General features: G+C 70.1%; 49 protein-coding genes, 3 tRNA genes and 3 pseudogenes (1 of these 55 only partly in view). 22 read left to right on the top strand and 33 right to left on the bottom strand.

All coding sequences use genetic code 11. The features are described from left to right. A protein-coding gene (locus AC3CF1_RS20570; RefSeq protein ID WP_488451061.1) for a hypothetical protein crosses the window boundary here: on the top strand, positions 1–24 show its 3' portion. It extends 1143 nt beyond the left edge of the window; 24 of the gene's 1167 nt are visible here — the last part of the coding sequence; its start codon lies off the left edge, out of view; its stop codon occupies positions 22–24. A gap of 289 nt (positions 25–313) precedes the next feature. Here the strand turns inward: AC3CF1_RS20570 and AC3CF1_RS20575 are convergent. The 8 genes from AC3CF1_RS20575 to AC3CF1_RS20610 form a co-directional block, all read right to left on the bottom strand. Next, positions 314–387: transfer RNA gene (locus tag AC3CF1_RS20575), tRNA-Phe, on the bottom strand. A 102-nt stretch (positions 388–489) separates the two neighbouring features. Continuing rightward, positions 490–563 (bottom strand) — tRNA-Asp (locus AC3CF1_RS20580). 31 nt (positions 564–594) lie between these two features. Further along, positions 595–667, bottom strand: a tRNA-Glu gene (locus AC3CF1_RS20585). Positions 668–821: 154 nt separating this feature from the next. After that, entirely contained in the window at positions 822–1610 is a 789-nt protein-coding gene (locus tag AC3CF1_RS20590) for a polysaccharide deacetylase family protein (protein WP_354982103.1), read from the bottom strand. A gap of 75 nt (positions 1611–1685) precedes the next feature. Continuing rightward, positions 1686–2630, bottom strand: a complete 945-nt coding sequence (locus tag AC3CF1_RS20595) for a MerR family transcriptional regulator (protein ID WP_488451062.1) — start codon at positions 2628–2630, stop codon at positions 1686–1688. Continuing rightward, positions 2620–3240, bottom strand: a complete 621-nt coding sequence (idi, locus tag AC3CF1_RS20600; RefSeq protein ID WP_354982102.1) for an isopentenyl-diphosphate Delta-isomerase — start codon at positions 3238–3240, stop codon at positions 2620–2622. The genes AC3CF1_RS20595 and idi overlap by 11 nt, the downstream gene beginning before the upstream one ends. Beyond that, a complete protein-coding gene (gene crtI, locus AC3CF1_RS20605) occupies positions 3237–4718 on the bottom strand; it encodes a phytoene desaturase family protein (protein WP_088950964.1) in 1482 nt (493 codons plus the stop codon). The genes idi and crtI overlap by 4 nt, the downstream gene beginning before the upstream one ends. Before the next feature lie 28 nt (positions 4719–4746). Further along, positions 4747–5889, bottom strand: coding sequence for a polyprenyl synthetase family protein (locus tag AC3CF1_RS20610; RefSeq protein WP_354982100.1), 1143 nt, complete (start codon positions 5887–5889; stop codon positions 4747–4749). A gap of 65 nt (positions 5890–5954) precedes the next feature. Here AC3CF1_RS20610 and AC3CF1_RS20615 point away from each other — a divergent pair, with 65 nt between their 5' ends. Together AC3CF1_RS20615 and AC3CF1_RS20620 are read left to right on the top strand one after the other, a co-directional pair. After that, positions 5955–6878 (top strand): phytoene/squalene synthase family protein, encoded by a 924-nt coding sequence (locus AC3CF1_RS20615; RefSeq protein WP_088950966.1) that lies wholly within the window; start codon positions 5955–5957, stop codon positions 6876–6878. Continuing rightward, positions 6875–8200, top strand: coding sequence for a cryptochrome/photolyase family protein (locus tag AC3CF1_RS20620; protein WP_488451063.1), 1326 nt, complete (start codon positions 6875–6877; stop codon positions 8198–8200). The genes AC3CF1_RS20615 and AC3CF1_RS20620 overlap by 4 nt, the downstream gene beginning before the upstream one ends. Here AC3CF1_RS20620 and AC3CF1_RS20625 read toward each other — a convergent pair whose 3' ends face one another. Then, a complete protein-coding gene (locus AC3CF1_RS20625) occupies positions 8201–9277 on the bottom strand; it encodes a serine hydrolase domain-containing protein (RefSeq protein ID WP_488451064.1) in 1077 nt (358 codons plus the stop codon). Positions 9278–9368: 91 nt separating this feature from the next. On the opposite strand from AC3CF1_RS20625, the gene AC3CF1_RS20630 reads away from it, so the two are divergent. The 8 genes from AC3CF1_RS20630 (at position 9369) to AC3CF1_RS20665 (ending at position 24301) form a co-directional block, all read left to right on the top strand. Beyond that, complete coding sequence (locus tag AC3CF1_RS20630; protein WP_354982097.1) at positions 9369–10844, top strand: dihydrolipoyl dehydrogenase family protein; 1476 nt, start codon at positions 9369–9371, stop codon at positions 10842–10844. Positions 10845–10948: 104 nt separating this feature from the next. Further along, complete coding sequence (locus AC3CF1_RS20635; protein ID WP_488451065.1) at positions 10949–11953, top strand: LacI family DNA-binding transcriptional regulator; 1005 nt, start codon at positions 10949–10951, stop codon at positions 11951–11953. Between the two features lie 333 nt (positions 11954–12286). Further along, positions 12287–13666 (top strand): ABC transporter substrate-binding protein, encoded by a 1380-nt coding sequence (locus tag AC3CF1_RS20640; protein ID WP_088950970.1) that lies wholly within the window; start codon positions 12287–12289, stop codon positions 13664–13666. Between the two features lie 88 nt (positions 13667–13754). Beyond that, positions 13755–14711 (top strand): carbohydrate ABC transporter permease, encoded by a 957-nt coding sequence (locus AC3CF1_RS20645; protein WP_088950971.1) that lies wholly within the window; start codon positions 13755–13757, stop codon positions 14709–14711. 11 nt (positions 14712–14722) lie between these two features. Further along, complete coding sequence (locus AC3CF1_RS20650) at positions 14723–15610, top strand: carbohydrate ABC transporter permease (protein WP_088950972.1); 888 nt, start codon at positions 14723–14725, stop codon at positions 15608–15610. 140 nt (positions 15611–15750) lie between these two features. Then, on the top strand, positions 15751–17373 hold the full coding sequence (locus AC3CF1_RS20655; protein WP_488451067.1) for a glycoside hydrolase family 13 protein: 1623 nt from the start codon (positions 15751–15753) through the stop codon (positions 17371–17373). A 146-nt stretch (positions 17374–17519) separates the two neighbouring features. Then, positions 17520–20414: a galactose-binding domain-containing protein gene (locus tag AC3CF1_RS20660; protein ID WP_488451068.1), complete on the top strand. Its 2895-nt coding sequence runs from the start codon at positions 17520–17522 to the stop codon at positions 20412–20414. 188 nt (positions 20415–20602) lie between these two features. After that, a complete protein-coding gene (locus AC3CF1_RS20665; RefSeq protein ID WP_488451069.1) occupies positions 20603–24301 on the top strand; it encodes a discoidin domain-containing protein in 3699 nt (1232 codons plus the stop codon). A 1-nt stretch (position 24302) separates the two neighbouring features. Here AC3CF1_RS20665 and AC3CF1_RS20670 read toward each other — a convergent pair whose 3' ends face one another. Continuing rightward, positions 24303–25103, bottom strand: a complete 801-nt coding sequence (locus AC3CF1_RS20670) for a crotonase/enoyl-CoA hydratase family protein (RefSeq protein WP_488451070.1) — start codon at positions 25101–25103, stop codon at positions 24303–24305. Between the two features lie 176 nt (positions 25104–25279). On the opposite strand from AC3CF1_RS20670, the gene AC3CF1_RS20675 reads away from it, so the two are divergent. Then, positions 25280–26134, top strand: a complete 855-nt coding sequence (locus AC3CF1_RS20675) for a Rieske (2Fe-2S) protein (RefSeq protein WP_099856886.1) — start codon at positions 25280–25282, stop codon at positions 26132–26134. Between the two features lie 718 nt (positions 26135–26852). Here the strand turns inward: AC3CF1_RS20675 and AC3CF1_RS20680 are convergent. The 12 genes and pseudogenes from AC3CF1_RS20680 to AC3CF1_RS20735 all read right to left on the bottom strand — a co-directional run. Then, positions 26853–27944, bottom strand: a pseudogene (locus tag AC3CF1_RS20680) (LysM peptidoglycan-binding domain-containing protein); the annotation flags it as partial. 14 nt (positions 27945–27958) lie between these two features. Beyond that, positions 27959–28330 carry a hypothetical protein gene (locus tag AC3CF1_RS20685; protein WP_328376535.1) on the bottom strand — a complete coding sequence of 124 codons (372 nt, stop codon included), beginning with the start codon at positions 28328–28330 and terminating at the stop codon, positions 27959–27961. A gap of 101 nt (positions 28331–28431) precedes the next feature. Beyond that, a complete protein-coding gene (locus AC3CF1_RS20690) occupies positions 28432–28956 on the bottom strand; it encodes a TadE/TadG family type IV pilus assembly protein (protein WP_488451071.1) in 525 nt (174 codons plus the stop codon). Then, positions 28953–29402, bottom strand: a complete 450-nt coding sequence (locus tag AC3CF1_RS20695) for a TadE/TadG family type IV pilus assembly protein (RefSeq protein ID WP_488451072.1) — start codon at positions 29400–29402, stop codon at positions 28953–28955. The genes AC3CF1_RS20690 and AC3CF1_RS20695 overlap by 4 nt, the downstream gene beginning before the upstream one ends. A 5-nt stretch (positions 29403–29407) precedes the next feature. After that, positions 29408–29614, bottom strand: coding sequence for a hypothetical protein (locus AC3CF1_RS20700; protein ID WP_328368360.1), 207 nt, complete (start codon positions 29612–29614; stop codon positions 29408–29410). A 24-nt stretch (positions 29615–29638) separates the two neighbouring features. Next, positions 29639–30508: a type II secretion system F family protein gene (locus AC3CF1_RS20705; RefSeq protein WP_354982223.1), complete on the bottom strand. Its 870-nt coding sequence runs from the start codon at positions 30506–30508 to the stop codon at positions 29639–29641. A 58-nt stretch (positions 30509–30566) separates the two neighbouring features. After that, positions 30567–31510: pseudogene (locus AC3CF1_RS20710) on the bottom strand (type II secretion system F family protein). Next, positions 31471–33012: a TadA family conjugal transfer-associated ATPase gene (locus tag AC3CF1_RS20715; protein ID WP_488451073.1), complete on the bottom strand. Its 1542-nt coding sequence runs from the start codon at positions 33010–33012 to the stop codon at positions 31471–31473. The pseudogene AC3CF1_RS20710 and the gene AC3CF1_RS20715 overlap by 40 nt, the downstream one beginning before the upstream one ends. Next, positions 33002–33802, bottom strand: coding sequence for a CpaE/TadZ family protein (locus AC3CF1_RS20720; RefSeq protein ID WP_088950983.1), 801 nt, complete (start codon positions 33800–33802; stop codon positions 33002–33004). The genes AC3CF1_RS20715 and AC3CF1_RS20720 overlap by 11 nt, the downstream gene beginning before the upstream one ends. 2 nt (positions 33803–33804) lie before the next feature. Further along, positions 33805–34464, bottom strand: coding sequence for an SAF domain-containing protein (locus tag AC3CF1_RS20725; protein ID WP_354982087.1), 660 nt, complete (start codon positions 34462–34464; stop codon positions 33805–33807). Between the two features lie 40 nt (positions 34465–34504). Then, positions 34505–35467: a hypothetical protein gene (locus AC3CF1_RS20730; protein ID WP_435794767.1), complete on the bottom strand. Its 963-nt coding sequence runs from the start codon at positions 35465–35467 to the stop codon at positions 34505–34507. Next, positions 35461–36027: a hypothetical protein gene (locus tag AC3CF1_RS20735; RefSeq protein ID WP_088950986.1), complete on the bottom strand. Its 567-nt coding sequence runs from the start codon at positions 36025–36027 to the stop codon at positions 35461–35463. Before AC3CF1_RS20735 ends, AC3CF1_RS20730 begins: the two co-directional genes overlap by 7 nt. A gap of 797 nt (positions 36028–36824) precedes the next feature. Between AC3CF1_RS20735 and AC3CF1_RS20740 the strand changes: the two genes are divergently transcribed. Continuing rightward, entirely contained in the window at positions 36825–37502 is a 678-nt protein-coding gene (locus AC3CF1_RS20740) for a prepilin peptidase (protein WP_488452112.1), read from the top strand. A 5-nt stretch (positions 37503–37507) separates the two neighbouring features. On the opposite strand, the gene AC3CF1_RS20745 is transcribed toward AC3CF1_RS20740, so the two are convergent. Then, positions 37508–38137: a phosphatase PAP2 family protein gene (locus AC3CF1_RS20745; protein WP_099849750.1), complete on the bottom strand. Its 630-nt coding sequence runs from the start codon at positions 38135–38137 to the stop codon at positions 37508–37510. 169 nt (positions 38138–38306) lie between these two features. Between AC3CF1_RS20745 and AC3CF1_RS20750 the strand changes: the two are divergent. Then, a pseudogene (locus tag AC3CF1_RS20750) lies at positions 38307–40705 on the top strand (glycoside hydrolase family 65 protein). Between the two features lie 45 nt (positions 40706–40750). Here the strand turns inward: AC3CF1_RS20750 and AC3CF1_RS20755 are convergent. Then, the gene (locus AC3CF1_RS20755) at positions 40751–41215 is read right to left on the bottom strand and encodes a hypothetical protein (RefSeq protein ID WP_210928114.1); all 465 of its coding nucleotides are present in this window, start codon (positions 41213–41215) and stop codon (positions 40751–40753) included. 144 nt (positions 41216–41359) lie between these two features. Here AC3CF1_RS20755 and AC3CF1_RS20760 point away from each other — a divergent pair, with 144 nt between their 5' ends. The 5 genes from AC3CF1_RS20760 (at position 41360) to AC3CF1_RS20780 (ending at position 45837) form a co-directional block, all read left to right on the top strand. Then, positions 41360–42148, top strand: coding sequence for an SAM-dependent methyltransferase (locus tag AC3CF1_RS20760; protein WP_488451074.1), 789 nt, complete (start codon positions 41360–41362; stop codon positions 42146–42148). A 76-nt stretch (positions 42149–42224) separates the two neighbouring features. After that, positions 42225–43388, top strand: a complete 1164-nt coding sequence (locus AC3CF1_RS20765) for a low temperature requirement protein A (RefSeq protein ID WP_354982082.1) — start codon at positions 42225–42227, stop codon at positions 43386–43388. Between the two features lie 10 nt (positions 43389–43398). Beyond that, a complete protein-coding gene (locus AC3CF1_RS20770) occupies positions 43399–44295 on the top strand; it encodes a GNAT family N-acetyltransferase (protein ID WP_488451075.1) in 897 nt (298 codons plus the stop codon). 331 nt (positions 44296–44626) lie between these two features. Next, positions 44627–45091, top strand: coding sequence for a hypothetical protein (locus AC3CF1_RS20775; RefSeq protein WP_488451076.1), 465 nt, complete (start codon positions 44627–44629; stop codon positions 45089–45091). Further along, on the top strand, positions 45088–45837 hold the full coding sequence (locus AC3CF1_RS20780) for a hypothetical protein (protein WP_488451077.1): 750 nt from the start codon (positions 45088–45090) through the stop codon (positions 45835–45837). Before AC3CF1_RS20775 ends, AC3CF1_RS20780 begins: the two co-directional genes overlap by 4 nt. A 3-nt stretch (positions 45838–45840) precedes the next feature. Here AC3CF1_RS20780 and AC3CF1_RS20785 read toward each other — a convergent pair whose 3' ends face one another. The 3 genes from AC3CF1_RS20785 to AC3CF1_RS20795 form a co-directional block, all read right to left on the bottom strand. Further along, positions 45841–46263 (bottom strand): hypothetical protein, encoded by a 423-nt coding sequence (locus AC3CF1_RS20785; protein ID WP_488451078.1) that lies wholly within the window; start codon positions 46261–46263, stop codon positions 45841–45843. 242 nt (positions 46264–46505) lie between these two features. After that, on the bottom strand, positions 46506–47687 hold the full coding sequence (locus tag AC3CF1_RS20790) for a low temperature requirement protein A (protein WP_354982080.1): 1182 nt from the start codon (positions 47685–47687) through the stop codon (positions 46506–46508). A gap of 72 nt (positions 47688–47759) precedes the next feature. Continuing rightward, a complete protein-coding gene (locus AC3CF1_RS20795) occupies positions 47760–48662 on the bottom strand; it encodes a LysR family transcriptional regulator (RefSeq protein WP_488451079.1) in 903 nt (300 codons plus the stop codon). Positions 48663–48776: 114 nt separating this feature from the next. On the opposite strand from AC3CF1_RS20795, the gene AC3CF1_RS20800 reads away from it, so the two are divergent. Both AC3CF1_RS20800 and AC3CF1_RS20805 read left to right on the top strand, forming a co-directional pair. Beyond that, a complete protein-coding gene (locus AC3CF1_RS20800) occupies positions 48777–49388 on the top strand; it encodes a dihydrofolate reductase family protein (protein WP_088950993.1) in 612 nt (203 codons plus the stop codon). After that, a complete protein-coding gene (locus AC3CF1_RS20805; RefSeq protein ID WP_354982078.1) occupies positions 49385–50332 on the top strand; it encodes a GNAT family N-acetyltransferase in 948 nt (315 codons plus the stop codon). Before AC3CF1_RS20800 ends, AC3CF1_RS20805 begins: the two co-directional genes overlap by 4 nt. 55 nt (positions 50333–50387) lie before the next feature. Here the strand turns inward: AC3CF1_RS20805 and AC3CF1_RS20810 are convergent, their stop codons facing one another. From AC3CF1_RS20810 to AC3CF1_RS20820, 3 genes are read right to left on the bottom strand one after another with little or no spacing between them, the layout of a single operon-like run. Continuing rightward, the gene (locus AC3CF1_RS20810) at positions 50388–50783 is read right to left on the bottom strand and encodes a hypothetical protein (RefSeq protein ID WP_354982077.1); all 396 of its coding nucleotides are present in this window, start codon (positions 50781–50783) and stop codon (positions 50388–50390) included. Then, positions 50780–51694 (bottom strand): class I SAM-dependent methyltransferase, encoded by a 915-nt coding sequence (locus AC3CF1_RS20815; protein WP_355159987.1) that lies wholly within the window; start codon positions 51692–51694, stop codon positions 50780–50782. Before AC3CF1_RS20815 ends, AC3CF1_RS20810 begins: the two co-directional genes overlap by 4 nt. Next, positions 51694–51987, bottom strand: coding sequence for a hypothetical protein (locus AC3CF1_RS20820; protein ID WP_088950997.1), 294 nt, complete (start codon positions 51985–51987; stop codon positions 51694–51696). The genes AC3CF1_RS20815 and AC3CF1_RS20820 overlap by 1 nt, the downstream gene beginning before the upstream one ends. A gap of 56 nt (positions 51988–52043) precedes the next feature. Between AC3CF1_RS20820 and AC3CF1_RS20825 the strand changes: the two genes are divergently transcribed. Then, positions 52044–52688 carry a TetR/AcrR family transcriptional regulator gene (locus AC3CF1_RS20825; protein ID WP_488451080.1) on the top strand — a complete coding sequence of 215 codons (645 nt, stop codon included), beginning with the start codon at positions 52044–52046 and terminating at the stop codon, positions 52686–52688. Between the two features lie 114 nt (positions 52689–52802). On the opposite strand, the gene AC3CF1_RS20830 is transcribed toward AC3CF1_RS20825, so the two are convergent. From AC3CF1_RS20830 to AC3CF1_RS20840, 3 genes are all read right to left on the bottom strand, one after another. Further along, positions 52803–54710: an ABC transporter permease gene (locus tag AC3CF1_RS20830; RefSeq protein ID WP_354982075.1), complete on the bottom strand. Its 1908-nt coding sequence runs from the start codon at positions 54708–54710 to the stop codon at positions 52803–52805. A 125-nt stretch (positions 54711–54835) separates the two neighbouring features. Next, positions 54836–56266 (bottom strand): extracellular solute-binding protein, encoded by a 1431-nt coding sequence (locus tag AC3CF1_RS20835; RefSeq protein ID WP_488451081.1) that lies wholly within the window; start codon positions 56264–56266, stop codon positions 54836–54838. A gap of 302 nt (positions 56267–56568) precedes the next feature. After that, a complete protein-coding gene (locus tag AC3CF1_RS20840; RefSeq protein ID WP_088951000.1) occupies positions 56569–57339 on the bottom strand; it encodes an IclR family transcriptional regulator in 771 nt (256 codons plus the stop codon). Between the last annotated feature and the right edge of the window lie 194 nt (positions 57340–57533).

The following is a 57533-nucleotide window of genomic DNA, read 5'->3' on the forward strand; positions in this document are numbered from 1 at the left end:
CAGCAGGGGCGCCGAGACGAGTGACGCCGGGCAAGGCGGACCAGCGACGCCGCGCGACCGGTCCGCGCAGCCGATCCGCGCAGCCGATCCGCGCAGCCGGTCCGCGCAGCCGGTCCGCGCGACCGATCGGCGCGACTCAGGCATGATCGACTCGCTTTTCAGGAAAGCGCGGTATCGGGCACCTTCCGATGCCCCGATTTCCGGGAAGTCGAGTGGATCACACCCGTGGCGGGCCGGTCCGCAGCCGTAAACAGCAAGATCCCCACCTGCGTTTCCGCTGGTGGGGACCTCTGTAGCCCGGCGAAAGGCTATGTGGCCAGGGGCGGGGTCGAACCGCCGACCTTCCGATTTTCAGTCGGACGCTCGTACCAACTGAGCTACCTGGCCGTATCGCTGCTCGGCTCATGCTACCCGGCAACCGGACGAACCGGTGGCAGGGCGACCTGCTCCGATACGCAGAACGCCGCGCGAGGCGCGGCGTCAGCGCTGCGGTCCTGACGGGACTTGAACCCGCGACCTCCGCCTTGACAGGGCGGCGAGCACTCCAACTGCTCCACAGGACCTAGCTTGTGTTGCTCCGACTTGCGCCGGTCGTGCCCCCAACGGGATTCGAACCCGTGCTACCGCCTTGAAAGGGCGGCGTCCTGGGCCGCTAGACGATGAGGGCGGCCCCGCCATCATTGCACACTCGCAACTTCAAGCGGACTTGCTCCCATCCGGCCCCGCCGGAGGCTTGGAAAGCATACGTGATGCCCGGTCGGTCGACAAAATCGGTATCCGCAAGTGCTTCGGAAGAGACATAACAGCAGGTCAAATCCGGTCTAGCGGAGTTTGGTGATGCCGAAGCGCTTCTTCAGGTCGGCGATCAGGTGGGGGCAGGCGGCGAGCGTCGCGGCCCGATCGCCACCCCCGTCGTGCAGCAGAACGATGGCGCCGGGGCGGGCGGCGGTGTGGATGCGCTTGCCGATCGTGGCGGCGTTCGGCTTGTCCCAGTCCTGTGGGTCGACCGACCAGTGCAGCGGGCGCATGCCGAGACCCTTCGCCACCGCCAGCACCTCCGGCGTCCACCGGCCGCCCGGCTGCCGATAGAAGGACACCTTGGCGCCGGGCGCCGCTGCCTGGATGGCCTTGTTCGTGCGTTCCAGGTCGGCCTTTATCTCGTTGACGGGGCGTCGGGCCAGGTCGAGGTCGTGCCGCCAACTGTGGTTGCAGAGCTGATGCCCCTCGTGGACGATCCGCCGGACCAGCTCCGGATGGCGCTGCACCTCGCGACCTACCACGCAGAACGTGGCGGTCACCTTGGCTGCCCGCAGTTGGTCGAGCACCTTGGGAGTCCAGGTCGGGTTGGGCCCGTCGTCGAAGGTCAGGACCACCGGGTGTACGCCACTGTTGCGCCGCAGGCCGGCAGGGAGCTTGGCCGGCAGCGGCCGCAGCGGCGGCTTGGGTGGCTTGGCGACCGTGGGATGCGGTGACGGCGTGGGGGTGGGCGCAGTGGTGGACTCCGCCGGCTGCGGCGCGCCGGCGGGCGCGATGGTGTGGTCCGGCCCCGCACAGCCGGACAAGACCAGCGCCACGGCGAGGACGGACGCCAGGAAGGCGCGGGCTCGCATCTGCTCGCTCCCGGAGGGTCGGGGTAGGCGGACCCGCCCGACGGTAGTTCACGCGATCACCGGGCAACAGTGCGATCAGTCACGCCTCGACTGGTCCAGGGAGTCACGGACCGCGACGGCGAGCGAGACCGCCTCGGCCAGGTCGACCGGCCGCACCACCCCGGCGGGCAGCGTGTCGGCGCGCCAGCCGGGGCCGGCGGCGAGCGCCAACAACGGGCGGCGGGGTGCGGCGAGCAACGCGCTGAGCTGGGACGGATCGGCGGTGGCCCGGGTGTGCGACCAGAGCACCACGGCGGCCGGACCGGTCCGGTTGACCGCCTCCACGAGAGCGGCCACCGGCACCCGGGCGCCGAGCATCCGGTAACTGGCCCCGGCCTCCGCGAGCGCGGCGGCCAACGCCTCCAGTGGCAGGGTGTGCTGTTCCTCGTCGGCACAGGAGAGCAGGATCCGGGCCGGCCCGGTGGGAACCTTGGCCCGACTGGCCGCCGCGAGAGCCTCCGAGACGCAGCGGGACACCAGGTGTTCCACCTCGATCAGGCCGGTTGTGGCGGCGTGGCGTTCGCCGATGCCGGCCAGCACCGGGCGCAGCAGACCCTCCCAGGTGGCGACGACCCCGACGGTGGCGAGGGCGTGCGCGATCGTCTCGCTGATCGCCGCCGCGTCCAGCCGCATGGCGGCGCGGGCCAGACCACGGGCTGCCGGGCCGGCGCGGCCGACCGGGATGGTGCCACCGCCGTCGCGGCCGGACGGGGGGATCCGGACGGGGGTGATGGTGCCGTTGGGTGTCGGATCCGGTGCCTGGCGAGCCCAGCGAGCCGCCTCGGCGGGGCTCACCCCCTCGGCGGTGAGCCGTCGCATGATTTCGAGACGGGCCAGGTCGGTCGGGGTGTACCGGCGGTGGTGACCGGGGATGTGCTCACTGGGCCCGAGCCCGTAGCGCTGGTGCCACGTGCGGAGGGTCGTCACCGCGACTCCCAACCTGCGTGCGACCGCGCCCGCGCTCAGCGCCTCATCGACCACCCGACCGCTCCGCCGAGTCATCCGCCGACAGAGCAGGCGGGGTCACGGCCAGGCCGGGTGCGCCGGACGTGGGGCCCGAGGGGTGCAGCAGCCGGTTCACCACCCCGCCCAGCCAGGGCGCGTACGACCGGGGGTCGAGATCCAGCTCGGCTTCCAGCGCGGTCGGATCGGCCCACCGCAGCTCGGCGACCTCGTCCGGGTCCGGCAGGAGCGGGGCCCCGGGCAGGAAATCGCCCCGCAGCACGTGGTCGTACTCGAATTCGACCCGACCGGTCGCCGGGTCCTCGGCGTAGTAGACGTAGACGCCGACCTCGGTCAGCTCGACCGGGCCCGCGCCCAACTCCTCGCGTAGCCGCCGGTTGGCCGCCTCGGCGAGGGACTCGCCGGGCTGGGGGTGGCCACAGCAGGCGTTGGCCCAGCGCAGCGGGAACCGGGTCTTGACGGCGGCGCGCCGCTGGAGCAGCACCTGGCCGTCCGAGTCGACCAGCAGCACCGAGAAGGCCCGGTGCAACTGCCCCGGAGCCTGGTGCGCGGCCGCGACGGTCGTCTCGCCGTGGGCCTCGCCGTTCTCGTCGACCAGCTCGACGAGGTGGTCCTCGCGGCTGCTCATCGCCCTTCCCCGGTGATCCGGCCGGCGGCGAGCTTGCCGGAGATGAGCACCATCGGTACGCCGACGCCGGGCTGGGTCCCGGAGCCGACGAAGACCACGTTCGACAGTTTGCGGTGCAGGTTCGACGGGCGGAACGGGCCGGTCTGGAAGAGGGTGTGGGCGGCGGCGAACGGCGTGCCCGCGGCCATGCCCTGGTCCTCCCACTCGGCCGGGGTGATCGCCCGCAGCACCTCGACGCCGGCACCGAAGCCGACGTAGCCGCGCTCCTCCAGGGTGCCGATCAGCTGGTCGCTGTAGCGCCGGGTCAGGTCGCCGCGCCACTCGAACGGGGCCCGGTGCAGGTTGGGCACGGGAGCCAGCACGTAGTAGGTGTGCCGATCGGGTGGGGCCACCGACGGGTCGGTCCGGCTCGGGTTGGTCACCAGCAGCGACGGGTCGGTCATCAGCTCACCCCGCCGGATGACCTCATCGAAGGTGCCCTTCCACGCTCGTCCGAAGTGGATGTTGTGATGGGCGATCTTTTCATAACCCTGTCGGGAGCCGACGTGCAGAACGACGCAGGACGGTGAGTAGGTGAGCCGGCGTTGCGGGGCGGCGGGGAGCAGGTCCCGGTAGGCGACCGGCAGGTCGGGGTTGAGCACCACCACGTCCGCCGGCACCAGTTCGCCGTCGGCGGTGATCACGCCGGTGGCGCGGCCGTTCGCGGTCTCGACCCGGGTCACCGTGGTGCCGTACCGGATCTGCACGCCGTGCTTCTCGGCCGCGCCGGCCATCGCCTTGGAGACCGCGTGGATGCCGCCGCGCGGGAAGTAGACCCCGGCCACCGAGTCCAGGTACGCGATGACCGTGTAGATGGCCAGCGCGTCGTGCGGGGCGAGGCCGGCGTACATCGCCTGGAAGGAGAAGATCCGCTGGGTACGCGGGTCCCGGAAGAATTGGTTGATCTTCGTCTGGAGTCGCCGGAAGGCGCCGCTGGCAAGCAGCTTGAGGAGGTTGCCGGTGATCAGGTCGGTCGGCGCGTCCAGGTTGCGCTCGATGAAGTCGGCGCGCTCCAGGCGCCACAGCTCCCGCGCGTAGTCGACGAAACGCAGGTAGCCGTCGGCCTCGCGCGGCCCACAGACCCGGGAGATCTCCGCCGCCATCCGGGTGGTGTCGGTGAGCACGTCGAGGGTGGAACCGTCCGGGTAGTACGCCCGGTAGGCAGGGTCGACCGGGGTCAGGTCGAGCCAGTCGTCCAGCTCCTCACCGACCGCGCCGAGCGCCTCGGCGATCAGGTCGGGCATGGTGAGCACGGTCGGGCCGGTGTCGAACTCGTAGCCGTCGACCCCGAGACGGCCGGCCCGCCCACCCGGCACCGGCTCGCGTTCCAGCACTGTCACCTGCCGGCCGCTGCCGGCCAGGTGCAGCGCGCAGGCGAGCCCGCCCAGCCCGGCCCCGACGACCACCACCCGGTCCGTCCGTCCTGTCACCGTCCGCACGTGACCACCTCTTCCAGAAAGTCGCTCATCAGGCCCGCCGGCTGGTGGCGGCGGTGGCCAGCCCGGTCAGCGCGGTCCGCGCCGTCCGGTCCACTGGTGCGGCGTCGAGCGCGGCCAGTGCGTCACTCACCCGCTCGGCGATCATCCGCTCCACCCGGGCCACCGCGCCGGTCTCCTCGACCAGCTCGGCGAGCCGGTCGACCGGCCCGTCGCCGGCCCGATCCATCGCCCGGAGCTGGGCCGGCGTGGCCAGCTCCCGGGCCAGCATGAGCAGCGTGGTCGGCTTGCCGGTGCGGAGGTCGTCGCCGGCCGGCTTGCCGGTGTCGGCGGGATCGCCGTAGACGCCGAGCAGGTCGTCGCGGAGCTGGAACGCCTCGCCGACGGCAAGGCCATAGCGGGTGTACGCGGAGACCAGCGCGTCGTCGACAGGCACCCCGGCCAGGCAGGCCCCGAAGAGCAGTGGCCGCTGGACGGTGTAGCTGGCGGTCTTGTAGCGGGCCACTCGCAGCGCCCGGTTGACCGACCAGCTCGCCGGGTCGTTCTCGCCGAGCACGTCGAGATATTGCCCGGCGACCGTCTCCACCCGCATCTGGTCATAGCAGCGCCGCACTTCGAACAGCCGGGCCGACGGGACTGTGGCCTGGGCCATCAACCGGTCGGCCCAGACCATGCAGAGGTCACCGATGAGCACGGCGACGGCTTCGCCGAATCGGCCGGGATCGCCCCGGTGGCCTGCGGCGATGTGCTGTTCGGCGATCGCGACGTGTGCGGTGGGCCGGCCCCGGCGGGTGGTGGACGCGTCCATCACGTCGTCGTGCACCAGGGCGAAGGTGTGCAGCAGCTCCAGCGCGGCCAGCGCGGGCAGGACGGGTGGTAGCGCCTCGGTGCCGCCGACCGCCCCGCGCCACCCCCAGTAGGCGAACGTGGAGCGGATCCGCTTGCCGCCCACGAGGACTGCTTCCCTCGCGGTGGCGGCGAAGCGGCCCATCGAGATGTCGATCTCGGTGAGGGAGTCGACCTCGGCGGTGAGGAAGGTAGCCAGGGTCTCGTCGACCGCGGTGATCAGGTCATGGGTGTACGCGGCCAGAACGGCGCGGACCGGATCGTCACCGTCCCCCGGCCCCCGCTGCGCCACACGGGTCGCATTGCCCGCAACTGCGTCGTTGGCCATGCGACTGAGCGTACCCTAGGCTACGAGTTGCGTCGATTGGTGCGTCGATAAATTAAGGAGGGCCGGTGGACACTGATCTCACCGCTGCCTATGACCGGTGTCGTGAGCTGCACAAACGCCACGGCCGCACCTACTATCTCGCCACCCGGCTGCTCCCCGCTTGGAAACGACGACATGTCCACGCCCTCTACGGGTTCACGCGGTACGCCGACGAGATCGTCGACCGCACCGAGGACCTACCGCAGGTCGAGCGTGCCGCCCGCCTCGACGACTGGGCCAGCCGATTCGTGTCCGGCCTGCACGGTGCGTCGGTCGACGACCCGCTGCTGCCGGCCGTGCTGCACACCATCGCCGTCTTCGACCTCGACCGGGACGACTTTGCGTCGTTTCTGAAGAGCATGGCGATGGACCTGACAGTCACCTCGTACCCGACCTACGACCACCTGCTCGACTACATGGAGGGCTCGGCGGCGGTCATCGGCACCATGATGCTGCCGATCCTGGGCACCTCCGACCCGGTGGCGGCACGGGAGCCGGCACGGCAGCTCGGCTTCGCGTTCCAACTAACCAACTTCATCCGGGACGTCGCCGAGGACCTCGACCGGGGCCGCACCTACCTGCCGGACGAGGACCTGGCGAAGTTCGGCGTCACCCGCGAGGAGCTGGCCGAGGCCTGCGCCCGGGGCCGCGGCACGCCCCGGACCCGCGAGCTGATCGAGTACGAGGTGACCCGCGCCCAGGCGCACTACGCCGCCGCCGCGCCGGGCATCACCATGCTGGCGCCAGCCTCGCAGGCCTGCATGCGCACCGCGTACGCGTTGTACGGCGGCATCCTCGACGAGGTGGCCGCGCAGGACTACGACGTCTTCACCCGGCGGGCCCTGGTGCCGCAGCGGCGACGGATGGCGGTGGCCGCACGGGCTCTGCTCACCTCGACCGGTACGCCGGTCACCATCCCCGGGCCGACGGTCCACCCGCAGACCCGGTGACCGCAAGCACCGCGATCGTGCTCCTCACCCGCGACCTGCGGGTGCACGACCACCCGGCGCTGGCCACCACCTGCGCGGCCTTCGACCGGGTGGTTCCGCTGTACGTGCTCGACCCGGCACTGGCCGGCCTGTCGGCCAACCGCACCCGGTTTCTGCACCAGGCGCTCGCCGAACTGCGGGCCGAGCTGCGCGAGCGCGGTGGTGACCTGGTGGTACGCCACGGCGACCCGGTGGCCGAGACGATCCGGTTGGCCGGCGAGGTCGACGCCACCGCCGTCGCGCTCTCCGCCGATGTCAGCCACTACGCCCGGCGCCGCGAGCGACGACTGCGCGCGGAGTGTGAGCGGCACCGGCTGCACCTGCGACTGTTTCCCGGGCTGACAGTGGTCGAGCCGGGCGCGTTGCGGCCCGGTGGCGGGGGCGACCACTACCGGGTGTTCAGCCCCTACCACCGGGCCTGGGCGGCCAGTCAGTGGCGTACGGAGTTGGCCGCGCCGCACCGGGTGGAGCTGCCGGGCGGGGTGAGCGTGGGCAGTCTGCCGAAGCCGCCGGCCGGGGACTCGCCCGACGCGGCGGTCGGCGGCGAGCGGGTCGCCCGGCAGCGGCTCACCGACTGGCTGCCCGACCTGGGCCGCTACGACGATCAGCACGACGACATGGCCGGCGACGACACGTCCCGGCTCAGTCCGTACCTGCGGTTCGGCTGCGTGTCCCCACTGGCGGTGGCCAACCGGGCCGGGGACCGGTCCGGGCCGTTCGTCCGGCAGATCTGCTGGCGGGACTTCTACTACCAGGTCACCGCCGCCTTCCCGGAGATCTCGACGTCGGCGTACCGGCGAGGCGCCACCGAACAGTGGCGCTACGACGACGACGCGTTGGCGGCCTGGGCCGAGGGTCGGACCGGCATGCCCATCGTCGACGCCGGAATGCGGCAGATGCGTACGCAGGGCTGGATGCACAACCGGGCCCGGCTGATCACCGCCGGCTACCTGACCAAGCACCTCGGGCAGGACTGGCGGCCCGGGGTGGCCGTCTTCTTCCGCTGGCTGCTCGACGGGGACGTGGCCAACAACTCCGGCAACTGGCAGTGGGTCGCCGGCACCGGCAACGACACCAAGCCGTACCGGGGGTTCAACCCGGTCCGGCAGGCCGAACGGTACGACCCGGACGGCGACTACGTGCGCCGGTGGGTGCCGGAGCTGGCGAAGGTGCAGGGCAAGGCCGTGCACCAACCGTGGCGTCTGCCCGACGCGCTCCGCCAGACACTCGACTATCCGCCGCCGCTCTCGGTGCCGGGCACCAACCCCGTCTGGCTGCGCTGATCAGAGGCAGGAGTGCAACACCTCGACCAGCTCGTCCACCCGGTCGTGCTCGGCGAGGTGCGCCGTGGCGTATCCCAAGGCGTAGCCGCGCTCCGGGTCGGCCCACGCGCTGCTGCCGCCGAGGCCGCCCATGCCCCAACTGCCGTCCGGCTCCCACTGCATGCCCAGCGTCCATCGGACCTGGCGGTCCAGCAGCAGGTCCGGCCCGTCGTACTGGACCCGGGTCGCCTCGGCCACCAGCTCGGGGCTGAGCAGACGGACTCCGTCCAGGACACCCCCGGCGAGCAGACCCGCGTAGAGCCGGGCCAGGCCGGAGGCGGTGGCGTGCAGGTTGACCGCGGGCATCTCCACAGCACGCCAGAGCGGGCTGTTCAGCACGGCGAGGTCCTGCCCACCGGCCGGGTTGCCCATCGCGCGCGCCCGCAGTGAGCCTGGCTCACCGAGCGCCCGGGTTGGCCACCCGGGGTCGCCGTAGCGCAGGTCGGCGCAGCGCCGCTGATCCGCGTCGGCCAGCCCGAAGCCGAGGTCGAGCTGCCACCGGTCGGCGATCTCCTCGGCCAGGAACCGGCCAACCGACCGCCCGTCGACCCGACGCACCACCTCGCCCACCAGGTGCCCGTACGTCCAGGCGTGTTCCGCGGCCACCGAGCCCGGTGACCACTCGGGGTCGGCGGCGGCCAGGTCGCTGGTGAGGAGCGTCCAGTCGGCGATCGCGGTGGCCGGTCGGGGTACCGGGAAGGCCGGTAGCCCGGCGGTGTGCGACAACACCTGACGCACGGTGGCGGGTGTGCGGAACTCCGGCCAGTACCGGTCGACGGGTGCGTCGAGGTCCACCTGCCCCCGGTCGACGAGCATCAGCAGGCAGAGCGCGGCCACCGGCTTGCCGACCGAGTAGACGTTGACGAGCGTGTCCGGCCGCCACGGCTCGCCGTCCGACCCGGCAGCCGTCCGGGTTCCGCCGATCAGGTCGACGACGGGCTGACCGTCGTACCAGATGACCAGGCCGGCACCGGTCTCCCGGCCGGAGGTGAGCAGGTCGTGGAAGCAGTCCCGGACCGGTGCGAAGCGTGCGTGCATCCCGCCACGGTAGGCGTCCCGGACCGGTGAGGGTGCCGACTTTTCTCCGACCCTGGTGGTCGGGCTGGTGTCGCTGGGGGATGCTGTCGGGGTGGCAGAGCCGGAGCTGGTGGATGTGGTCGTGGTCGGGCTCGGGGTCGGCGGCGAGGAGGTGGCCGAGCGGCTCGCCGAGGCCGGCCTGAGCGTCGTCGGCATCGAACGGGATCTGGTCGGCGGGGAGTGCCCCTACTGGGGCTGCATCCCGAGCAAGATGATGATCAGGGCGGCCAACGCCCTGGCCGAGGCGCGCCGGGTCGACGGGCTGGCCGGGACGGCGCAGGTCCAACCGGACTGGGCGCCGGTGGCCAAGCGCATCCGCGAGGAGGCCACCGACACCTGGGACGACACGGTTGCCGCCGACCGGTTCACGGGCCTGGGCGGCCGGCTCGTCCGAGGAAGTGGCCGCCTCGACGGCCCTGGCCGGGTCCGAGTCGGTGACCAGGTGTTCCAGGCTCGGCACGGGGTCGTGCTGGGCACCGGGACCCGGCCGTCGGTGCCACCGATCGACGGCCTGGCCGACACTCCGTACTGGACCAACCACCAGGCGATCGAGGTCGAGGAGTTGCCGGAGTCGCTGCTGGTGCTCGGCGGCGGCGCTATCGGTCTGGAACTGGCACAGGTCTTCGCCCGCTTCGGGGTCCGGGTCACGGTGGTGGAGGCGCTCGACCGGGTGCTGGCCGTCGAGGAACCGGAGGCGTCCGAGGTCGCCGCCGCGGCGCTGCGCGCCGACGGCATGGAGATCCACACCGGGGTACGCGCCGAGCGGGTCGAGCACGACGGCACCCGGTTCACACTGCGCGGCAGCGGCGGTTCGGCGTTCACCGCCGACCGTCTGCTGGTGGTGACCGGGCGCAAGGCCCACCTGACCGAGCTGGGGTTGGACACGATCGGCCTGGACGCCAGCCAGCGTTACCTGCCGGTCGACGACCGGTTGCACGTCACCGACCAGGTCTGGGCGGTCGGCGACATCACCGGCGAGGGCGCCTTCACGCACATCGCCATGTACCAGGCCGGGATCGTGATCGCCGACATCCTGGCCCGTGCCCGGCAGGCGAGTGCGGGAGCGGACGCCAGCGGGACCTCCAGCGTGGTCGGCGGTGCGATGGGCGCGTCCAGCTCGCTGGCCGCCAGCGGGTCGAGTGGGTCGGCCGGCACCGTCCCGCGAGCCGACTACCGCGCACTGCCCCGGGTGACCTTCACCGATCCCGAGGTCGGAGCGGTCGGGCTCACCGAGCAGCAGGCCCGCGAGCGTGGCATCAACGTGCAGGTCGGTTTCACCAAGCTGGGCAGCTCGACCCGGGGCTGGATCCACCGGCTCGGCGACGACGGCTTCATCAAGCTCGTCGCGGACGCCGACCAGGGCGTGCTGATCGGCGCGACCTCGGTCGGCCCGGCCGGCGGCGAGGTGCTCTCCGCGCTGGTCGTGGCGGTGCACGCGGCCGTGCCACTGAGCCAGCTCCGGCACATGATCTACGCGTACCCGACCTTCCACCGGGCCATCGAGTCGGCGTTGCACGACCTGTCCTGACGCCCGCCCCGGTGGTAGATGTCGGAAGAATCCGGCAGCAAGCCAGCAAATGACGGGCACTTTTCTGTTCATTTCTTTCATCCTGGTGACGTACGATTGCGACCGTGACCAAGCGGTTGACTGAAGTTGCCAAGAAGGCGGGCGTCAGCGAGGCCACCGTCAGCCGGGTGCTCAACGGCCGCGACGGGGTTTCCGAGACGACCCGCACCGCCGTGCTGACCGCGCTGGACGTGCTCGGTTACGAGCGGCCGACCAAACTGCGCGGCGAGCGCGCCCGGTTGGTCGGGCTGGTGCTGCCCGAGTTGCAGAACCCGATCTTCCCGGCGCTGGCCGAGGTCGTCACCGGGACTCTCGCGCAGCGCGGCTACACCCCCGCCCTCTGTGCCCGCACCATCGGCGGTGTCTCCGAGATGGACTACGTGGAGATGCTGCTCGACCACCAGGTCTCCGGCGTGATCTTCGCGGGTGGTTCGTACGCGCTCGCCGACGCCAAACACGACCACTACCGTCGGCTGACCGATCGGGGTCTTCCGGTCGTGCTGGTCAACGCAGGCGTGGCCGAGCTGGGCTTCCCCCGGGTCTCCACTGACGACGCCGTGGCGGTGGAGCAGGCGTACGGGCACCTGCGCTCGCTCGGGCACGAACGGATCGGGATGGTGCTCGGCCCGGAGGGGCATGTGCCGTCCCGGCGCAAACTGGACGCGATGATCCGGGCCGCGGGCTGGGACGAGGGTGACGCCGAGTGCGTCGAGCGTTCCAGCTTTTCCATGGAGGGCGCGCGGGTCGCCGCGACGAAGCTGGTCGAGCGAGGCGTGACCGGCATCATCTGCGCCAGCGACGTGCTCGCGTTGGGCACGATCCGTGCGGCCCGGCGGCTGGGTCGCTCGGTGCCTGGCGACGTGTCGGTGGTGGGCTACGACGACTCCGCGTTCATGACCTGCACCGACCCGCCGTTGACCACGGTCCGGCAGCCGATCGAGACGATGGGGCAGGCCGCGGTGGATCTGCTGGTCACCCAGATCGAAGGTGCCGGCGTCCTGCACGACGAGTTGCTGTTCGAGCCCGAGCTGGTGGTGCGGGGTTCCACCGCTCCCGCCCCGGGTCGCTAGGCACCACACCAGACGACGCTCCGGCCGTCGACCGCTCCATGCGGTCGGCGGCCGTTTTCGTCGTTGCCCGTCGGGAGCGGCATCGATCTCGCCGAATGACCCGCCATAAGGGACCAAAAGCCTGCATATCTGGCTGCTTTCAAGCGCTTGCCAACATCTGCCGTAATCACGTCGTGTCCTTTCGGAACAGGGTCGATACCTTGCCGAAATGAGTCCCCCTCGCTACAGTGACTCCACTCACACCTGGCTCCGCCGCAGCTACTGGGCGTCAGGTCGCATCACCGCAGATCAGCGAAGGTCATTGGAGACACCCGTTCCCGAAGGGATGGACAGATGTCCGTACCGCAATACCGAAAGGCTGCGGCGGTTGCGCTCGTGGCCGGCCTGGGGCTCAGCCTCACGGCATGCTCCACGAAGAGTGACGACAAGGACGCGACAGCGGGCGGCAAGGTCACCATCACTGTCGACTGCCAGCCGGTCGGCGCGCAGAAAGAGCTGCTGAAGAACTGGAACGACGACGTCGCCGAGTTCCAGAAGCAGAACCCGGACATCGTCATCAAGAGCGTCAGCGTCGGTGAGCAGTGCAACAACCCGCCGGACTTCACCGCCCGCCTCGCCGGCGGCACCGTCACTGACGTGTTCTACGGATACATGACCGATCTCCAGCAGGTGCTCGACTCCGGTCAGGCCATGGACATCACCTCCCAGGTCAGCAAGGACACGATCCCCACCTGGGACAGCGTCGACCCGGCACTCAAGGGCGTCTTCACCGACGGCGGCAAGCTCTACGCCGTTCCGGTGAAGAACTACTCGATGGGTCTGGTCTACAACAAGGTCCTGTTCCAGCAGGCCGGGCTCGACGTCAACAACCCGCCGAAGACCTGGGCCGACGTCCGGGCCGCCGCCAAGAAGATCTCCGCACTCGGCAACGGCATCGCGGGCTACTCGGAGTACAGCGCCGGCAACACCGGCGGCTGGCACTTCACCTCCCTGCTCTACTCACAGGGCGGCCAGGTGCTGACCCCGGACGGCAAGAAGGCCGACTTCAACAACGCCATGGGTAAGCAGGTCCTGCAGAACATCAAGGACATGCGGTACGGCGACAACAGCATGGGTGCCCGTCAGCTGCTCCAGTGGGGCGACCTGCTGACCAACGCCGGCGCGGGCAAGGTCGGCATGTTCATCGGGGCGCCGGACGCCACCCAGGCGATCGTCAGCCAGTTCCAGGGCAAGTTCCAGGACTGGGCGATGGCCCCGCTGCCCGGCCAGGACGGCGCAGCGAAGGGGACGCTCGGTGGTGGCGAAGGCTACTTCTTCAAGAAGGACCTCACCCCCGAGCAGGTCAAGGCCGGCCTGAAGTGGATCGCGTACCAGAAGCTCACCCCGGGCAAGGGTCAGTTCGACTATGTCCGGGCCAAGCCGCAGAACTACCCGGTGGGTCTGCCCCAGCCGCTGCTCTTCGCCAACGGCAGCGACGCGCAGAAGCAGGAGCTCGAGCTGCGCAAGGCGAACGCGAACGTCGACACCGCCAACTTCGCTCTCTTCGAGGCGACCCCGGTGCCGATCAAGGGTGAGCCGCGCAACGCACAGGCGATCTACGCGGTGCTCGACGCCGCGATGTCCGGTGTGCTGACCAACCCGAACTCGAACATCGACGCCCTGCTCAAGACCGCCGAGGAGAAGGTCAACCAGCTCCTCACCGCGGAGAGCTGACCTGAGCGTGTGGGGGCCGGTACGCCGACCCGGCCCCCACACCACCCGCGCCGCATCGTCGACGTCACCGACTCACCCAGGAGTTGCCTTGGCGATCACCACCGTCCCGGAGACCCCCAGGAAACCGGGCCGCCCGCCGTCGCCGTACTCGGCGAGGCCGCAGCGTACGAGCCTCGGCCGAAAGGTACGGGACAACCTCACCGGGCACGCGTTCCTGATCGGCGCGGTGCTCTGCTTCGTCGTCTTCTCCTGGTACCCGATGGTCCGCGGCATCGTCATGAGCTTCCAGCGGACCCGGCGCGGCGAGACCACCTGGGTGGGTTGGGACAACTACTCCCGCATCATCGCCGACCCCAGCTTCTGGACGGCCTGGCAGAACACCTTCTACTTCACGGTGCTCGCGCTCGTCCTCGGGTACGCGGTGCCGTTCTTCGTGGCGATCCTGCTCAACGAGTTCCGGCACGCCAAGGGCTACCTGCGGATCCTGGTCTACCTGCCGGTGATGCTGCCGCCGGCCTCGGCGCTGTTCCTCTTCAAGTTCTACGCGTACGACCCCAGCGAGGCCGGGCTCTTCAACGCGATCCTCAAGGCGTTGCACCTGCCCACCTCGCAGTGGATGCAGTCGCCCGAGATGACGATGCCGGCGATGGTGGTCGCGTCGACCTGGATGAACATGGGCGGCGCCGTGCTGATCTACCTGGCGTCGTTGCAGAACATCCCCGGGGAGTTGTACGAGGCGGCGGAGCTCGACGGCGCCGGGATCTGGCGCCGGATCCGGCACGTGACGATCCCGCAGACCCGGCTGATCCTCGCGCTCCTGGCGATGTTGCAGATCGTCGCCACGATGCAGCTCTTCATCGAGCCCCTGATCCTCGCCAACGGCGCGGGCGCGGAGGACTCGGCGACCTCGGTGGCGTACCTCATCTACCAGCACGGGTTCTTCCAGAACGACCTCAACGGCGCCGCCGCCCTGGGCGTGATCATGCTCGTGGTGCTGGCCGGCTTCTCCGCCGTGTACGTGCGGCTGACTGCGAAACAGGACTAGGACGGCGAGGAATGGCACAGGATTCCGGAACCCGGACCCTCATCTCCCACTCCCAGCTGAGCCGGGGGCGCGGCAAGGTCATCTACTGGACGCTGCTGATCGTCGTCGTGGCGGGGTTCACGCTCGTCTTCCTCGGGCCGCTCTACTGGATGGTCACCGGCGCGCTCAAGTCCGGCCAGGAGATCGCGCAGACCCCACCCTCGCTGTTCCCGAAGGATCCCCAGCCGCAGAACTACATCGACGCGTGGAACAACCTGGCCCTCGCCAAGCTGCTGTTCAACACGTTCTACTACGCCATCGGCGCGGTGCTGTTCCAACTGGTCTTCGACAGCGCGGCAGCGTACTCGCTGTCCAAGCTTCGACCGATCTTCGGCAACACGATCCTCGCCCTGATGCTGGGAACTCTGATGATCCCGGCGATGGTCCTCATCGTCCCGCAGTACGTGACAGTGCTGGACCTGCCGATCCTGCACATCAACCTGCTGGACTCGCCGTTCGCGATCTGGCTGCCGATGGTCGCCAACGCGTTCAACATCTTCCTGCTGAAGCGGTTCTTCGACTCGATTCCCGAGGAGCTGATGGCGGCGGCCCTCATGGACGGGGCGTCGTCCCTGCGTACCCTCTGGTCGATCATCCTGCCGCTGTCGCGCCCCATCCTCGGCGTCGTGTCGATCTTCGCGGTGACGGCGGTGTGGAAGGACTTCCTCTGGCCGAAGCTGGTCATGCCCTCGCCCGAGACCCGGACGGTCAGCGTCGGCATCTACACCTTCGCCGGCGGCACACCGATGAACGTGGTGATCGCCGCGTCGGTCATCGCCGCGATCCCGACTGTCATCATCTTCCTGATCTTCCAACGGAACATCATGTCCGGTCTGACCACGGGCAGCATCAAGGGATAGCCACCAGCGCATCCTCCCGCGCGGCGAACAACGCCCGTTCGCCCGACACATATCTAGGTCCGGCGAACACGCCGACGTACTGACGCAGAAAGCAGGTGCTCGTGTCCACAGCTGACAGAAGTCCGTGGTGGCGTGGAGCCGTGATCTACCAGGTGTATCCCCGGAGCTTCGCCGACGGTAACGGCGACGGCATCGGTGACATCGCCGGCATCCGGTCCCGGCTGAACCACCTGTCCGCGCTCGGCGTCGACGCGATCTGGTTCAGTCCCTGGTATCCCTCGCCGATGGCCGACGCCGGCTACGACGTGTCCGACTACCGCGACATCGACCCGGTCTTCGGCAGCCTGGCCGAGGCGGAGGCGCTGATCGCCGAGGCACACGCGCTGGGCATCCGGACCATCGTCGACGTGGTGCCCAACCACTGCTCCGACGCGCACCCCTGGTTCCAGGCGGCGCTCGCCGGCGGGCCCGGCGCGCCCGAGCGGGACCTGTTCTGGTTCCGGCCGGGCCGGGGCCCGAACGGCGACCAGCGGCCCACCGACTGGATCGGCGAGTTCGGCGGCGAGACCTGGACCCGCACCACCAACCCGGACGGCACCCCCGGTGACTGGTACCTGCACCTGTTCGCCCCGCAGCAGCCGGACTTCAACTGGGACCACCCCCGGGTACGCGCGGAATTCGAGGACATCCTGCGGTTCTGGTTCGACCGGGGCGTGGACGGCATCCGGATCGACTCGGCCGGGCTCCTGGTCAAGGACGGGGAGCTGCCCGAGGTCCGGCCGGACCACGCGCACCCCTTCCACGACCTCGACGGGGTGCACGACATCTACCGGGGCTGGCGGCGGGTCGCCGACTCCTACCCCGGCGAGCGGGCCCTGATCGGTGAGGTGTGGCTGCCGGACCGGCAGCGGTTCGCCAACTACCTGCGCCCGGACGAGCTGCACGCCGCGTTCAACTTCGACTTCCTCGGCTGCGCCTGGGACGCGTCGGCGCTGCGGGAGAGCATCGACGGGACGCTGAACGCGCACGCGCCGGTCGGCGCGCCGGCCACCTGGGTGCTCTCGAACCACGATGTCACCCGACACGTCACCCGCTACGGTCGGGCGGACACCCGGTTCAGCTTCGCCGCCAAGCGCGAGGGCACCCCCACCGACCTTGAGCTGGGCACCCGCCGGGCCCGCGCCGCCGCGCTGCTGTCGCTGTCGCTGCCCGGCGCCGCCTACGTCTACCAGGGCGAGGAACTGGGCCTCTACGAGGTCGAGGACATCCCGTACGCGTTGCGTCAGGACCCGATGTGGGAACGGTCCGGCCGGGTCGACCCGGGTCGGGACGGCTGCCGCGTACCGCTGCCGTGGGCCGGTGACGAGCCGCCCTTCGAGTTCAGCCCCGCCGGTGCCGCAGCGCCCTGGCTGCCCCAGCCTGCCGACTGGAAGGACCGGACGGCCAGTGCGCAGACCGGCGACTCCGCTTCGATGCTGGAGCTGTACCGGGCGGCGATCCGGGCTCGAAAGGCCGACCCGGCGCTCGGTGACGGTGAGCTGACCTGGCTGCCCGCCCCGGACGGGGTGCTCGCCTTCAGCCGTGGCGGTGGCTTCACCTGCCTCGTCAACCTGTCCGACACGCCGGTTCCGATGCCGGCCCAGGGGCGGTTGCTGCTGGCCAGCGGGCCACTCGATGACGGGTTGCTGCCGTCCGACACCGCCGTGTGGCTGCGTACCACCGAATCCACCGACGGGCCGCGCGGGGCGGACGGCCCGGCCTGACCTGACTCTGCTCGCCGTGGTGCCGGCGGCCCGTCCCGGCCGCCGGCACCACACCACCAAAGGAAAGGAGAAACGAGGGGGAGACGCGCCACGCCGCACCGACACGGGGGGATCTGGCCTGCCTGACGAAAGGGAGAGCGCAGCTCATGGCCAACCACACCACCGGCACCCCGCACCACCGACACCCGACCCGGGCAGGGCTGGCCGCCATTGCCGCCACCCTGCTCGCCGCCACAACGGTGACCGCTCTCGCGGTCACCGGCACCGCAACGCCGGCCTCGGCAGCCGGACTGTCCCCCTTCGACATCCCCAATCGAGGCGCCACCGTCCCGTTCATCGAGCAGGAGGCGGAGGAGGCCGCCCACAACGGCTCGAAGATCGGCCCGGACCGGCGCTACGGCACGCTGCCGTCCGAGGCGTCCGGCCGGGAGGCGGTCACCCTCGACGCCGTCGGCGAGTACGTCGAGTTCACCCTCACCGCGCCGGCCAACGCGGTCACCTTCCGGTACAGCCTGCCCGACAGCCCGTCCGGCACCGGCCGGGACGCCGCCATCGACCTGCGGGCCAACGGGTCGCTGCTGAAGTCGGTCCCGGTGACGTCGAGGTACGGCTGGTACTACGGCGGATACCCGTTCAACAACAACCCGGGTGACACCAACCCGCACCACTTCTACGACGAGACCCGGGCGATGTTCGGCAGCACCCAGCCGGCCGGCACGAAGATCCGCTTCCAGGTCTCCTCGACCGCCCAGTCGCCCACGTTCACCATCGACCTGGCCGACTTCGAGCTGGTCGCCTCCGCGATCACGAAGCCCGCCGGTGTGCTCGACGTGGTCACCGACTTCGGCGCCGACCCGAGCGGCGCGACCGACTCGACCGCCAAGTTCCAGGCGGCGGTCGACGCCGGCAAGGCCCAGGGCAGGGCCGTCTGGATCCCGACCGGGACCTTCACCCTCTGGGATCACGTGGTGGTCGACGGGGTGACACTGCGCGGCGCCGGGCCCTGGTATTCGGTGCTCGGTGGCCGGCACCCCACCGACCGGAACAGGTCTGTCGGCATCTACGGCAAGTACGTGCCCGGTGGCGGCTACACCGGGCCGGTCCGCGCGCACGAAGCGAACGGGCCGAGCCGCAACGTCACGCTGCGGGACTTCGCCATCATCGGCGACATCCGCGAGCGGATCGACGACGACCAGGTCAACGCCCTGGGCGGGGCGATGACCAACTCGGTGGTCGACAACCTCTGGCTGGAGAACACCAAGGTCGGGGCGTGGATGGACGGCCCGATGGACAACTTCACCATCCGCAACAGCCGGATCCTGGACCAGACCGCGGACGGCGTGAACTTCCACACCGGCGTGACCAACTCGACGGTGACCAACACGTTCGTCCGCAACACCGGCGACGACGCGTTGGCCATGTGGGCGCAGAGCGTGCCGAACGTCAACAACTCCTTCACCCACAACACCATCGGTGTGACCCTGCTGGCGAACCACCTGGTCAGCTACGGCGGTCGGGACATCAAGATCACCGACAACGTGACGGCCGACTCGCTGACCAACGGCGGCGGCATCCACGTGGCCAACCGCTACCCGGGTGTGCAGGGCGACACCGCGGTCCGGGGCATCTGGACGATCGCCCGGAACACGTTGATCCGTAACGGCAACTCGGACTACAACTGGAACTTCGGTGTCGGGGCGATCTGGTTCTCCGCACTCAACGAGGCGTTCCAGCAGGCCACCATCAACATCACCGACACCGACATCCTGGACAGCTCGTACGCCGCGCTGCACTGGATCGAGGGCCAGACCAGCGGCATCAACCTGAGCAACGTGCGGATCGACGGCGCCGGCACGTACGCGCTCCAGGTGCAGGCACCCAGTCAGGTGTCGTTCACGAACGTGCGTGCCACCAACATCGCGCAGAGCAACCCGATGCACAACTGCGTGGGCGGTGGCTTCCAGATCACCCAGGGCAGCGGCAACTCCGGCTGGTACACGCCCACCCCGTACTGCGGCCCGTGGCCGAACCCGCAGTGGGGCGGTGGACCCACCACCCCGCCCCCGACGACCCCGCCCCCGACGACCCCGCCCCCGACGACCCCGCCCCCGACCACCCCGCCCCCGACCACCCCGCCTCCCACCAGTGGAAACCTCGCCCTGAACCGCCCGGCGACCGCGACCAGCACCAACCAGAGCTACACGGCTGGCAACGTGGTGGACGGCAACGCGGCCAGCTACTGGGAGAGCGCCAACAACGCGTTCCCCCAGTCGGTCACCGTCGACCTGGGCTCGGCCCGGCCCGTCGACCGGGTGGCGCTCAAGCTGCCCGCCGGCTGGGAACGCCGTACCCAGACGGTGTCGGTCCTCGGCTCCACCGACGGAACGTCGTACGCCACGCTGGCGTCGTCCGCCGGTCGGGTCTTCGACCCGGGCGCCGGCAACGCCGTGTCGATCGGGCTGCCCTCCGGCGACCGCCGCTACATCCGGGTCACCGTCACCGGCAACACCGGCTGGCCGGCCGCGCAACTCAGCGAGGTCGAGGTGTACGGCGGCACCCCCACCACGCCGCCGCCCACCACACCGCCCCCGACCACGCCACCCCCGACCACCCCGCCGCCCAGCGGCAACCTGGCGGCCGGGCGGCCGGTGACCGAGACCAGCCACTCCGACGTGTACGCCGCCGCCAACACTGTGGACGGCAACCCGAACACCTACTGGGAGAGCGCCAACAACGCCTTCCCGCAGTCGCTGACAGTGGACCTGGGCGCCAACCGGACGGTGTCCCGGGTCGTGCTCAAGCTCCCACCGTCATCGGCCTGGCAGACGCGCACCCAGTCACTGGCGGTGCTCGGCTCCACCAACGGCTCGACGTTCGCCACAGTGAAGGCGTCCTCCGGCTACACCTTCAACCCGGGCAGTGGCAACACGGTCACCGTGACCTTCACGGCGACCAGCCAGCGGTACCTGCGGCTGACCGTCACCGGCAACACCGGTTGGCCAGCAGGTCAGCTCAGCGAGTTCGAGGTCTATTCCAGCTAGGCCAGGTGCCCCCGCCCGCCCAGGTGGAGGCACCCCGGTCCGGGCGGTCCGGCGCAACGCAGCGCCGGCCACCCACCCGTCCCCCAACCCGCACCGTCCCCCACCTGTCGCGGAACGACGGGCGTACCCCTGCACCCGTCGCCGGGCAACGCACCCACACCCACCCCCGAAAGAGGTGTAGCGACCCCATGTTGAGAAACGGCACCAGACGAGGCACGCCGCCGACCGGCGCGCCCACTCCCGTCCCCGGCACCACCCGCTCCGGCCGTCGTCGGCTGCTCTCCAGCGTGCTCGCCGGGATGCTCCTCGTCACCGCACCGGTCGTCACCCCCGCGGCGGCCAGCGCGGCACCAGTTTCCGACCCGGTCGCGGCCGCCGCCCGCGTCGCCATGCTCGCCGGGCTCTCCGCCACCATGACCGCCAGCAGCTACAACCAGAACTACGTGGCGAGCAACGCCAACGACGGCAACGCGTCGACCTACTGGGAGAGCGCCAACAACGCGTTCCCGCAGTGGATCCAGGCCGACCTGGGCGCCACGGTCAGCGTGGACCGGGTGGTGCTCAAGCTGCCGCCCGCGTCGGACTGGCAGACCCGCACCCAGACGCTGTCGGTGCTCGGCTCCACCAACGGCTCGTCCTTCACCACACTGAAGGCGTCCGCCGGCTACACCTTCAACCCGGCCAGCGGCAACACCGCGACGGTCAGCTTCACCGCCGCCAGCACCCGCTACGTACGGGTGCAGGTCACCGGCAACACCGGATGGCCGGCCGCCCAGCTCTCCGAGGTCGAGGTCTACGGCGCTGCCGGCAACACCGACACCCAGGCGCCGAGCGTCCCCGGCAACCTGGCGTACACCCAGCCGGCCAGTGGCCAGATCCGGCTCGCCTGGTCGGCGTCCACCGACAACGTCGGGGTGACCGGGTACGACGTCTACGCCAACGGCGCGTTGCGCGGCAGCGTCAACGGCTCGACGCTCACGTACACCGACAGCCAGTCGGCCAGCACCACGGTCTCGTACTACGTGCGGGCCAAGGACGCGGCTGGCAACCAGTCGGCGAACAGCAACACCGTGACCCGGACCGGCACCGGCAACCCGCCGACCGGTTCCAACCTGGCGATCGGCAAGCCGATCACCGCCTCCGGGTACGTGCACACCTTCGTGGCCACCAACGCCAACGACAACAACGTGGCCACCTACTGGGAGGGCAACGGCAACCCGAGCACGCTGACCGTGCAGCTCGGCGCGAACGCCAGCCTCAGCCAGGTCGTGGTGAAGCTCAACCCGGACTCGGCGTGGGGTGCGCGTACGCAGAACATCACAGTGCTCGGCCGGGACCAGGGCTCGTCGAGCTTCACCACCCTGGTCGGCGCGGCGAACTACACCTTCAACCCGGGCAGCGGCAACACGGTGGCCATCCCGGTCTCCGGCGCGGCGGCCGACGTACGGCTCTCGATCGCCTCGAACACCGGCGCCCCGGCCGGGCAGGTGGCCGAGTTCCAGGTCTTCGGCACCCCCGCGCCGAACCCGGACCTGACCGTGACAGGCATGTCGTTCAGCCCGTCCGCACCCGTGGAGACCAGCACCATCACGCTCTCCGCGACAGTGCGGAACGCGGGTTCGGCGGCCTCCGGTGCGACGAACGTCAACTTCTACCTGGGTGCCACCCGGGTCGGCACCGCGTCGGTCGGCGGCCTGGCGGCCGGCGCCTCGACCACGGTCAGCGCCAGCATCGGCACCCGTGACTCCGGCAGCTACCCGCTCAGCGCGAAGGTGGACGAGTCGAACACCGTCGTCGAGTCCGACGACACCAACAACAGCTACTCCAACCCCAGCCCGCTGGTGGTCAGCCCGGTCGCCACGTCGGACCTGGTCGCCTCGTCGGTGGCCTGGTCGCCGGGCAACCCGTCGGCCGGCAACACGGTCACCTTCTCAGTGTCGGTGCGCAACGCCGGCAGTGTGGCGTCCGCGTCCGGCGCGCACGGCATCACGCTCACCGTGCTCAACGAGTCCGGCACCGTGGTCCGTACCCTGACCGGCTCGTACTCCGGCGTGATCAACGCCGGTGCCACGGTCGGCCCGATCAACCTGGGCACCTGGACCGCCGCGAACGGTAAGTACACCGTCCGGGTGGTGCTCGCCGCCGACGGCAACGAGCTGCCGGTCAAGCAGGCCAACAACACCAGTGACCGCCCGCTCTTCGTCGGTCGCGGCGCCAACATGCCGTACGACATGTACGAGGCCGAGGACGGCGCGGTCGGCGGCGGCGCCAGCGTCGTCGGGCCGAACCGGGAGGTCGGAGACCTGGCCGGCGAGGCGTCCGGTCGGCGGGCGGTGACCCTCAACTCGACCGGCAGCTACGTCGAGTTCACCACCCGGGCCAGCACCAACACGCTGGTCACCCGCTTCTCCATCCCGGACGCCCCGGGCGGCGGGGGGATCAACTCCACGCTGAACGTCTACGTCAACGGCACGTTCCACAAGGCCATCGACCTCACGTCCCGGTACGCCTGGCTCTACGGCAACGAGACCAGCCCGGGCAACTCGCCGAGCGCGGGCGGGCCGCGGCACATCTACGACGAAGCCAACGTCATGCTCAACTCCACCGTCCCGGCCGGCAGCAAGATCCGTCTCCAGAAGGACCCGGCCAACACCACCACGTACGCCATCGACTTCATCAACACGGAGCAGGTGGCGCCGATCGCCAACCCGGACCCGGCGCGCTACACCACGCCGACCGGCTTCACCCACCAGGACGTGCAGAACGCCCTGGACCGGGTGCGGATGGACACCACCGGCAACCTGATCGGGGTGTACCTGCCGGCCGGCAACTACTCCACCTCGTCGAAGTTCCAGGTGTACGGCAAGGCGGTGCAGGTGACCGGCGCCGGCCCCTGGTACACCCGGTTCAACGCTCCGTCGGGCCAGGACAACACCGACATCGGCTTCCGGGCCGAGAACTCGGCGGCGAACTCGTCCTTCAAGAACTTCGCCTACTTCGGCAACTACACCTCGCGGATCGACGGTCCGGGCAAGGTGTTCGACTTCTCCAACGTGTCGAACATCGTGATCGACAACATCTGGAACGAGCACATGGTGTGCCTCTACTGGGGCGCGAACACCGACTTCATGACGATCAAGAACTCCCGGATCCGCAACATGTTCGCCGACGGCATCAACATGACCAACGGCAGCACCAACAACCTGGTCAGCAACAACGACGCCCGGGCCACCGGCGACGACAGCTTCGCGCTGTTCTCGGCGATCGACGCGGGCGGCGCCGACATGAAGGACAACATCTACGAGAACCTGACGTCGACCCTGACCTGGCGTGCCGCCGGTGTGGCCGTCTACGGCGGCTACGGCAACACGTTCCGCAACATCTACATCGCGGACACCCTGGTCTACTCGGGCATCACCATCAGCTCGCTCGACTTCGGCTACCCGATGAACGGCTTCGGCGCGAGCCCGCCAACCCGGTTCGAGAACATCTCGATCGTGCGGGCCGGTGGGCACTTCTGGGGCTCGCAGACCTTCCCGGCGATCTGGGTCTTCTCCGCCTCGAAGGTGTTCCAGGGCATCCGGGTCAGCGACGTCGACATCGTCGATCCGACCTACAGCGGCATCATGTTCCAGACCAACTACGTCGGCGGGCAGCCGCAGAACCCGATCACCGACACGGTCTTCACGAACATCTCGATCAGCGGGGCCCGTAAGAGCGGTGACGCCTACGACGCGAAGTCCGGCTTCGCCATCTGGGCCAACCCGATGCCGGAGGCCGGGCAGGGGCCGGCCGTCGGGTCCGTCACCTTCAACAACCTGCGGCTGAGCAACAACGCGGTGGACATCCAGAACCCCACGTCAACCTTCACCATCAACCGCAACTGATTCAGCTCGCACCGGGTGCCGCCGGGAGGGGTCCCTCTCCCGGCGGCATCGTGCCGTGTCGGCCAGCGCCGGCCGCGAACCGGGCCGCGCCGGCCGCCGCGTCCGTGGCCAGCGAATCCATCCCGTAAGCCAACTCGGTCGCCAGCGCCTCCGGCTCTCCTCGCCCGCTGCCGGCCAGCAGCGCGGCCCGGTCGTTGCGCAGGCACGTCTGCGGGTGCCGGGCGATCGCCGCCGCCAACTCCTCGGCCGCGGCCCGCGCCTGGCCCGGTGGCACCAACCGATTGACCAACCCCATCGCGTACGCCTCATCGGCCGGCACCGGGCGGCCGGTGAGGACCAGGTCCATCGCCCGGCTCTCGCCGATCAACCGGGGCAGCCGGACCGTGCCGCCGTCGATCAGCGGCACGCCCCAGCGGCGGCAGAACACCCCGAGCGTCGCGTCGGACTCGGCGACCCGCAGGTCGCACCAGAGCGCCAACTCCAGGCCGCCCGCCACCGCGTAACCGGAGATCGCCGCGATCACCGGTTTGCTGAGCGCCATCCGGGTCGGGCCCATCGGCCCGTCCCCTTCCGGCTCGACCCGGTTGCCGCTCGGCGTGCCGATCGCCTTGAGATCGGCGCCGGCGCAGAACGTGCCACCGGCGCCCCAGAGCACGGCCACCGCCGCGTCGGGGTCGGCCTCGAAGGCCCGGAAGGCGTCGGCCAGCGCCCGAGCCGTCGGCCCGTCGACGGCGTTGCGAGCCGCCACCCGATCCAGCACGACTGTCGTCACCGGCCCGGCACGCTCCACCCGTACACCCATCGACTCAGCATGCCCGTAGCCTCCCGCACCCACAATCCCCGTCGATCTTGCGGCCGGCGGCCTGGTTCGGCCGAGTGTGGGCGGTTTCCCGGGGCAGCAACCGCAAGATCGCGCTCAGTGACGAATTTGTCGCCCGAGACCGGTTTGCGACCCCCTTCGCCGGGAAGTCGGTACGGGTGCGAGCACTTTTGACGAAAGTTGAGCAGGCATCCAGCCTCGACCGGACGGGTGACCGGTTGCAGCGAGTGGTCCTGAGCACGCTGCGTCCGCGGCGGCTCCGCGACCTGCTGCACGGGGTGACCCTCGGCCATCCGCTGCACCCGGCGATGGTGCAGGTGCCGGTCGGCGCCTGGATCAGCGCCGCGGTGCTGGACCTGATGCCCGGGCAACGCCGGCCCGCCACCGTGCTGGTCGGCCTGGGCACCGTCAGCGCGGTGCCGGCGGCGATCGCCGGGTTGAACGACTGGGCGGCACTCGCCCGTGACCAGCGCCGGGTCGGCCTGGTGCACGCCGCGGCCAACACCGTCGGCTTGACGCTGTACGCCGGGTCACTGGCCGCGCGGCTGTCCGGCCGGCACGGCGTCGGCCGCGCTCTCGGTTTCCTCGGGCTCTCCACCGTCAGCCTGGGGGCTTACATCGGGGGTCACCTCGCGTACAAGCAGGGGGCGCAGGTCAACCAGAGCATCTCCGAGTTGCATCGGATGACCGACGGCTGGCACTCGCTGGCCGACATGGCGACGCTGCCGCAGCGCACCCTGATCACCCGAGAGGTGGACGACGACATCTCGGTGATCCTCTACCGGCACGGTGACGAGGTGACCGTGATGCTGGAGCGCTGCCCGCACCAGAGCGGCCCGCTCGGCGAGGGTGAGGTGCAGGAGATCGACGGCCACGCCTGCGTGGTCTGCCCGTGGCACGGCAGCGCGTTCCGGCTCAACGGCGGCGAGGTCGTGCAGGGGCCGTCCGGCAACGACCAGCAGATCCTGCCCACCCGGATCCAGGACGGCGTGCTCCAGACCCGCCTGCCCTGACCCAGCGGTGCCGCTTTCGACGCTGATGCCTGTGAGTCATCTTGATGACTCACAGGCATCACGCATTCTGGAGACCTGGTCCTCGGCGAGGAACGCTACCGACCAGACCCGCCCCTGCTGGCCGCTGCGGCCAGCCAGCCACGCCCGCCCGTGCGGATCAGGTGCGTCGGTGGCGGCCGACCGCAGGTCCGTCCGGTGCGGCGTCCAAGCCGTGCCCGCCCCCGAACAACCCGCCCTCATCGCCATCGCCGGCCCAACTGTCGTCACCACCCCAGCCCGATGCGCCGGCCCCCGCCCCGCCGCCGGTAGCTGTCGCACCACCGGAGAGAGCCATCCCACCACCGGGGAACGCCGTGCTACCGGGAGGAGCCATCCCACTGCCGGCGGGCCACACCCCGCCGTCGCGAGGTGTCGTCCCATCGCCGGTAGGTGTCATCCCGCCGCCGGTGGACGTCATCCCACCTCCGCGCGGTGTCATCCCGTCGCGTGGTGCGAAGACGTCGCCGCTGGGTGCCGTGCCGTTGGTCCGTGTTGCCGGGGCTTCGATGGCCGCGGCCGCTCGGCTGGCGGCCCATGCGGCACCGCTTCCGACCGCTCCACCGCCAGTCCGCAGGTCCGCGCTGCTGGTCCGGTCTGCGCCGCTGGCCCGGCCCGCTCCGCTGGTCCGGCCCGCGCCGCTGGTCCGGTCTGCGCTGCTGGTTCGGCCCGCGCCACCGCTGCTTCGGGCCGCGCCTCCACGGGGCTTGCGGGAGGACGCGGCCAACCGGGGAGCCGCCCCGGCGGTCGCCGGGCGTCGGCGCAGGCCCAGCACCGCACCGATCTGTGCTCCGACGATGCTCGCCACGGCCAGGACGGCGGAGACCGCCAGCGGTCGATTCACCCGGTCGGCCGTGCCTGCTCGGGCTGCGCCGACGGTCATGGCGGGTGGCTGGCCTGCTGACTGCGTGCCGCTAGGGGGTGCCGGGTCCACCCGCTCCGGTGCGGCACGTTCGGGCGCCGGCCGGGGCGCGGGCGGTTTGGGCGCCGCCGGCCGGCCGACCAGGCGGCCGCTGGCGTGCTGCCGGGCCCCCTGGTCGGCGGCCTCGGTGGGGAGTCGGAGCAGTTGGCCGGGGCGGATCCGGTCGGGGTCGTCGAGCTTGTTCAGCTTGGCGAGCTGTGGGTAGTCGCCGAACTCGTCCAGGTAACGCTCGGCCACCTCACCGAGGTAGTCGCCCCGCGCCACCCGGTACACCGGCGCGGCCCCGTTGTTCGTCGCAGAGCCGCCGAATGCGGCCCGCTCTGTCCCGGCCAAGCCGAGTGGCCCACTGCGGGCCAGTGGAGCCGCCGTGTCGGGTGTCGCAGCCGCGCGGGCCGGAGCGGCCAGGGCACTGGCGCCTTGTGCGCCGGTGTACGCCGGCGCGCCGTAGACCGCGGCGGCGCTGGCGGCGGCCGGGCTGGCGACGAGGATCAGCGCGACCGAGCCGACCAGCGCGGCGGCGGCCTTCTGCTGGCGGCCCATCCCGGGCAACTTCGGCGCCGGTCGGCGCAGGCCCTGTGCCCCCAACTCGACGAGGACGGAGAAGGCGAACGTGGCCCAGCCGAACCAGCCGGCCACAGCCAGGGCGCGCAGGAAGAGTTGGCCGTCGTCCCGGCTGGTCAGCGCGGTGCCCAGCTCGCTGATCGTGGGAAGGTGATCGGGCAGCGGGTTTCCGGCGAAGGCCAGCAGCGCGATCGGCGCGCCGACCAGCAGAGCGCACAGCACGGCCAGGGCGCCGATGCCGGTGAGGATCCGTCCGGTCCGTCGTACGACGGACCCACCCGATACGGGCATGGCTGCCTTCCTTCCTACGGTGTTGCGGTGATGGCTCGCGCGGTCGCCTCGCCGGTGACGGTGACGGTCTTCTCGGGAACGAACAGCCCGAGCATCGTGCGGTGATAGGTGATCGGGACGGTCACCCGGATCAGGGTCTCCCCGCCGACCACGGGGAAGCTCACGGTGTGGCCGGAGACGCCAGCGGCAGCCAGGTACCTGTCGACCGCCACGCGGGCCTCGGACTCCTTGATCCGCTTCGGTCCGCCTTCGATGGCGACGGCCCGGTCGATGGCCTGACCGCCGGTCCGGGCCGCCTCGGCAGCCAGATTCTCGGCAGTCTGCAGGGTGCGTAGCTGCCCGGCGCCGTCGTAGGTGAGGCCGATGATGGCCAGTACGCCGATCATCGTCACCGCGAGGAAGATGCTCACCCGGCCGTGCTCGCCGTGCGAGTCTGCCCTGGCCCGCTGCCCTGACCCGGCCAGGCCTGACTGTCTGTCGGCGTTCATCAGACGCCACCCGCACTCGCGTCCGGCGCGGAACCCACGCCCACCGCCCCGGGCCCGAGAGCCCTGCCGCGGTAACGGTCCAGCGGCGAGGTGAATTTCGACTTGATCTGCTTCCCGGATGTCATGCCGGGCAGGATGTCGAGCGAGATGTCCTTGAAGGACACCTCGCAGATGATCTCGACCGTCACGGTGGCGTTCTGACCGACCGCGCTTCTGAAGGCGACGTCGAAGGTGGTGGTCTCGCCGCCCACCGTGGCGCTGAACGTGGGTGCCAGCTCGTTGGTGCAGGCCAGGTCGTACCAGTCCAGCTGCTGCCGGGCGGCTTCGAGCGCGGCGGTCTCGGCGGTGCTCGAGCTTCGCGAGATCGAGGCGGCGCGCGCGGCGTCGTGCGCGGCGGCATCGATGGCCTCCGCAGCCAGCGCGGTGCGCCCGACCACGCCGGCCAGCACCATCAGCGCGATGAAGGCGGGCGCGAGCACCGCCACCTCGATGGAGACCGAGCCACGCTCGGCGGCGCGGTTCATGGTGTGGTCACCCTCTCCACCGTCCCGTGGGCGGTCTGCTGCACGGCGAAGTCCACGCCCGGCACCACCGACAGGGATCGGCCACGCACCGTGCAGGTCACCTCGGTGTCGTCGTTGAGGACGACGCAGTTCGGGCCGGTCTTGTCCCAACCCACCAGCCAGCCGCCGGCGGCCTTCAGGAAGCGGGTGGCGCTGTCCACCCCGGCGCCGTCCCTGGCCTGGTACGTCCGCTGGGCGTTGACGCCGCTCTGCGCGGCGTTCAACGCTGTGGAGCGGGCGAGGAAGACGGCCGCGATCTGGATCGAGGCGAAGAGCAGCACCAGGATCAGCGGCATCATCACGGCCAGCTCCACCGGGTTGGCACCTCGCTCCCGGTCGCCGGCCGCGAGGTGGCGCCGGACGGCGGTGACCGCCCGGCGCCATCTGAGGTGCGCGGCTCGGCTCACAGCAGTTACTTGACCGGGTCTTTGTGCGTCGGGATGTTGGTCATCCAGTCGTCGGCCTTGCTCAGGGCCAGGCCGGTGACGGTGATGGCGACGAAGACCAGCCCGAAGATGATCACCGCGGTGGGCACCGGGCTGTCGCCGCGCTCGCCGTCGCGGCGCAGCTCGGCCAGGCGCGTCGTCATCACCACGTGCAGGTAGCTGAGGATGGACATGGCGTGCTCCTTCAGGGGGTGGGGTCAGATACGGGCGATGAACGGATAGACGACGAAACCGAGCAGCACGAAGACGAGCAGTGCGCCCGGAATGTCGAGTCGGCTGGTGATCCCCTCGGCGCGAGCAAGGTTGTCGGTGCGGATCTGGTCGCGCAGCGAGTCGGCCCGGCTGCGCAGGGTCTCGTGCACCTGTGCGCCCTCGCTGCCGGAGGAGCGCATGATCGCGCCGACGTCCCCCAGCTCCGGAATGCCGATCTTGTCGGCGAGGTCGCGCAGCTCGTCCCAGGGGGCGTGCATCTGCATCTGGGCGATCCGCAGCGACTCCTGGAGTCGATCGAAGACCCAGCCGTCGCAGACCGCCGCCGCGCGCTCCAGCGACTGCACCGGGCCGTGAGCGGCGGAGAGCTGCAACGCCACCAGATCGAGGTACGTGCAGACCGCCTGGCGGAACTCGTCCCGGGCGGCGTCGGCCTTGGTCACCACGGCGCGGTGCGCCAGCAGCGCGCCCAGCAGCGCCAGGCCGAGACTGCCGAGCACCGGTATGACGAACGGGAACGAGACGCCGAACACCAGCAGTGCCACCCCGAGCAGGGTCGGCGTGGCCAGCCCGATCAGCGCGGAGAGCAGCACCGACAGGGCGTACTGCTCGGGGGTCTGCCCGATCAGGGCGAGCTGCCGATGCGGTGGACGCAGCCAACGGGACAACCCGGTCAGCGAGTCCAGCCGGCGGGAGGCAGGAGTGGCGACCAGCCCGCTGCCCGGCGGCTGGTGCAGTCGACGCAGCGCCGGCCCCAGCGCCGGGGTCGCCGGCACCAACTCCCGGACCACCAGGAACACGCCCAGCCCCACCCCGGCGCCACCACAAACCGCGATGGCCAACTGCCAGTTCACGATCACGGGACCCGCCCTTCGTTCGCGACTGCGGGGCTCCGCTGCGCTGCACTCCTCGCGCTCACGCGATCACCTCGCTCGGGTCGGGCGCCGGTAGGAACCGGGCCGGCCGCTGCGGCTGACTCATCGACCGCACCCAGGCCAGCAGGGCGATGAAGGCGGCACCGAGGACCGCCATCACCACCTGGCCGATTGGGGTGCCGTACGGCTTGATGTACTCGGTGTTGATCAGCCCGTACGCGAGGGTCGCCAGGGTCATTCCGGTGAGGAAGCGGACCGCGAACCGGGGCTGGGTGCGCTTGGCCTCGATCTCCCGGCGGGTGGCGACCTCGGCGGACGCCGCGCCGGCGATCGAACCGAGAACGTCACCCAGCCGTTCACCCCGGTCGGACAGGTGCAGGATCAGCGCCGCGACCACCTGGTCGCAGACCGGGTCGGCGATCTCGTCGGCGAACGCCAGCAGCGCCGTGCGGGCCACCCAGCCGGCCTGCAGACGGGCGGCGAGCAGTCGCACCTCGTCCTCGACGCCGGGTGGCACGCTGCCGATCGTGCCGATGATCGACTGCTGGAGGCCCTGCCCGGTGTTGGACACGTCCTTGAGGCGTCGGGTCCACTCGCCGACCGCCTCGATCCGGGCGATCGCCCGCTGTTCGGCCTTACCCACCCCGAACAGCCACGGGGTGCCGGGCACCGCCACGGCCACCAGCAGGCCCACCACCGGCAACCCGGTCAGCAGGAACGCCAACGCGCCCGCGACCACCGCGGCGATCAGCAGCGCCTGGTAGGACCGCTGCTCGGAGGGCGTGCTGCCGGGCCCACGCCACAGTCGATCGAGACCCGAACCGCCACCGGGGCGGGACCCGGGAGGCCGTCGGGTGCCGACCAGGGCCACCACGGCCAGCAGCAGTCCGGCCACGCAGGCGGCCCCGGAGACCACCGCGATCAACTCCAGGCTCAGCATCAGGTCACCGCCGGGCCAGTCGGGTCTGCCGGGGTCGCCGCCAGGCCCCGGCGCCGGCCTCGATCCACCGGGTCAGCAGCCGTACGTCGTAACCCACCCGCAGCAACTGGTCACGCACCCGCTCCGGCAGGTGCCGGGGGACCGCACGACCGTCCGGCCCGGGCCCGAAGACCGTGGTGGTGGTGATCCGGCCGCCCTCGCCGGCGCCGATCACCTCCTCCACGTGGGAGACGAACCTGTGTTTACGCCCGCCGATCGCGGTCTCGTCCTCCACGGTGACGTAGACGATCAGGTCGAGGGCGTTGCCGGCCATCCGGCGGGCCTGGTCGACTGTCATCTCGCGGCCGTGCGCCAACGCCAGCTCGACGATCCGTTCACCCACGCCCGCCGCGGTGCGGGCGTGGATGGTGCACATCGAGCCCCGGCTGGTGGTCATCGCCTGGAGCATCGGCACGATCTCCCGGGACCGCACCTCACCCACGATGATCCGCAGTACGCCCATCCGCAGCGACAACGGGATCAGGTCGGCGATGGTCACCTCACCGGCCGGGCGGCCGTCGAAGCCGCGCTCACCATGGCCCTCCCGGGCCTCGAAGCTCATCACCGCCCGGTGCCGCTCCCGACGGCGGGCCGGCAACAGCTCCCGGCTCTCCTCCAGCAGCACGTACGGCTCGTCCTGCGGGATCTCGTTCATCAACGCCCGGATGATCGTGGTCTTCCCGGCGCCGGCCAACCCGGCGACCATGATGTTCAGCCCGGCGCGCATGGCCGCGCGGAGGAAGTCGCGCAGGAGCGGGTCGATCATCTCGTCCAGGTCGCCCCGGGCACCGGCCACGTCGTCGAGGCTCACGTCCAGGGTGTTGTGCTTGCGGATCACCGCGTACGGGCGGTGGCTGACCAGGAACACGGCGGCTAGCCGGCTGCCGTCGGGCAGTTGCAGGTCGAGGGTGGGCTTCACTGTGGACAGGGACCGCTCGGTCGCGCCCGCCCGGCGGGCCGCCGCTTGGAGGATCTCCACCAGCTCGGTGTCGCTGTCGGCGATCGGCTCGGCCCAGTCCACCCCGCCGCCGTGCCGGGTGATGCGCACCTGGTCGCAGCCGAGGATGTGCACCTCCTCAATGGTCTCGTCGACCAGCAGGGTCTGTAGCCGGCCGAGCCCGACCAACTCGGCGGTCACCTGGTCGAGCAGCAGGCGTTCCTCACCGGCGGCCATCGGCGTGCCGGCCCGGCGCACGGAGTCGGCGTACGCGGCGACCACCCCGACGGCGAGCCGCGCCCGTTCGGTGTCCTCCTCGTCGACGGTGAACTCCCGGCCGCGTTGCCACAGGGTGAGCCGTTCGGTGAGTTCCCGGCGCAGCTCCCGGACCACCTGGAAGTCCATTCGGGGCCGGGGTGCCGCCTCCGGCTGCGCCGTCGCCGTGGGCGGTGCCTGCGGCATCGGCCCGGCCTGCTGGTGTCGCCCGTTCGACGGGGCCAGTGGCGGCACGGTGGAGGTGACGCCCGGCGGCTGCTGACGCGGGTCGGTGGAGACCGGCTCAAACCGCATCCGGCACCCCCTGCTGCACGGGCCACGCGAGCCGGGCCCGTCGCCGTTCCAGCAGCGCGCCGATCGGCACCTCCAGCGCGGCCGCCGCGCGCATCAGCGGCCGTCCGGCGCGGACGGTGCCGCCCAGCGCGAGCACCCCGGCGGTACGCGGGTCGTGCGGCAGCCGTGCGATCACCGGCAGTTTCAGGGCGCGGCTGATCTCCGTTCGCCCGTGCCCGTCGCCGACCAGCAGCAGCCGCAGGGTGCCCGGCGGAACCCGGTGCTCGGCGAAGTCCCGTTCGATAGCGGTGACCACCGCCCGGGTGCCGGAGAGGTCCGGCAGCTGCGCCCCGGTCACCAGCAGCACCACCGACGCGGCCCGCAGCACCGGCCACGGTGGCCCGGTGACGTGCAGCCGGCCGCAGTCGACCAGGACGTCGTAGCCGGGGGTGCCACGGTCCAGCGCGTCGAAGTAGTCGGCGAAGCGCTGCCAGAGCGGGGTGACGCTGCCACCCTGGGCCGGGTCGACGAGCCCGGGCAGCAGCAGCCGTTCCCGACGGGGCGCGTCCAGGTCGACGAGCTGGGACCAGAACGCGGTTTCCAGGTTGCCGTCGCGCAGCTCCCCGACGGCCAGCTCCCCGATGCCGCGCGGGCCGTCCAGCTGACCGCCGAGGTAGCCGGCGAGGATGGAGCCGCCGGCCGGGTCGCATTCGGCGAGCACCAGCCGCCGGTGCCAGGCCAGCGCGCAGGCCAGCGCCGAGGTCGTGACGCCGGGCGAACCCTTCGCGGACACCAGCGCGATGATCGCCATGCTCAGGCCGCTTCGGTCAGCACGACGGCGAGCCGTTCCTGTGCGGCGAGCGCCACCACCGTCGGGACATCGCGGGTGAGCAGCGCCAGGTACAGGACCTTGTCGTCGTTCGCCGGGCTGACCATGTCGATCACGGTGGCCGTGAACCGGGTGCTCGTTGCGGCCGCGTCCCCGGTGGCGTTGCTGTCCGGCGTGCTGACCAGCAGGACCTTGTCACCGGGGTGCAGTTCGCGGGCCGGCACCTGGGCGGTCTTCAGACCGAGCGCGATCTGCTGTTGGCCGGGGCCGAGCAGCGGATCGTCGGTGACCTGCCCCAGCGTGAGCAGGGTGCCCGGGACCAGCGCCACCGCGGCCCGTTTGCCGATCACCTCGTCGAGCCGGCCGGCCGGCACCGGGCGCAACCCCTGACCGCCGGCGACCTGCACGCTGACCAGGTCAACGGCGCTGATCTCGCGGCCCACCTCCACCGGCCGGGCCACCGCGAGGTAGCTACCGGTGGCCCGGACCGAGGTGACCGCGAACGCCGCGCCCAGCCCACCCAGGGCGATCAGGAGTACGGCGAGACCGAGCAACCCCGGGCGGACCCGGCGCTGCCGGACCACAGTCGGTGGGGTGACCGGCGCGTCGACCGACCCGGTTCCGTTGCGCGTCGCGAGGCTCACTGCGTCATCTCCGTTCGCGGGGCTCGCACACTGGGCTCACTCACCGGGTCACCACCTGAAGCTCGTTGATCTGGATCTGCACGACGCCGCTGCGGCGGGTCACCAGGATTTCTCCGGTCTGGCCACCGCCGCGCCAGGTCACCTTCCAGTGCGTGGTGGCGCTGATCCGGTACGTGCCGGCCTTCTGGTAGCCGTTGTCGTAGCCGCAGGTCGGGGAGGTGCCGCCCGCACGCTCGCCGTCGCGCTTGTACTCGGTGCCCGCGCTGTAGCAGGTGACCGTCTCCTTGTTGCCCATGTCCCACACGGTCCGGTCGACCTTCGCCGTGATCTCGACTGTCACGTCCCGGTCGGTCGCCTTGGCGGTCAACGGGCCGAAGTAGTTCTCGCCCGGGTCCGCCCACATCCAGACCGGCAGACCGACCAGGCCGGGGCCGATGCCCTTGCGAGGTGCGACCTTCAGCGGTGCCGGCAGCAGTTTGATCGACGCCAGGGCGCGCCGGGCGAGTTCCTCCGGGTTGGGCGGCGCGCCGTAACCGGGTGGCGGCCCTGCCCGCAGCACCACGTCCCGATTGCCCACGTCGGCGCCGCCGTTGCAGGTCTGCACGTACCACTGCTGACCCTCGGGTGCCTCGTTCTGCGGCGAGGCCAGCTTGTAGTAGCAGCCGTCGCCGCTGTTGAACCAGCCCTTGAACTCGTCGTAGCAGGGGATGGTCCGCCCGTCCCACCGGCAGACGCCGCCACCACCGCCACCGCCGCCGTCGTCCCCGCCGTCGTCCCCGCCGCCGCCTGGGTCACCCGGGTTGCCGGGTTCGTCGTCCCACACGCTGCAGTCGGGCTGGTCGGGTGGGCAGCCGGCCCCCGGGTCGGCGCGGCCAGCGGCGGCGGCCGGTGGGGTCGCGCCGGCCACCAGCAGGAGCGCGAGGCCGATCCCGGCGAGCGCGCGCCAGGTGGCGCCAGCCCGACGCGTACGGGCCGGAGCGCCTCGTTCCTGCCACGTCAGCACGGCTGATCCCGGTGCGTCGCGCCGTAGTTGATCAGCCAGCGGCCGTCGGGATACCGGGTCGCGGTGGCGGTGGAGAGGTGCTTGCCGCCTCCGCTGCCCGGGACCACGCGCTTGTCCTTCGCGTAGACGAGTCGGTAGCCGGTCGTGTCCAGGCAGTCCTGGATCTCCACTGTCGCCGGCTTCGCGTCGAGGCTGACCGCGGTCACGGTCGGGTCGGACTTCACCGTCCCGGTACGCATAGCGCCGTGCTCCTTAGCGTCGCGAATGGACAATTGGACCCGACTGAGAAGTGGGTCGGCGAGATATCGGGCGAGTTCCGGCGCGCGTGGGTCACTGCGCCCACTCGCCGTTCGTGAGGCCGCGAGATAACCGGAGTACGCGTCGAGGGCCGCCTTTTCGGCAGCTCTCCGTTCTGCGTCGGGATCGGCCCGTTGTCCGTCTTCACGGGCTGCCGCCGGTCGTCCGACCGACTCCTGTCCGCTGGCGCAGGCGGTGACCGGCACCGCCGCTACGACCGCCAGCAGGCAGATTGCCGCTCGTCTGAGCTGCCGTCCGCGCACCGTCGAGCCTCCTCGTGGTCGCCCCGCGCGGTGTCGGTCCACCGCCGCCGGGCATGCGGAAGCGCGCCCGGATCAGCACATCCGGAGCCGTTCATTGCGCTTCTGCATTCACCGTTACGGATCTTCTACAAATGCAAGGTCCTGTGTCTTCCGGTTGTCGAGGTGAGGCTTGCGTCACACCCAAGGGGCGAGCATAGGCTGACGTTCGCCGATGCAACAGAGGTAATTCAAGTGAACACTCTCAGTGATGACAGGTGGTGGTGGCGGGTGTCCGCACTGCGCCCGAGGCAGTGGCCGAGCAAGGGTTCGTCGAAGATCGGGCGTCGTCGGGACGGGTGGCGTCCGGTACGTCCCGTCGCCGGTCCCGGGAGTAGGACATCGCGCCCTCATCCCGGCATCCCAGCGGAGTTGCCGACCCGTACGAGGGTCACCTCGTCCGACGAGATGCCCACTCGGAGGCCGGTCGAGAGCGCCGCCCGACGGCCGCTCGGCAAGGTCGCTTTCTGCGCCATTCGCTACACCACAGCGATCGTGCGGTCACGATCCGTGTTCACCTCCGCGGGGGACCACCCGGGCGTCAGGGATGCGGCATGGCGCTGACCGGCCCCCCGGCAGCCGTCCCGGGGCGCGAAGACCCACCCGATCGGAGCCTGGCCTCCCCACCGACCGGCGACACGACGAACCCCGCTGACCGGGAAGCGCTCCCTCCGGATCGCCGACCAGACGCGGAGCGCGTTCCTGCTGTGGCCCGCGCCCGACTCGCGACAGTGCTCGCGATCCTCGCCATCGGTCCACTGATGCGGATGGCCGCCCTGCGCTACGCCGTACCCCCGGGCATGCCCAGCCGCACCGGCTGCGACGCGTGCGGCGCGCCGCTCGGCCTGACCCGGCCTTGGCCGGCGCTCGGCCCGGCGGCCCGGTGTGGTCGCTGCCGGGCGCGGGTCGGGCCGCCACCGGGCACTGTCGAGTTGGCCCTGCTCGCCGCTGTGGTGCTGCTGGCCCTGGTCGGTCCCTCGGGCGGGGTGCTCCCGGCGCTGGCCTGGTGGCTCGGCTGGACGATCCCGGCGGTCTTCGTCGACCTGGCCGTGCACCGGCTGCCGGACCGGCTCACCCTGCCGGCGGCTGCCGGGACCTGGCTCCTGCTCGGCGTCGCCGCGCTCGACGCCGAGACGGGGCACTGGCTGAGAGCCGTCATCGGCGGCGCGGGACTGGCGCTGTTCTTCGCCAGCACCACGCTGCTGCTCGGTCGTCGCGGCTTCGGGCTGGGCGACGCCAAGCTGGCGCTCAGTGTGGGAGTACTGCTCGGCTGGTACGGCTGGCCGGTGCTGCTCCTCGGGCTGCTGCTCGCCTTCGGGCTGTCCGCCCTGGTGAGCCTGGCTCTGCTCGCCACGCGGCGTGCCCGCTGGAGCACGCACCTGCCGTTCGGCCCGTTCCTGCTCCTCGGCACGGTAGGTGCCCTCGCACTGGCACTCTGAGCGGGTCAGGGGCGGGAGCGGCTCGCCAGTTTGGGGACCGGGCTGTCGGCGCGGTCGGCTCGGCGGCGCAGCACCTCGGCGGTGGGTCGGGCCAGCAGCGGGGTTGCCACCACGGCGACCAGGGCGCCGAACAGCACGCCCGCGACCACGTCGTGCGGGTAGTGCACTCCCACGAAGACCCGGGAGAAGGCGCCGAGCGCGGCCAGCGGCAGCGCGATCAGACCGAGCCGGCGGGAGAGCAGCAGCGTGGTGACCGCCAGCGCGCCGGCGACGGTGGCGTGGTTGCTGGGAAACGACCAGTCACCAGGGGGTGGGCAGGCGCCCGCGATGATCGCCCGCCCGATCGTCCGGCAGGGGCGGTCCTCGTCCACCACGGTCTTGAACCACTCGCTGCCCACGTACGCCAGGAGGGCCGGCACCGGCGCGATCAGCGCGAGTGCCCGGTCGTGCGGGCCGCCGCCGCGGCGGCTCAGCGCGGCCATCAGCAGCAGCACGCCGAGCAGCAGGATCACGCCCTCGGTGGCGTGTCCGACGAACCACTGCACCGGTTCTGGGCTGCGGGCGGCGGCGTCGACGACGTCGTCGTACCACTCAGCGCTGATCTCCGGAACGTCCATGCTGCCGTTGTGGACCATGCATCACCTCACTTCACGTTCATACCTCGTTCACCTTGGGGACACCCTAGGAACCGGCAGAGGGCATGGCAGCCGTCGAAGGTCAGGTCGGCTTCACGACCTTCGTCCAGGATTCGTTCAGCCGGCTCTGCTTGGCTGGTCAAGGACGTCGGCATCCACAGGAGGCTTCGTGCACACCAGTTCGGCCACCGACCAACCGCCGCCCGCTGCCGGGGCGGTGGACGACCAGACCTGGCAGATTCGGCGTACGGAGGCCGATCTGGACCGGCTCGGCGAGACCGAATCGATCTTCGCGTTAGGTAACGGGTGGGTCGGTTGGCGTGGTGTGCTCGACGAGGGCGCACCCTGCGGGATGCCGGGCAGTTACGTCAACGGCCTGCACGAGCGGCGGGAGCTCACCTATCCCGAGGACGGGTACGCGTTTCCGCAGGCCAGCGACACAGTCATCAGTGCGCCGAACGCCGCGCTGATCCGGCTCTGGGTCGGCGACGAGCCGCTGGACATCCGGACCGGGACGCTGCGCCGCCACGAACGGGTGCTCGACCTGCGCAACGGTGTGCTGCGCCGGGAAACCGAGTGGATCTCCCCGGCGGGGCGGGCGGTGCGCATCCGCAGCACCCGACTGGTGTCCCTGCCGCGCCGCCCGGTGGCCGCCGTCCGGTACGAGGTCGAACCACTGGGCGCCCCGTCGAGCTACGGGTCTGCTCGGACCTGCTGGCCAACGAGACGGTGCCGGAGCGTTCCGACGACCCTCGGGCCGCCTCGGTGCCCACCGACCCGCTGACCGCCGAGTCGTACAGCGCGACCGGCCTCGACGGGATGCTGGTGCACCGCACCGAGCGCAGCGGTCAGCGCGTCGCTGTCGCCGTCAGTCACCTGCTGGACGGGCCGGACACCGTCACCACCACCGGTGACTGCACCCCGGACCGGGTCCGGCTGACCGTGACGGGTCGCCTGCACCCGGGGGAGCGGCTGCGGCTGACGAAGTTCGCCGCGTACGAGTGGGCATCGGTCGACGGGACACCGGCCGACGAGTTGGCGGCCCTGGTCGTCGCCGAGGCGGACGCGGCCCGCGCGGACGGCTTCGACGCCCTGCTCACCGACCAGCGTGCCGCTCTGGACGCGGCGTGGCAGGTCGCCGACGTGCAGCTCGACGGCGACCAGGATCTCCAGCAGGCGGTCCGCTTCGGCATGTTCCACCTGATCCAGGCCGGCCGCCCGGACTCGGGCCGGACCATCTCGGCGAAGGGGTTGACCGGCAACGGCTACGACGGGCACGTCCTCTGGGACACCGAGAGCTACGTCCTGCCGGTGCTCACCTACCTGGCCCCGGCGGTGGCCCGATCGGCGCTGACCTGGCGGCACGCCCACCTGGCGGAGGCTCGGGAACGGGCCCGCGAGCTGCGGCTGACCGGCGCAACCTTCCCGTGGCGCACCATCGGCGGCCGGGAATCATCCGGCTACTGGCCGGCGGGCACCGCGGCGCTGCACGTCAACGCCGACATCGCCGACGCGGTGCTGCGCTACCTGGCGGCCACCGACGACCAGCGGTTCCTCGCCGAGGCGGGGCTGGAGTTGCTGGTGGAGACCGCCCGGCTCTGGCACGGCTTCGGGCACTGGTCGGACGAGGGTGACTTCCACCTGCATGGCGTGACCGGCCCGGACGAGTACGCAGCCCTGGTCAACGACAACGTCTTCACCAACCTGATGGCCAAGCGCAACCTGCTGGGAGCGGCGGACGCCGTCGAGCGTCACCCCGACGTGGCCGGTCGGCTCGGCGTGGACCACGACGAGGTGACCGGCTGGCGGGCGGCCGCCGACGCCATGTTCGTCCCGTACGACCACGAGCGCGGGGTGCACCAGCAGGCCGCCGGCTTCACCCAGCAGCCCGAGTGGGACTTCGCGAACACGAGCGAGGACGACTACCCGCTGCTGCTGCATTTCCCGTACCTGGAGTTGTACCGCAAGCAGGTGGTCAAGCAGGCCGATCTGGTGCTGGCCATGCAGCTCTGCCCCGGTGAGTTCACCGCCGCCGAGAAGGCCCGCAACCTGGCCTACTACGAGGCCCGCACGGTCCGCGACTCGTCGCTGTCGGCCGCCCCGCAGGCGGTGCTGGCCGCCGAGGTCGGGCACCTGGATCTGGCGTACGACCTGTTCGCCGAGTCGGTCCTCCAGGACCTGGCGGATCTGGGGGACAAGACCGCCGACGGGCTGCACCTGGCCTCGCTGGCCGGTGCGTGGCTGGCACTCGTGCAGGGTTTCGGCGGACTGCGCGACGACCGGGCGGTGCTCTCCTTCGACCCCCGGCTGCCGCGTCGGATCGACCGGTTGGCCTTCAGCCTGCGTTGGCGCGGCCACCGGCTTCGGGTCACGCTGACCCCCAGCGAGGCCCGCTACGAACTGCCCGACGCCGCCGCCGACACCGAGGTCGAGCTGTGGCACCACGGTGAGTCGGTGCGGGTCACCGGCGCGGAGCCGGTCACCCGGCCGATGCCCCCGGTGCCCGACCCGGGGCCGGAGCCGCCCTCCCCGCCCGGCCGCCGTCCCACCCGTCGCTCGGCCGGCTGAGCCGCCTCGACCGACTCCCGCACCAGCTCGGGACCGCCGGCCCGGTCAGGTCGGCGGGAGGCCGCCGGCCATCCGTTCGCGGACGGCCTCCAACTCCTCGAAGGCGTACGCCCAGTTGTGGCACTTGAAGCTGCGCAGGCCGTCGATCGCTGTGTGGCAGTCGGCGCAGCGCACGCCGGCGATGGCGTCCGGGATCTCGGTGTTGACGTACTTGCGCTCGCCGAGGATGACGGTGGCGATCATGGTCTTGTCGTGCAGGCCGGAGAGCGCCGACGACACGATGTCGTACCAGGTGACCCGTCGGCCGCACTTCGGGCAGTCCGGTTCGTCGCCGCTGACCCAGAGCGGGGCGCCGATGCTGCGCGCCGGCATGCCGAGCAGCTTCTCCAGCCGCCGGACGTCCGACTCCGGGGTGGTCCAGCGGTGTCGGCCGGGCAGTGATGCGGGTGAGTCGTACACGGCGCGGAACAGGTCGTGATCGACCTGCACGGTCTCCCGCTGAGCGGTCATCGGCGTCCCTCCTCGTTGAGTCGGTGCCCCCACCGTGGTCAGCGACGACCATGGGCGCTGCCGGATCAACGACACGAGGGGTCAGCGGGTCGTCGCCAGGGGTGCTAGACATCGAGATCCGCCGCGCCGCCGAAGGGATCTCACATGACCGACCTGCCGGCTTCCGACCACACGAGCACACCCAACGTCGCCCGGATGTACGACTACTTCCTCGGTGGCAGCCACAACTTCGCCGCCGACCGGGCGGCCGCCGACCGGGTGTTGGAGATCTTCCCGGAGACGGGGGTCGCCGCCCAGACCAATCGGCACTTCCTGCGCCGAGCCGTCCGGTACGCCGCCGAGCAGGGCATCCGCCAGTTCCTGGACATCGGTGCGGGGTTGCCCACCCAGGACGCGGTGCACGAGGTGGTGCGGGCCGTGGCGCCCGACGCACGGGTGGTCTACGTCGACTACGACGAGGTGGCCGTCGCGTACGCCCAGCAGTTGCTGACCGACGTGTCCGGCACCGCCGTCGTCCAGGGTGACCTGCGACGACCGGACGAACTGCTGGCCCATCCGGACGTGCGGGCCACCCTCGACCTGGACCGCCCGGTGGCGGTGCTGCTCCTCGCGGTGCTGCACTTCGTGCCGGACGACGACGACCCGTGGGCCGCGATCGCCAGGCTGCGCGACGCCACCGCTCCCGGCAGTCACCTGGTGCTGTCCCACCTGACGTTGGACGGCATCGCGCCGGAGCTGGCCGAGCGCGGCCAGGCCGTCTACCGCAACAGCAGCGCCCCGCTGGTGCCCCGCACGCACGCCGAGACGTTGCGCTGCTTCAGCGGGTATGACCTGGTGGAGCCCGGCCTGGTCGCCACCACCCGGTGGCGACCGGACGACGAGCCGGAAACCGTGGATTCCCACGGGTACGCGGGGGTCGGCGTCCGCCGCTGACCCGTTTCCGCCTCCGGTGGCCGCCTCGGGTGGTACGACGGACGCGGGGCGTGCGTGTCACCGGGGAGGAGCGCCGATGGCGAGCAGGCCCGAACGGCTGCTGCGGGGCAGCGACTCACCGCTGAGCGCCTCGTTCCTGGAGCTCTTCTTCGACCTGGCGTTCGTGCTCGCCCTCAGTCAACTGGCAGGGCACCTGCTGCACGACCTCACCCTGGCCGGCGCACTGCGTACCGCAGTGTTGTTGGCCGGGGTGTGGTGGATCTGGGTGACCACCACGTGGTTCGCCGACTGGTACGACCCGGAGAGCCCGTTGGTCCGGTGGCTGCTGGTCGTCGCCGCGCTGGGCAGCCTGTTGGCCGGGGTGGCGATCCCGCAGGCGTTGGACGGGCGCGGCGTGCTCTTCGCCGGTGCGTACGTCGCGGTCCACATCGCCCGGGGCACGGTGACCGCGTTCGCGCTGCGCGGTCACCCCCGCCAGAAGAGGGCGGTGCGGATCCTCTGCTGGTTCGGTGTCTCCGCCGTGCCGTGGCTGGTCGGTGGGTTCCTGCCGGAGTGGCGGGTGCCGCTCTGGGTGCTCGCCCTCGCCATCGACTTCACCGGCCCACGAATCGGCTGGCCCACCCCGCGGCTCGGACGGACGAGCGGGCAGGAGTTGCGCCTCGCTGGCGAGCACTTCGCCGAGCGGTACCAGCAGATCATGATCATTGCGCTGGGCGAACTCGTCCTGGTCGCCGGTCTCTCGTACGCCGGCACCCACCTCGACCTCCCGCAGACCGCCGCCTTCCTGCTGGTCTTCGCCACCGCCGTGCTGACCGGTCTGCTCTACGTGACGCCCGCCGGCCAGCGGCTGGCGCCGGCCATCGATGACGCCGACCCGTCCCGGCTCGGCGTCATCACCGGATACCTGCACCTCGTGATGATCGCCGGGCTGGTGGTCACCGCCGTCGGGGCGGAGTTGAGCATCGCCCACCCCACCAGGGCAGCCGACATGACCGCGGCGGTCGTCATCCTGGGCGGTCCGATGCTGTTTCTCGTCGGGCGGATCCTCTTCTCGCTGTCGATCCACCGACGGCTCTCCTGGCCGCGGGTGGTGGCCCTGCTCGTGCTGGCTGTCGGCGCGGCCGTCCTGCGACTGCCGCTGCTGGCGGTCACCGCGGTCGCCACCGGAGTGGTGCTCACTGTGGTCGTCCTGGACCATGCCGGGATCCTCTCCTACCATCGCAGCCAGAATCCTGACTAAAGTCAGGCTTATGGACTCCGCGCTGATCGCCGCCGTACGGCGGTTCAACCGGACGGTCACCCAACGGGTGGGTGCGCTTGACGACGAGTACATGGCCCAGGGGCGACCCCTCGGGCAGGCCCGCCTGCTCTGGGAGATCGGCCCCGCCGGCGCCGAGGTCGCCGCGCTGCGCGCCCGGCTGGGCCTGGACTCCGGATACCTCAGCCGGCTCCTGCGCGTCCTGGAGAACGACGGCCTGATCACCGTGGGACCGGCCGACCAGGTCGGCGGCGACGGCCGGGTCCGCACCGCCGCGCTCACCGAAGCCGGCCGTACGGCATGGGCCGACCTCGACGAGCGGTCGGACGACCTCGCCGCCTCGATCCTCGAACCACTCAGCGAGCACCGGCGCGAACGACTCGTCGCCGCCATGGCCGAGGTCGAACGCCTCCTCGTCGGGTCGATGGTCGTCATCGAGCCGTGCCCGCCGAGCGACCCGCGGGCCCGCGCCTGCCTGCGCGCGTACGCCCGGGACATCGCCAGTCGATTCGACGACGGGTTCGACCCGGCGCTGAGCAACCCCGTCCACGACGAGGCACTCGTCCCGCCCGCCGGCGTGCTCCTGCTCGCCACCCTCAACACCGAACCGATCGGCTGCGGCGCGGTCAAACTCCACCCCGACGCGCCCGCCGAGATCAAACGCGTGTGGGTGGCCGACACCGTACGCGGGCTCGGCGTCGGGCGGCGGCTGCTGGGCGAGCTGGAACGGTACGCCGCCGACCGTGGCGCGACGGCCGTCCGGCTGGACACCAACCGCAGCCTCACCGAGGCGATCGCCATGTACCGGGCGGCTGGTTACCGGGAGATCGAGGCGTACAACACCGAGCGCTACGCCCACCACTGGTTCGAAAAACAGCTCGGGGAGTGAGGGCGTGCTGCGTCTCGACCAGGCATCGGAGCTCAAAGGAATTCGTTGGATTCACTCGATGCAGGCTGAGCTGGTGCGCTAACGCGCCCGCTCACTGAGGTCGATCCCTTAACGGCTCATAGCCTGTGTCGCACATCCGACAACAAGGTGGGACAACCTGCAGCGTCGGCTCATCGTACTGCAAGGCGAGGGTGAATTGCGGCGAGGTGGAGGGTGTTGATCGAATGTGAAGCGCCCGACCACGTTTTCCTTAGCCATTGATCAACGGCAGGCGGCGTCTGCCAGGCGAGTAACCTTTGTGAATCTTGCAACAGTCGCTATGCTGCCCGCCATGCCCCGAGAGACCGATCGCGACAACCTGCGGATCGAGCAGGCTGCGGTACGTGCCCGGCAAGCCGATCTTCGGGCTGATAAGGCTGAGCTGAGGACGAAAGAGATCAGCCTTGAGCTCGAGAAGCTCCGCGACAGGCACCTCCGCCGACGAGAGTACGAGAGGTTCCAGCTCTGGAGCCGTGTGATCCAAGGAGCCACTTGGGCGTTGATCGTGGCAGCAACGTACTTTCCGCTCAGGGCGGTCGAGCAGATGTTAACGCATTTCGAAAAGAACGCGCCGGAACTCACTAATGCACTGCAGATATCGATATCGTCCTCCTTTGCTTTACTCTTGGTCTTGGCGATCACCGGCGCGCAGAGTAGGCTGCGCAAGAGAAAGATCAAGGGGCAACGCGTTCGCCTTAAAGCCCTAGAGCAGGAGTTGAAGAGCTACACCGAAGAGCAGGAGGGTGCTACGTCATGAGCGCAGGATCCACTCCATTTTTCTTCATGCTTCTCTTTCTTGCGCTTTCACCGTTCCTTATCGTATTCCAAGTGACGCACTTGGCTCATAGTTCGTACAGGAATAAGCTTTGGCAATTGCGTGATCGATTGATTGACGAGCTCCGCACCGGCAGCATCTCCAAGAGTGCTGCGGCTCGCACCATGCAGATGTTGCTTGAGCAGCAAATTGAGGTCGCAGGTCGTCATACGCTGAAGGACACCATACTGGCGATCTCGATATATAAGGTAGACGGGGATACCTCGGTCTTTGAAGAGATCCTCCGTAAGGGAACCCCTCCTGGCGACAGGGAACGGCTTTCGATGTACTTGAGAGAGCTGAGAGAGGCGACTATCCAGCACCTTACTTGGGGGTCTGTTGTCGGTTGGTTCGTAATACCCTTATTCAAGGTTGCCAACCGAATACTTTTGGCCTTGCCTTCAGGTGCCCGTAGCAACGCTTCGGCGGCGGCAGGCGCGGAATCTCGTGTCCGCGCAAGGCAGCGCCAGGACGGCATAAAGCATGGCCAGGAAAGCAAACGCCCTCGCATTGCTGCGACGGGTGGTGTTAATGCCCACCATCCTTTGCAGGAGAGGACGCTCGAACGAGCTGAAGAGATGAAGCAAAAGGTTGAGCGTGCCGAAGTGCAGATAATGCCCGAAGCGGCGCCCAACCGCCGTGTGCGGCACGCAAAAGAGTTGCACATGGCAGATCTTCATCGCGCCTAGCCTTCAACTTCCTATAGCCTGCTTCATCGCGGTAACTGCAATGTTCTTTCGTCGTACTATTTCGTCGCCTTCTTCACTCAAGCCGTCCCTTAGTATCGCCATCAAATAGCTCTCGGCGGTTTCGGCAACGTCAGTTGGGCCGAGGATGGTAATTTCTGCTATGGCCGCCATGGCTTCAGATCGCGCATCCCTCATGGCGACCACGCTCTCTTTGTCGCTCGTCACCTGATTTGCAACGATTCTCGTCGCACAGTCTTCCATTCGGTGTGTTGCTTTCAGAAACTTTCCGTAGGCCGCTCGCCTGTCGGCCTTGAGTGCTCTGCCCTCCTGGAGCGCAAACTGCTTGTGCGCTAACCAAATCGTTGCAGATATGGTGACTGTGCCAACGATGCCGGTTACGGATGGTGCGACCCATTCCCATGCCATGGTTCAATTATGCGAATTAGCCGTGGGTTGTAAAGGCCGGGGAGCGCATGCCGTATCCATCTCGCTCTGCCGTCGTCTAGCTCCGAGGCACAGACGATCACCTTGAACGCCTGCGCGAAAAGGACCTTGACGGCAGGCTATTCGACGGAGTTGAGGTGGCGCGCGCCGAACGATCGAACGAATGGACGTCTCGTTGTCGATAGGGCTGATCACTCTTCCGTCGAGCCGGTGGGAGAATCTGGCTATCCAGGTGGCGATGGCACCTCGGATGGACGTCCTCTCGCGCGGGCGGCGTCCGAGATGGCGACCCCGGCCAGGACTGCGGCGGCGGCAAGGGCGGCCACGATCGGCGGTACGAGGAACATCAACGGCGTCAGGGCGGCCAGGGCGAGCAGCCCGATCGGCCGATCCCGGGACACCCGGCTGAAGACCACGTACTCGAAGCGGGAGCGCCCGGCCAGGAACAGCGCCGGTCCGCCGAGGATGATCGCGATCCAGGCCGGTTCAGGATGCCCGGACGGATGGGCGATGACGAGTTCGGCGCCGACCGCTGCGACGACCACACCGGCCACCATGACCAGGTGGGCGTAGAACGCCGACAGTCCGAGGCGGGCCGGATCGCGGGAGCCGGCGATGGCTGACGCCGACAACTCCCCGGCACGGTAGATGTAGATGCGCCAGAGCAGCACCGTGGCGGCGATCGACACCAGGAACGCCGTGGTCCGGTCGGGCGCGAAGCCGCTGCCGCCCAGGGTCGACGCAGAGACCAGGATCATCTCGCCCAACGCGATGATGAAGAACTGTCGGTGGCGCTCGGCCAGGTGTTCGGCCGCGCTCGGCAACTCCGAGGGCGGCGAGCGGCCCAGGCCGGGTGTCAGGTAGCGGAGTTTTCCGGCCAGATAGTCGATGGCCACCGCCAGCACCCACAGTGCCTCCCGGGCGGTGCCGTGCACCAGTGCCCCCGCGATCCACGGCACGGCAGACACGCAGAACCAGATGACCACCCGTAGGGCGCCGCGCTGCAGCTCGTGGCCCCGCAAGGCGATGAGAAGGCCGATGCTGCGACCGACCTGGACGGCGACGTACGCGCCCGCGAAGACCAGGCCCTGCGCGCCGAAGGCCTCCGGTAGCGCGACAGCCATCAGCAGACTGCCGACCAGGGTCGCGATGACCAGCAGTTGTATCGTCGGCCGCTGCGGGTCGAACCGGTCTGGCACCGTCGCCGTGCTGCACCAGACCCACCACACCGCCAGCAGCAGCACCAGCGTGTGGAAGGCCCCACGCCAGGTGAGGTTCTGGCTGAGCACCTGCCCGAGCTGGATGAGCACGTAGACGAACGCCAGATCGAAGAAGAGCTCCAGGAAGGTGGCCCGCTGCGGATCCCCGGGCTTCCGCAGCAGCTTGCCCGCCCTGCTCGTCGTCATCGGCTCGCCCGTTCTGTGGGTTATGCGCGCTCTGGGGCATTCGTACCACGCGGCAGAGGTGAGCCAGCCGGACTACTCGATGGAGGTGAAGTGGCGTGCGGCGCTGGCGAACGACCGGATGAGTTCGGTCTCGTTGCCGGTACGCCAGATGAGCCCCCACCGGCCCGGCGGAGCGTCGTGGATGGGCACGTAGGCGAGGTCCGGCCGTGCGTAGTAGCGGGCGGCCTGGGCGTGGACCGGTGACACGGCTTCGCCCGTGACGAGGATCGGGATCATCTCCTGGAAGTTGGAGACCGACGGGCCGATCGGGATCAACCGTCCGCTGGGTGTGCGTACGGGCACCAGGATCTCCCGCCAGTAGTCCGGCCGGGCCCCGCCCATGACCGTCTCGTCCGCCAGGTCCTCGTAGGAGACCGACTCACGGCCGGCCAGGCGGTGGGTCGCCCCGACGGCCAGCACGATGGGTTCGGTGTAGATGACCGGGCCAACGGTGAGGTCCGGTTCCTTGACGGGCAGCCACACGATCTGCACGTCGATGTCGCCGGCGCGCAGCTGACCGAACGGGTCGCCGAAGTCGACATGCCGGAGTTGCACCTCGCACTCCGGGTGGTCCTTCGCGAACCCGTCGAACAACTCGCGGAAATCGTGGAGGTTGACGGCGATCGACCCGACCCGCAGCACCCCGGTCCTGCCGCGGGCGGCGAGCCTGGCCCGGTCCATGCCCTCGTGCAGCCCTCGGTACATGGGTTGAATGTCGTCGAAGAGCCGTTGACCGATCGGTGTGAGTGCCACCTGCCGGTTGTTCCGCTCGAACAGCGCCGCGCCGATCCGACGTTCCTGCTTCCTGATCGCCTGGCTGACCCGGGCCTGGGTCACGTGCAGCCGCTCGGCGGTGCGGGTGAAGTGCAGTTCCTCCGCCAGGGTCAGAAAGATCTCGATGTCGCGGAGTTCCATCACTGTCCCCGATCCACTCATTAGCGAAGGGTTATGGCACGTTGCCAGTTGTGATCTTGTAGCCCGGGGCCTCGCCGGGCAGGCTGAGGGACGTCGGAGCGGAACAGCATCAGGCACCTTAACGAGGAGATCGTCGTGCGCAAGCTCGTGTATTACATCGCCGCCACCCTGGACGGTTTCATCGCCGGTCCCGACGGCGCCGACCCCACCGGCCCCGACGGCTTCTGGCCCATCCCGGACGACTACCTGCGCCACCTCGTCGGCGAATATCCGGAGACCCTGCCCGGTCCGGCCCGGCAGGCGTTCGGCATCACCGACCAGGGCAGCCGGTTCGACACCGTGCTGGAAGGGCGCCACTCCTACGAGGTGGGCCTGAAGGCCGGCGTGACCGACGCGTACCCGCATCTGCGCCACCTGGTGTTCTCCCGCACGCTGGGCACCAGCCCGGACCCGGCCGTCGAGGTCATCGCCGAGGACCCCATTGCCACCGTACGAGAGCTGAAGCGCCACGACGGCAGGGACGTCTGGGTGATCGGCGGCGGCGCCCTGGCCGGTGCCCTCTACCCCGAGATCGACCAGCTGATCATCAAGCTTGCGCCGTTGACCATCGGCGCCGGCATCCCGCTGTTCGGCCGCGACGCCGTCTTCGCGCCAACCACCTGGCGCCTGACCGACCACACCGTTCTGGACAGTGGGGCTCTCTTCCTCACCTACACGCGCGCACAGACCGGGAACGAGCCCGCATGAGCACATCCCCCAACGGCGTCACGATCCGTCCCATCACCGGGTCGGACGAGATCGCCCTGTTCAACCGCCTGCCGTACACCATCAACCACGAGCTCGACGACGACCTCGCCGCCAAGCGCCGCCGACCGGGGTGGATGTGGGTGGCCCTGCGCGGCGACCGCCTGCTCGCCAGGGTCGCCTGGTGGGGTCGCGGCGACGACACCGCTCCGCTCCTGCTGGACATCCTCGACGTTGACGACGGTGCCGAAGACCTCACCGAGGTGGCGCAGGCGTTGTACGAGACCGCCGCGAAGCAGGTCCTGGCACCCGGCGCGGTCCCTCCCGAATACGGCCGCTTCCTCCCCGCCGACTGGCGCGAGGACCCGGACACGTACCGGGCGGTGCGGACCAGGATGGGCGTTCTCGAGAGCACCGGCGCACGCCTGACTGTCGAACGGCTACGCCTGGAGTGGCGCCCCGCGGCAGGCCTGCCCACGCCCGACCAGCGACTGGCCTTCCGCCCGGCCCTGGACACCGACGAGCTGGTCGCGCTGATGACCCGCGCCCTGGACGGGACCCTGGACGCACACAGCCGTACCGACCTTGCGCAGATGTCGCCCCACGAGGCCGCGCTCAAGCACTACGAGCAGGAACTCGCCACGTACTCCAGTCCTCGTGAGTGGTGGCGCATCGGCACCTTGGGCGAGAACGGCGACCCGGTCGGGTTCGTCATTCCGGCGCGCAACGCCTACCACCCGGTGATCGCCTATCTCGGCGTCGTCCCCGAGCACCGGGGCCACGGGTACGTCGACGGCCTCCTCGCCGAAGGCACCCGAACCCTCGCCGCCGAGGACGTCCCACGCATCCGCGCGGCCACCGACCTGGGCAACGTACCCATGGCAAAGGCCTTCGCCCGCGCCGGTTACGTCAACTTCGAGCGGGCCATCAACATGGCCTGGCACTGACCAGCGGCCGCCGCGGTGAAGCCCATATGCCGAGGTCATGGCCGGCTCGCGGCGGCTACAGCCGTTCGAAGCTTTCCATGCCGGCGAGTTTCAGCACCTCGGTCCGGGTTGCCGGGCATTCCTGTCGGGTCTGGTCGTCGATCTGCCGGCCGGTCGGCACGGGCCCCTGCTTCTCGTACCAGGAATAGAGGTTCACGGTGAGGTTGGCCATGACGCCCGTCTCGGACCCGATTCCCTTCAGGGTCGGCAACTGGCCGTCCAGGTAGGCGCACACCTCCTTCGCCGACACCTGCGTGGAGGCGCCGTCCGGAGCGGATTCGGCCGCGCTGGACGCGGCGGCGGTTGTGGTGGGGCTGTCCGGCGCCGCAGCCCCGGGCTCGGGCGCGTCGGTGCACGCCGTCGCGGCCAGCACGAGGCAGACGGCCGGCGCGAGCAAACGGATCGTCCTCATCGGGTTTCGTCCTGACGTGGTTGTTGGTGGGTGGCGGACGGGTTGTCAGCCCCGACGGAGGTTGCGGCGACGAGCCAGAGGCCGGTGGGCAGCCGGTAGCCGACGCCAGGCTCACGGAACCGGCCGAGCAGCCGGGCGACTCCCGCCCGGGCCGAAGCCTGCCCAGCCAGCGGAGCCGCCCGGTACGCGGCACCGGCCGGGCCGACCTCGATAAGCCACTCGGCCACCGCGTCGGCGTCGTCCGGAGTTTCCAGGTCGACATCGCACGGCGTGATCGTGACGGCGGTGAAGCCGGCGCTGGTGAGGATCCGGACGAGCCGGGCCGGGTCGGCGAACGCGAACGGACCGGGCTCGTCACCGACCGGGAGTGGTGGTAGCGGTCCGAGGTGCGGTGCGGCACCGAGCATCACCGCGGACAGCCACGGGTTGACGCCGCTGTCGCGAAAGACGGTCGCGGCGAGGCGCCCTCCCGGGCGCAGTGATCGCCGAATCGTGCGGCAGCCGGCAACCGGGTCCGCCAACAGCATCAGGGTCATTCGGGAGAACGCCGCGTCGAACGGGCCACCCGGCACGACATCGAGAGTCTCGATGTCGGCCACGTGGAACTGGATGCCCGGGTGCCCGTCGGTGGGGAACCGGCGCCGAGCGGCGGTCACCATCGCCTCGTCGATGTCGACACCGATCGCCGCGCCGGTCTCGCCGACCGCGGCGGCGATCTCGGCCGTGGTGCCGCCGCAGCCGCAGCCCACATCGAGGACTCGTTCGGCGGGTCGCGCGGCCAGTCGATCCATGGCCGCTGCGCCCAGCGGTCGGCCGGTTCCGTCCTGCCGATCGGCGTGGCGAATCCAGCCAGCTGCCGCTCCCGCCCAGAAGGCGGCGCCGCGGGTCCGCAGGCTGGCGGTGTCGGCCATCAGAACGGCATCTCGGTGCCGTCGACGCTCATCGAGCGGAAGTGAGCCGCCTTCGTCGGGTCGAAGCCGTCCTCCTGTGCCGCCAGGCCAGCGGCCCGGACCAGCCGTTCGGACTGGAACCGGCGGAATGCCGCTTCGTCCTGCCAGATGTTGATGATCCGCCAGCCGTCCTCTGTCGGCCCGGCGACATGGGCGAGGAGACCCGGGGGTCGGTCCGGCCCGAGGTGTCGTTCCACCTGCCGGTATTCCGCCTCGCTGACACCGGGCATCTCCTGCAACACACCGAACGGCATGGCCGCCGCCTCTCGATAGAGTGAGACTCTATCCAATAGAGCACTACACTTGAGAGGTGGTTGTCAAGAGACGTTATGACTCTTCGCGCCGACAGGAGCAGGCCCGACAGACCCGGCGAGCGATCCTCGAAGCGGCCGGCCGGCTGTTCGTCGACCCTGGCTACGCAGCCACACCGCTGACCGCTGTCGCCGTGGAAGCCGGCGTCGCGGTCCAGACCCTGTACGCGGTGTTCGGCAGCAAGCGGCAACTGCTCTCCCAACTGGTCGACGTCACCCTGGCCGGCGACGACGAACCGGTGGCCCTGCCGGACCGGCCCTTCGTCGCGGAGATCCGCGCGCTCGCCGACCCCCGCGCCAAGCTCACCCGCTACGCCCGCCATCTGGCCGAGGTCAACGCACGACAGGCTCAGGTGATGCTCGCGCTGGCCGGGGCTGCCACGGCCGATCCGGACGCCGCCGAGATCTGGCGCAAGAACGTCGACGACCGCCGCCGCGGCATGGCCATGTTCGCCGCGGAACTCGTCGGCACCGGGGGCCTCCGCCCTGACCTGGACGTCGAACAGGTGGCCGACATCCTCTGGTTGGCCCAGGACGTCCGCAACTTCGACTGGCTCGTCCGGCAACGCGGCTGGCGGCTGGAGCAGTACCAGCGCTGGTTTGTGGACACGGTGAGCGGTGCCCTGGCCGTCAGCGCCGACTAGCGGACAGGCCCGGCCCACCACCGCATCTCGACCGAGCGGCACTGGTCGAGATGCGGTGCTGGCGGCGAACGCTCGGACGGGTTCGTCTCGTTGCCGGTGCGACCCTCGTTGAGGTCAGCCCTTCACCGCGCCCGCGGTGAGCCCTTCGGTCAGGAAGCGCTGCCCGAAGGCGTACATGACGACCACGGGGATGCTGACGAGCAGCGACGCCGCAGCGAGTTGTCCCTGGGGCACGACGTCTCCGGCGATCATCGACTGCATCCCCACCGGCAGCGTCTTGTACTCGTCCTTCGTGATGAACACGAAGGCGAAGAGGAACTCGTTCCAGGCGTTGGTCAGGGTGAAGAGCGCGACCGCCAGCAGCCCTGGCTTGGCGAGGGGCAGCACCACCTTCCCGAACGCCTGGACGCGGCTGCAGCCGTCGACCAGCGCGGCCTCCTCCAACTCGACGGGGATCGACGAGAAATACCCCACCAGCAGCCACGTGGCGAACGGAAGCGTGAAGGTCGGATACGTCACCACCAGGGACCACAACGAGTCGGTGAGCCGCGCGCCGATGAGCATCTGGTACAGCGGGATGAACAGCAGCGCACCCGGCATCACGTAGGTGAGCAGCACCGTGACGGTGAAGCCCTGCGCACCGCGGAACCGCAGCCGGGCCAGCGCGTAACCCGCCAGGGCGGCGCAGACCAGTGCCACCGCCGTGGACGCCGCCGACACCAGCAGGGTGTTGAGGTACCAGCGGCCGAAGGGCTGGTTGTCGAACAGGGCACCGAACTGCTCCAGAGTCCACGGCGTCGGCCACAGGTCGTCGGTGCGCATGACGACCTGGCCCTCGGACTTGAAGGCCGTGACGAAGATCCAGTACAGCGGGCCCAGCACGAAGAAGAGCAACCCGGCCAGCGCGACCCAGGACCCCAGACCCGACACCGCTGACGACGACCGGCGACCGCCGCGGGACTGGAGGGTCGAGACCACCCGGCCGACCGCCACCGCGATCAGCAGAATCACTCCGAGGACCACCGCCGCCTTCCAGAAGATCTCTGGCGATGCCCAGAAGAGCAGACCGGTGACCACTGCGGTGACGACCCACGGCAGCGCCTTCCGCGCCGTCCCAGCCCACCGCCGCGCCCCGATCCGCCACGCCGCCTGGCGTCGCCGGGGCAGTCTGATGTTGGTGTCCTGGCGCAACAACCGGACCAGGACGAACACCAGCCCACCGATGACCGGCAGCATGACGAGCGTGACCGCCGCCCCCGCGCCGTACTGCAACTGCAGGATCGCCTTCGAGTACGCGACGAGCACGTACGGCGCGGTCACGTCGCCCGGGCCGCCCTGGGTCAGCAACCAGACGAGGTCGAAGTTGTTGAACGTCCAGATCGACGACAGGGTCACCGTCACGGTGAGCACGTGGCGCAGCCCGGGCAGCGTCACGTTGGTGAACCGCTGCAACGACGAAGCGCCGTCGATGGTCGCCGCCTCGTAGAGGTCCGCCGGGATGGCCTTCAACCCGGCGAGGAAACACACGGTGAAGAACGGCACCCCCTTCCAGACGTTGACCAGGATCACCGACGGCATGGCCAGTGACGGGTCGGACAGCCAGCCCGCGGGCCAGCTGTCGACCAGGTGCGCGCTGGCCAGCAGCGGCCCGATTCCGGTAGCGGTGAGCAGCGTGTTGACGCTGCCGAAGATCGGGTCGAGTAGCGCGCGCCAGCTGAACGCCGTCACCACCGTCGGCACCACCCACGGCACGAGCAGCAACCCGGTCAGCAGGGCCCGGCCGCGACGCCGATGATGCAGTAGCAGGGCCGCGGACAACCCCAGCACCACCTTGAAAATCTCGGCGTACGCGGTGAAGACGAACGAGTTCACGACGCCGGTGTGGAACTGCTCGTCGCCGACGAGCGCGAGGTAGTTGTCCAGGCCGACGAACACGGTGTCCTGCCCGTGCCGTTCGGTGGTGCTGGTGACGATCGACCGGGCGATCGGCACGAGGACGAGACTGCCGACCAGCACGGCCATGGGCGCCAGGAACAGTGCCCCCAGCCGCCAGTCACGACCCAGCCGCCGCTGGGTTGCCGTGAGAGAGCCGGGTCCCGGCGGCGGGGACTTCCTCGCCGCCGGGACCCGCGCAGGACGGACCGAGCTCACTGCGGCAGCCCCTGCTGGTTGAAGATCTGCACCATCTTCGCGTGGGCGGTCGTCACGGCCTGTGCCGGCGCCGTGCCCTGCACGACCTGCTGCATCATGTCGGTGAGGACGTAGGCCGACCCCACCGCCTGCTGGCCCGCGCTGGCCTTCTGCGGGAAGGCCAGGCCGTTCTTCGTGTTCAGCGGCAGCTTCAGTTCAGTGATCTTGCGCAGCATGGGGAACGCCGGGTCGCCGCTGGTGAAGAACGGGTCGGCGTCCCAGACCTTCTCCCAGGCGGGCATCACCAGGCCGGGTGCTTCCTTCGCGACCCCGAGCAGCGCGGGCGCGCTGACCAGGTACTGGGCCAGGAGCTTGGCGAGCGCGGGGTTCTTAGCACCCTTGAAGACGACGAAGCCCTGCGACTGGCCGAGCAGCAGGGGGTTGTTGGTCGCGGGCCCGATGCAGTCGGAGAACACGTGGGTGTTCTCGTGCACCGGGTTCTTCTTAGTCCTGGAGTCGGCGTAGACGCTGAACTGGTTGCGGGTGTAGCCGAGGACCCCGGCGAGCCAGTTCTCGTTGTTGCTGGTGTCGGTCCAGCTCGCCACCCCGGGCGGCAGCATCGGCTTGTACCTGGGATTGGTGTAGATATCGCCCAGGAAGGTCACCGCCTGCACCGTCTCCGGGGAGTTGAACGTGACCTTCCGGCCGTCGTTGGAGGCGATCGACCCCCCGTAGGCGTTGATCAGGGCCTCGATCATGCCGTTGCCGTCACCGGACCGGTTCACCGTCATGCCCCAGCCGAATCGGCGCTTGGCGGGATCGGAGATCTCCAGGCACAGATCCCGCAACTCCTCCCAGCTGTAGATGTCCTTGGGGGAGATGCCCTTGTCCTTCATCCAGTCCTTGCGCAGGAACGACCCGATACCGATGAAGTGGTACGGGATCGCGAACCACTTGCCATCGAAGACGCAGAAGTTCTTGGCCTCAGCGCAGGGTTCGCCGTACCTGGCGGTCAGCGCCTGGACGACGTCCGTCACGTCCTCCAGGTCGCCCAGTGCCTGGAACTGCGCGACGAACCGTGAGTCGGTCATGAACGCCAGGTCACGCGCCACCCCGCCCTTGACCTCGGCGTCGATCTTGGCCACCACGTCACCCGCGTCGGCCTGGACCAGACTGTTCTCGATCTTCGTGCCGGTGGTGTCGGCGAACTTCTTGATCGAGCTGTCGAGAGCGTCGTTCGCGGCCGTCGAGTACAGCTTCTGCGACAGCATCCCCATCGAGGAGCCCTTCATCGCCGCCGCGGCGTCGATCAGCTCCTGCGGAACCTCCGCCTGCACCTTGGAGGGCGAGTCGGATTCGCCGCCACAGGCGGCCAGGCCGGCTGCGCCGAGAACCCCCACCCCCATCCCCAGAAAGCCGCGCCGTGACCAGGCTGGATTGGTTTCCATTGACTTTCGCCTCCTCTAAGTCCCCGCACCACTGCACGCCGAGGGCGTAGCTCGTGCTTCAGGTGTGTCTTCATGACGGCGACCACGGACGAGTCGCCCGCATCGATCAGTGCGTTGAGGCGATCGGGGACCGGGCCGAGAAAGCAGCGCTGACGTACCAGTTCGGTCGGGCCACGGGACCACCACCGTTCGAGATTTCGAACTGAGTTCGAGATACCGTATCGAGTGGTCGCGACGCTAGAGCAGCGCTCTGAGTGATGTCAATGTTTCGATGAGGTTTCGAGCCGAAAGCGGGAAGTCGGCTAGCGAGACAGAGCCCGGTAGCCCATCCGGGCCGACAGCGCCGCAGCGCCCTCGCGAACCAACCCGGTCCACTCCACGTGTGCCTCGGGGGTCCAGCGAATGATCGGCGCGGACAGGCTCATGGCGGCGATGGTGGTGCCGGAGTGGTCTCGGATCGACGCAGCCACGCAGCGCATGGCGCTGTCAGACTCACCAATGTCGACAGCGACGTCGTCAGCCCGGACACGGTCGAGATGCTCGCGGAGCCGGTCAGGGTCCGTGATGCTGTCCGGCGTCATGCCCGGCAGGTCGCCCTTCGTCAGGACGTCGTCCAGGCTCGCCTCATCGAGGGCGGACAGCAGGATCTTGCCGACCGCCGTGCAGTGAGCCGGCAGCCTCCGCCCGACCGCGGAGACCATCCGAACCGGGTGCGTGCTGTCGAACTTCACCAGGTAGATGACGTCGGCGCCGTCGAGCACGGCCACGTGGACCGCCTCGTCACAGGCGGCGGCCACGTCCCGCGCGACGCACTGCGCCTCGCGAACCAGGTCGAGCCGGCCGGCGAACGCCGCGCCAAGCTGGAACAGCGGCATGCCCAGCCGATACTGCACCGGCTGACCCGGAACGGAGATCAGGTACGAGCGAGCCTCGAGCGTGACAAGCAGTTCGTGGACGGTGGTACGGGGCAGGTCGAGCCGCTCCATCACCTGACGGGCCGACAGTTGGGGGCAGTCCAGGAACAGTTCGAGGACGTCGAGTGCGCGGATGACCGCCGGTACCACACGGGGCATGTCGATAGTCCCTTCGCAGTGCCGGACCCAGTGTCAACGATCTCCACGGGCCAGCACCTGAAGAGGATAACTGCGTCAGCCGCCGGCGCCAGGTTCCGGACCAGCGCTGCCGTCCGGTGGGCCTGGCAACCGGCCGGCCCGGCCTGTTCCGCACCAGCAGCACACACGGCCGGCCCCCTGGTGTCCTGAACACT

The sequence above is a fragment of the Micromonospora sp. MGP-C2 genome (assembly GCF_057766525.1).

Bases quoted from the DNA above. Each gene is read 5' to 3' on its own strand.
- AC3CF1_RS20640 (WP_088950970.1), top strand. From the start codon at position 12,287: ATGTCCGTACCGCAATACCGAAAGGCTGCGGCGGTTGCGCTCGTGGCC.
- AC3CF1_RS20690 (WP_488451071.1), bottom strand. From the start codon at position 28,956: ATGAACCGCGCCGCCGAGCGTGGCTCGGTCTCCATCGAGGTGGCGGTG.
- AC3CF1_RS20755 (WP_210928114.1), bottom strand. From the start codon at position 41,215: ATGACCGCTCAGCGGGAGACCGTGCAGGTCGATCACGACCTGTTCCGC.
- AC3CF1_RS20815 (WP_355159987.1), bottom strand. From the start codon at position 51,694: ATGGCCGACACCGCCAGCCTGCGGACCCGCGGCGCCGCCTTCTGGGCG.
- AC3CF1_RS20720 (WP_088950983.1), bottom strand. From the start codon at position 33,802: ATGGCGATCATCGCGCTGGTGTCCGCGAAGGGTTCGCCCGGCGTCACG.
- AC3CF1_RS20830 (WP_354982075.1), bottom strand. From the start codon at position 54,710: ATGGCCGTGCTGGTCGGCAGTCTCGTCCTCGTGCCGATCGCCCGGTCG.
- AC3CF1_RS20590 (WP_354982103.1), bottom strand. From the start codon at position 1,610: ATGCGAGCCCGCGCCTTCCTGGCGTCCGTCCTCGCCGTGGCGCTGGTC.
- AC3CF1_RS20685 (WP_328376535.1), bottom strand. From the start codon at position 28,330: ATGATCGGCGTACTGGCCATCATCGGCCTCACCTACGACGGCGCCGGG.
- AC3CF1_RS20650 (WP_088950972.1), top strand. From the start codon at position 14,723: ATGGCACAGGATTCCGGAACCCGGACCCTCATCTCCCACTCCCAGCTG.
- AC3CF1_RS20810 (WP_354982077.1), bottom strand. From the start codon at position 50,783: ATGAGGACGATCCGTTTGCTCGCGCCGGCCGTCTGCCTCGTGCTGGCC.
- AC3CF1_RS20700 (WP_328368360.1), bottom strand. From the start codon at position 29,614: ATGTCCATCCTCAGCTACCTGCACGTGGTGATGACGACGCGCCTGGCC.
- AC3CF1_RS20805 (WP_354982078.1), top strand. From the start codon at position 49,385: ATGAGCACATCCCCCAACGGCGTCACGATCCGTCCCATCACCGGGTCG.
- AC3CF1_RS20745 (WP_099849750.1), bottom strand. From the start codon at position 38,137: ATGGTCCACAACGGCAGCATGGACGTTCCGGAGATCAGCGCTGAGTGG.
- AC3CF1_RS20670 (WP_488451070.1), bottom strand. From the start codon at position 25,103: ATGGGTGTACGGGTGGAGCGTGCCGGGCCGGTGACGACAGTCGTGCTG.
- AC3CF1_RS20665 (WP_488451069.1), top strand. From the start codon at position 20,603: ATGTTGAGAAACGGCACCAGACGAGGCACGCCGCCGACCGGCGCGCCC.
- AC3CF1_RS20660 (WP_488451068.1), top strand. From the start codon at position 17,520: ATGGCCAACCACACCACCGGCACCCCGCACCACCGACACCCGACCCGG.
- AC3CF1_RS20740 (WP_488452112.1), top strand. From the start codon at position 36,825: ATGCGGATGGCCGCCCTGCGCTACGCCGTACCCCCGGGCATGCCCAGC.
- AC3CF1_RS20785 (WP_488451078.1), bottom strand. From the start codon at position 46,263: ATGGCATGGGAATGGGTCGCACCATCCGTAACCGGCATCGTTGGCACA.
- AC3CF1_RS20790 (WP_354982080.1), bottom strand. From the start codon at position 47,687: ATGACGACGAGCAGGGCGGGCAAGCTGCTGCGGAAGCCCGGGGATCCG.
- AC3CF1_RS20795 (WP_488451079.1), bottom strand. From the start codon at position 48,662: ATGAGTGGATCGGGGACAGTGATGGAACTCCGCGACATCGAGATCTTT.
- AC3CF1_RS20820 (WP_088950997.1), bottom strand. From the start codon at position 51,987: ATGCCGTTCGGTGTGTTGCAGGAGATGCCCGGTGTCAGCGAGGCGGAA.
- idi (WP_354982102.1), bottom strand. From the start codon at position 3,240: ATGAGCAGCCGCGAGGACCACCTCGTCGAGCTGGTCGACGAGAACGGC.
- AC3CF1_RS20770 (WP_488451075.1), top strand. From the start codon at position 43,399: ATGGACTCCGCGCTGATCGCCGCCGTACGGCGGTTCAACCGGACGGTC.
- AC3CF1_RS20625 (WP_488451064.1), bottom strand. From the start codon at position 9,277: ATGCACGCACGCTTCGCACCGGTCCGGGACTGCTTCCACGACCTGCTC.
- AC3CF1_RS20775 (WP_488451076.1), top strand. From the start codon at position 44,627: ATGCCCCGAGAGACCGATCGCGACAACCTGCGGATCGAGCAGGCTGCG.
- AC3CF1_RS20760 (WP_488451074.1), top strand. From the start codon at position 41,360: ATGACCGACCTGCCGGCTTCCGACCACACGAGCACACCCAACGTCGCC.
- AC3CF1_RS20610 (WP_354982100.1), bottom strand. From the start codon at position 5,889: ATGGCCAACGACGCAGTTGCGGGCAATGCGACCCGTGTGGCGCAGCGG.
- AC3CF1_RS20765 (WP_354982082.1), top strand. From the start codon at position 42,225: ATGGCGAGCAGGCCCGAACGGCTGCTGCGGGGCAGCGACTCACCGCTG.
- AC3CF1_RS20715 (WP_488451073.1), bottom strand. From the start codon at position 33,012: ATGCGGTTTGAGCCGGTCTCCACCGACCCGCGTCAGCAGCCGCCGGGC.
- AC3CF1_RS20780 (WP_488451077.1), top strand. From the start codon at position 45,088: ATGAGCGCAGGATCCACTCCATTTTTCTTCATGCTTCTCTTTCTTGCG.
- AC3CF1_RS20840 (WP_088951000.1), bottom strand. From the start codon at position 57,339: ATGCCCCGTGTGGTACCGGCGGTCATCCGCGCACTCGACGTCCTCGAA.
- AC3CF1_RS20835 (WP_488451081.1), bottom strand. From the start codon at position 56,266: ATGGAAACCAATCCAGCCTGGTCACGGCGCGGCTTTCTGGGGATGGGG.